We start from the raw sequence: 55,193 nt of genomic DNA, 5'->3' as shown, positions 1-55,193 counted from the left end.
GGCCCGGCAGGCGCAGTCGCGCCGGCAGTTCGGCCAGCCCATCGGCGAGTTCCAGCTGGTGCAGCAGATGATCGCCGAGAGCAACACCGAGGTGCATGCGGCGCGCGCGCTCGTGCTCGAAACGGCGCGCCAGCGCGACGACGGCATCGACGTGACCATGGAGGCGTCGATGTGCAAGTTGTTCGCCTCCGAGATGTGCGGCCGCGTCGCCGACCGGGCCGTGCAGGTCTTCGGCGGCAGCGGCTTCATCGCCGGCAACGTGGCCGAGCGCTTCTACCGCGACGTGCGGCTGTTCCGGCTCTACGAGGGCACCAGCCAGATCCACCTGGTCAACATCGCGAAGCGCACGCTGGCGCTGGCCGCGAAGGACGCCGCGGCATCCTGAGAATGCAAGGGCGCGCTCAGGCCGTTGCGAGCGGCATCGGCAGCTTGCGGTCGAGCAGCGCTTGCACGCCGCGCAACGCCTCGGCCACCACCTCGGCGCCCAATACCGTGCGCTGCAGCGGGAAGAAGTGCAGGTCGCGGATGCCGATGGTGCGGAACACCGCCTCGAGGTAGGGCGTGAGGAAGTCGGGCTGCAGCGTGCCTTCGCCCGTGTAGCCGCCGCCCGACGCCACCGCGATGTAGACCGGGCGGTCCGCGAGCAGTCCGACCTTGCCCTCGGCCGAGAAGCCGAAGCTGCGGTGCGCGCGCAGCACATGGTCGATCCACGCCTTCAGCACCGACGGCACCGTGTAGTTGTGCATCGGCGTGCCGATGACGAGCGCGTCGGCCGACTCGAGCTCGCAGATGAGCCGCTCGGACTGCGCCAGCGAGCCGGGCCGCTCGCAGGCGTCGGGCCGCAGCGGCCACGAGCCCGCCAGCGTGTGGCCGTAGGTTTCGTCCACGTGCGGCAAGCCGATGGCGCCGAAGTCGCGCCGCACCACGGCCGCATTCGGGTCGCGCGCCAGCAGCCGCTCGACGATGCGCTGCGAGAAGTTCACGCTGAACGACGCGTTGCCGCGCGGGCTGGCCGTGATGTGCAGGATGCTGCCGATCGCTTTCATCGCGCGGGTCCCTGCAGCACCTTGCTGAAGCGCATGGCGCCGGTCAGCATGCCCTGGCGGAAATAGAAGCGCTGGGCCAGCGCGTTCGACAGGCCGGTGTCGAGCACCAGCTTCACGCAGCCGGCCTCCTCCGCGATGCGCGTGGTGGCGTCGATGAGGCGCGCGCCCCATTCGCCGCCGCGCTCGCTCTCGAGCGTGACGAGGTCGTCGACGTACAGGAAGCGCCCGTAGACCAGGTTTTCCTGCAGGCGGTAGCCAGCCAGCGCGATGACCTCTTCGCCGCGCCATGCGGCAAGGACGCGGTAGCCGTCCTCGCGCATGCGGTGCACGCGCTGCGCCATGTCCTGTGCGTTCTGCAGGTGCGGGCGCAGCTGGTGCATGGCGCTCCAGCAGGCCTGCAGTTCGGCCTCGCTCTCGGCGTGGCGGATGGCGAAGCCGGCTGGCATCGTCGGTGTGGCGTTCATTCCTTGTCCTTGGTCGGATGGCATCAAGGAATTCTGGCGATGAAGAGGCCCAGGCGACAGGCCCAAGAAATGCATTTTGGACTGGGCCATGCAGGCCGCTGCATGGCGTTGTCGAGCGCGCCCCGGCATGTCGGCCTGGCCGTTCGATGCGATGAGGCCGCGCACCGGTTCCCGCAACGGCAGGTGAAATTGTCCGACACCGAGCGTGCGCAGCGCCGCCCAGATTGAAGGTTCGCGATCTTCCAACCCATGAACCGTTCAAGGAGCTTTCGATGATCCGCAAACTCGCTTCAGGCGAATACCGCCTCTACGCCCGCAAGGTCGATCCCAAGACCCACAAGCGCCGCAACCTCGGCACCTTCGACTCGCTCGCGCAAGCGCAGCAGCACGAACGGGAAGTCCAGTATTTCAAGCGCCACTGACGGCGGCCCCGTACCAATCCAGGAGAACACACATGAGCACCACCGCCCCCAACCCCGGCGTGTTTGCGTTTCCCACATCGGCCCATCATCCGGCCGCGTCGCCCGAACGCACGAAGCCCGTCACCGAGACGCCGACCGAGCCGGCCATCGACCACGGCCTGGAGGAGTCGTTTCCGGCCAGCGACCCGGTGTCGGTCAGCGTGAGCAAGGCCGTGCATCCCGCGTCGCATGACTCACACGGGGCGCGCGATACCGCGCCGGGCAAGCAGTCGTGGCGCTCCGCGGTGCCCAAGGCGGTCGGCGCCGGCGTGCTGGCTGGCGGCGCGGCGCTGGCCGTGGGCTATGCGCTCACGAAGCTTCGGCGCGTGCACTGACCGGGCGGTCCGCGGCGAGGCGAGACATTGACTTCGCCCCGGAGCATGCCCTTGACCTCAACCACCACCCTGCCCACCGCAGCGCCCGAACCTGACCCGCGACCCGCATCGACGCTGGCGAAGCTCCTGCGCCTGTGCAAGGACGCGGTGATGGCGTGGATCGACGACTTCGCGCCCAGCATGGGGGCGGCGATCGCGTACTACACGATGTTCTCGCTCGCGCCGCTGCTGGTCATCGTCATCGCCGTGGCGGGTGCGCTCTTCGGCGCCGAGGCGGTACAGGGGCAGATCGCCGCGCAGCTGTCCGGCCTGATCGGGCAGGAGGGCGCGCTGGCCGTGCAAGGCCTGATTCGCAGCGCCAGCGAGCCATCGCGCGGGCTCATCGCCGGCGCCATCAGCATCTGCGTGCTGGTCGTCGGCGCGACCACGGTCTTTGCCGAACTGCAGAGCGCGCTCGACCGCATCTGGCACGTGCCCGAGCGCGTGAAGCCCAAGGGCGTGTGGGGCGTGCTGCGCGCGCGGGTGCTGTCGTTCGGGCTGATCCTGGGGCTCGCGTTCCTGCTGATGGTGTCGCTGATCGTCAGCGCCGCGCTGGCCGCGTTCGGCAGCTGGAGCACCGGCCTCTTTCCGGGCTGGGAGCTGCTGCTGCAGTCGGTCAACGTGCTGGTGTCGCTGGCCATCCTCACGCTGCTGTTCGCGATGATCTTCAAGTTCATGCCGAGCGCGCCCATCGCGTGGCACGACGTGTGGATCGGCGCCGTCGTCACCGCGGTGCTGTTCGAGGTCGGCAAGGTGCTGATCGGGCTCTACCTGGGCAAGAGCGGCGTGACCGAGTCGTTCGCGGCGGCCGGTTCGCTCGTGGTGCTGCTGGCCTGGGTGTACTACGCGGCGCAGATATTCCTGCTGGGCGCGGAGTTCACCAAGGTCTACGCGAGCACGCACGGCTCGGTGGCCGCGGCCAAGGCCCAGGCCGCCACCGACAAGACCGCGCGGCAGGCCGAGGCGGGCACCGATGCCGTGGGCCGGCCGGCGCCGGGCAGTGACGCGAAGCTGCTGAAGACGCAGCGCCTCGTGGAACGTCGCGCGCGCACGGCGGTGTCGGCGCTGGCGCGCCAGCTGATGGTGCTGGCGGTGGTGAGCGTGGCCAGCAGGATGCTCTCGCGCCGCAAGCGGCGCGTCCGCCCTCGGCAGGCGGTATGAGAGAGCTGGTAGGCGCCGCTTATTTCAGCGGCGCGTGGTCGGCCATCACGGCGAGCGTCTCGATGAGGCGCGCCTCGAAACCCCTGGACGGGTCGGTGAAGGCCTCGCAGGCCAGCAGTGCGAGTGCGAGCACGATCGGCACCGCCGACCAGCCCATGGCGCGCCGCTCTGTGCTCACTTCTTCGCGTGGATCTTCCGCATGGATGGTGTTCATCGCCGAAGCCTTTCAACCCTGTGGTCCAAGGCTGCGCCTGCGGCCGCGGTGCGTCTGTAGGACGGCTTCCGCAACGCGATGATCGAAAGAGGTAGGCCGCCCCGCGAATGATCTGCGGCTATTGCTTTTGTCTACGCCGCTTGATGGAAGTGGGCATCAGGTGGGAATTTCTTGCGGCGTTGAACAGCAAAGCCGTGCGGCTCGTTCGCCGCTGTCGTGCACGTTGTGCGTGCAGTCATGCGTCCATGAAGGCAAATGCCGCGTCGCAGGATTGCGCTTACACACGCTGCGATGCTTGTCTCACCGCTGCGCTCCCGAGCGGGCCTAGGCTGAAATCCGGTTCTGCAAACATCCAATTCACCCAGCAGACAGAGACAGTCAAAGCCAAGGAGGCCGACATGACCACGAAGAGACGCAGCGTCGATTCCCCCGGCAGCCCTTCCAAGACCGCCGAGCCCAAGACCGGCATGAACCCCGACGGGCGCACGCCCGCCGAGTTGCCCAGCGACCCGAAGGCCGCACCGGCGCCAGCCGAGCCGAAAAAGGCCGGGCACTGAGGCCGGCACGAAGCCGGCATGCGCGCCCGCCCGGAAGCGGGCGTTACGCATGCCCGGAAACGGGCGTGCCGCATGCCCGAGCGCGTCAGAACCCGTAGTACTTGTTGACGCTGCTGGTGTAGCTGTCGTCATAGGCCGGCACGCTGGCGTCGGCATACTTCGGCGCGCCTTCGAGCGTGGCCTTGTCCAGCGGCACGACGTAGCCGTCCTGAGCGGTGTCGTACTTCAGCACGTTCCAGGGAATGGGGTAGCGGTCGGTGCCGATGCCCAGGAAGCCGCCGAACTCGAGCACGGCATAGCGCACCTGCCCGGTGAGCTTGTCGATCATCAGGTCGTCGATGGTTCCGAGCTTGTCGCCGGCCGCGTTGTACACGCTGGTGCCCTCCACCCGGTCCGAAGAAATCACATTTGCCGAGATCGCCATGGCTGTCTCCTTGCCGGCACGTCTGGGAGGCGCCGGCCTTGCATCAAAGCCCAGGACCGGAGGTTTCGCGCGCATGGCGGCGGGGCCTGATCGGCGATGCGCGACTTGCGCTGTAGGGATTCTTCCCGGCGTGATTCGAGAGGCGCGAGGGGATGGGAAGAAGAGGCGAAGAAGAGGCGAAGGAATGGCGGGAAGAGAGGCGTGACTGCGTCAGCCGGCCGGGCGTTCCCGTTCCTCCGTCCACCATCTCGACAGGGCGGTGAGCCCGCCGATGTTGCCGATCATCTCTTCCATGATCGCGCGGGTGGCCGGCGTGTCGGCCATCCAGCCGGTGGACACCGCGTGCTGTGCGGTGTCCACGGCGAGCCGATATTCCCAACAGAGCCGGACCTCTTTCGTCGTGCGCATGGCACGAGCTTAAAGCCGATCCATGACGCCGCCGGCCGGCGCCTCTGTCGTCGTGCGGGCCTGCTTACTTGTCGTGGTGCAGGTAGGAGGCCTGCTTCGGCAGCAGCAGGCTCACCAGGAACGCGAGGGCCATCATGCCGGTCACGTACCAGTAGAAGTACGACTCGTGGCCGATCGACTTCAGGCCCAGTGCCACGTACTCGGCGCTGCCGCCGAAGATGGCGTTGCCCACCGCGTACGACAGGCCCACGCCCAGCGCGCGGATTTCGGGCGGGAACATCTCGGCCTTCACGATGCCGCTGATCGAGGTGTAGAAGCTCACCACCGCCAGCGCCAGGGTGATCAGCACGCCGGCCATCAGCGGGCTGCCCACGTTCTGCAGGTTGCTGAGCACGGGCACCGTCATCAGCGCGCCCAGCGCGCCGAACAGCAGCATGTTCGTGCGGCGGCCGATGCGGTCGGACAGCGCGCCGAACACCGGCTGCATGCACATGTAGATGAACAGGCAGGCCGTCATCACGTTGCTGGCGGTCTTGATCGACATGCCGGCCGAGTTCACCAGGTACTTCTGCATGTACGTGGTGAAGGTGTAGAAGATCAGCGAGCCGCCGGCCGTGTAGCCCAGCACCACGAGGAACGCGCGCTTGTGGTGGGTGAACAGCTCGCGCATGGTGCCGGCGCCCTTGGCGGCGCGGGTCTTGTTGCTGGCGGTCTCGGTCAGCGTGCGGCGCAGCATCAGCGCGACCACCGCGGCCAGGGCGCCCAGCACGAAGGGAATGCGCCAGCCCCAGCTCTTGAGCTCGGTGTCGTCCAGCAACTGCTGCAGCACCACCACGACCACCACGGCCAGCAACTGGCCGCCGATCAGCGTGACGTACTGGAACGACGAGAAGAAGCCGCGCTGCCCGCGCATGGCCACTTCGCTCATGTAGGTGGCGGTGGTGCCGTACTCGCCGCCGACCGACAGGCCCTGCAGCAGCCGCGCGGCCAGCAGCAGCGCGGGCGCGGCGGCGCCGATCTGCGCGTAGGTGGGCAGGCAGGCAATGATCAGCGAGCCCACGCACATCATGGTGACCGAGACCACCATCGAGGTCTTGCGGCCCTTGCGGTCGGCCAGCCGGCCGAACAGCCAGCCGCCCACCGGGCGCATCAGGAAGCCGGCGGCGAACACGCCGGCGGTGTTGAGCAGCTGCACGGTCGGGTCCGACTTGGGGAAGAACGCCGGTGCGAAATAGATCGCGCAGAAGGCGTAGACGTAGAAGTCGAACCATTCCACGAGGTTGCCGGACGAAGCGGCAAAGATGGCGAAGATGCGCTTGCGCTTCTCTTCGAAGGTGTAGGGCGTGTGGTTGTCGGCGTCGGAGGCTGCCGTGGTGGCGCCGCCGGCATTGGCGAGGGTGGTCATTTTGGGGGAGTCCTTGTCGTCTTGCCTTCGAGTCTGTCCGGCAGGCGCCGCGCTGTCGTCCGTAGCCGCCCGCCGCGCGGCTACGTATCGGTACGCAAGGGTAAATACCTAGAAAGACTTACAGGACGTCTCCTGGCGCCGGTCCGGGCGCCAGTTTGTCATTCGGTTGAATTGCACTGACGCCCTGCCACCGACTGGAGGTTTGCCATGGCTGCGAGCGCATTGATACACGCCCGCATCGACGCCGAGGTGAAGGAACGCGCCACCGAGGTGCTTGGCAACATCGGCCTCACCATCCCGGATGTGGTGAGGATCGTGCTGACCCGTGTGGCCAGGGAGGGCGCGCTGCCGCCGGGCTCGACCGTCAACGAGGAGGCCCATGACGCCTGGTTCCGGGCCAAGGTCCACGAAGCCTTGGACGATCCGCGCCCGGCGCTTTCGCATGAGGAGGTCGAAGCGCATTTCGCCAGGCGCCGTGCGGCTGCACGGCGCAAGGTGTGAGCCAAGGGCAGCGCGTGAAGCTCGAATGGTCGCCGTTGGCGATGGACGATCGGGAGCGGATTTTCGATTTCCGGAGGGTGGGCGCCCCGGCCGACGGTCGCCACGCCACCTCATCGAAACAGGCAAGCCCTAAAGGTCGTGTTCCCGCAGGAACCGGTCCAGCTGGTGGCTGTTCGCCAGCCCCAGCTTGGCGAACGCATGGGCGCGGTGGGTTTCCACCGTGCGCTGCTCCAGCGGCGCGAGTTCCTGGGCGATCTGCTTGTTGGGCTTGCCCTCGGCCACCAGCCGGGCCACCTGCATCTCGCGCGGGGTGAGCTTGTCCCACAGCGCCTGCGCGGCCTGGCGGGCCTGGCGGCGCACGGCAATCTCGCCGGCCCGCTCCAGCGCCCGGGCGATGCTGTCGAGCAGGCGCTCGTCGTTGCAGGGCTTTTCCAGCCAGCCGAAGGCACCGTTCTGCACCGCTTCCACCGCCATCGGAATGTCGCCGTGGCCGGACAGGAAGAGCACGACCAGCGGGCTGTCCTGCGCGCGCAGCGCGTCGAACACCTGCAGCCCGCTCACGCCGTCCATGCGCAGGTCGAGGATGACGCAGCCCGCGCGCTGCAGGTCGGCGCCGCCCAGGAAGGCCTCGCCCGACGCGAAGGTCTGCACCGCGTAGCCGCGCGACAGCAGCAGCAGGCCGAGCGAGCGGCGCACGGCCTCGTCGTCGTCCACCACGCACAGGTTGTTGGCAAGAGCGTTCATGGCGATGGAATTTCCAGCTCGAGGGTGAAGACGGTGCCGCCGCCGGGCCGGTCGGCGAAGGAAAGCCGGCCCCGGTGCGCTTCGACGATGGTGCGGCAGATGTTCAGGCCCAGCCCGAGCCCGCCCGGCTTGGTGGTGAAGAAAGGCGCGAACACCTGCTCGGCCAGCGCGTCGTCGATGCCCGCGCCGCGGTCGGCCACGCGAATGTGCACGCGCGCGCCCAGCCGCTCGGCCTCGACCTCCACCACGCGCTGCTCGGGCGGCGTGGCCTGCATGGCCTGCAGGCTGTTCGACAGCAGGTTCAGCAGCACCTGCTCGAGCAGCACGCGGTCGCCGCGCACCGGCGGCAGCCCGGGCTGCACGCGCACCTCGGCGCGTGCCTGGCGCTGGCGCATCTCGCCCTTGAGCAGCGCCAGCGCGTTGGTCACCAGCGCGGACACCGCGCAGTCTTCGGTGCCGACGGTGCGCTGGCGCACGAAGCCGCGGATGCGCCGCACGATCTCGGCGCTGCGCTGGGCCTGCGCCATGGTTTCGTCGAGGCTGTCGACCAGCAGCTGCTGGTTGCCCTGTTCCGCGAAGGCCTTGGCCGCGCTCGCGAAATTGCTCAGCGCCATCAGCGGCTGGTTGAGTTCGTGGGCCAGCGTGGAGGCCATTTCGCCGAGGCTGGCCAGACGCTGCGCGTGCTGCAGCTGCTCGTCGTTCTGGCGCTGGCGCAGCTCGGCGCGCTTCTGCTCGGTGATGTCGACCACCGAGCTCATCCAGCCGCTGTGCAGGCCGTCGGCGTCGATCAGCGGCGCGGTGTAGACCATGGTGATCACCTCGTGCCCGTCGCGGTGCCGCAGGCGCGACTCGAAGCCCGAGCGCGCGGGCTGCCCGCTCATCATGGCGTCGTAGTGGTGCCAGTGCTGGCTCACGTCGTCGGGGTGCCAGTAGGGGTAGGGCGGCAGCTTGCCGAGCAGTTCGCCGGCGCCGTAGCCGGTCATGTCGCAGAAGGCCGGGTTGACGTAGGTGATGCGGCCCTGGCGGTCGCGCGCGCGCATGCCCACCAGCAGCGAGTCTTCCATCGCCTTGCGAAAGGCGTGGGCCTCGTCGAGTGCGTGGGTGCGTTCGCGCACGCGCAGCTCCAGGTCGCGCCGCGCGTCGCGCTGCTCGGCGAAGCGGCGCTCGCGCAGGCGCCAGTACAGGCCGCCCAGCAGCAGCACGCCCGCGCCCAGCAGGCCGAGCATCCAGGTGCGCTCGCGCGCGCGGGTCACCTCGGCGTGGTCGGCCATCACGGTGAGCGTCCAGCCCAGGTCGGGCAGGGGCTCGTCCACCGCCAGGAAGCGGCGCGGCTTGCCGCCGATGTCGGTGGCGACCAGGTAGCCCGGCTGCTCGTCGCTTCGCTGCACCTTCCACGGCAGCGCCGGGAAGCTGGTGCGCGCGCCGTACTGCTGGTCGTGCCGCACGCGCTCGAGCTCGCCGGGGGCCAGCGCGCGCCGCGTCTGGTAGAGCCACGACGGCACCGAGCTGAGGAACACCACGCCGCGCGCGTCGCTCAGCAGGATCGGGTCGCGCACGAAGGTCCACGCCTCCTGCAGCTGGCGCAGGCTGACCTTGACGGTGACCACGCCCAGCACCGCGCCGCCGTCGGCGCGCACCGGCGCCGAGATGAACAGGCCCGGCTCGCCGGTGGTCTGGCCCACGCCGTAGAACATGCCGCCGCGGCCCGCGCGCGCGTCGATGAAGTAGGGCCGGTTGGCATACGACTCGCCCACGAAGCTCTGCGGCGTGTGCCAGTTGCTGGCCGCCAGCGTGAGGCCCTGCAGGTCGCTGAGGTACAGCGCATCGGAGCCGGCCTGACGGTTCACCTCCTCGATGTACAGGTTGGCGCGCTGCTTCACGGCGGCGTCTTCCGGGTGTGCCAGCGCGGCCAGCACGGCCGGGTGCACGCCCGCGGTGTACGGCAGGTAGCTGTACTTGCCGGCCGAGTCGCGCAGGCCGAGCACGTGGACTTCCATGGCGCGGCGAATGGAGTCGGCCTGGAAGTTCGCCTCGCGGGTGGCGGCCCACTGGGCCGCAAGGCCGATCAGGAGCAGGGCGAGCGCCAGGGCGGCCAGCCAGGCGGCGGCCCTGCGCGTGCGGCGTCGCGGCGGGGGCGTCGCGGTGGACGGCACGGGCGGTTGGGGTGAAAGAGGGGGCATGGGGCGGGATCGGCGAAAGGCGCCGACCGGTGCGGCGGGGCGAATTTTGCCCTTCGCGCGAAAACACGCGCCGTGGTGGTGCTGAGCCAGAGGGGAGGAACTGGCCAGGGCGCAATGCCGTCGATGCGGAGATCCGACGCTCCGGGCGTATCGCGCGCGCACCGTCGAGCATCGGGCCGAATGAACCGGCGGGGCCTGTCCGAAGCCTCATACACCGCAACATCCGGTTGCGTGGATTTCATTCGGCAAGCAGATGTTTCGCCTGGCTGGCGCGATGCCGGCATTTCGCCGTACGCCCCTGAGGGCGTACGGCGCTGCTCGCGTTTTGGATTCAACTTCCGCTGGTTAGCTAACGTGTGCTTACCAGCAGACTCACTTTCTTGATCATCTCCTACAGCCGGTTCCATGGGTCGGGCGATATGGTTCGCAGACATAAGTAAACGAACCAGAAGAACGTTCCAAAAACGTTTCGCCGGACCTTGAGAAAAAACAACGCTGTCACACACCCCGCCCGCCCCGACCTCAAAGCCCCACACGCACGCACCCTCACCGCTTCAGCCACGACGTTCGTGGTGGCCGTTGTGTGGCTGACTGCGTCCGCGCCGGTCTTGGCGCAAACCGCTTCGACACTTTCGGATGCGCCCGTGGCGACCCGCCCGGAGCTGCCCACCGCGCCCGTTGCACTCGTTGCGCCCACGCGCTACAGCGCGCAGGCGCATGACGCGCTCGTCGAACAGGTGCGCGCAGGCACCGTCACGCCGCCCGATGCGTTCGCCGCCCTGACGGGCTGGTTCGCGCAAGCCACCACGAACGCGCAGCGCGATCGCATCGCGTCCGACGCCGTGGTGTGGGCGCTGGCGGCCGACCAGCCGCAGGAGGCCGTGCGCTGGGCGCATGCCGTGCCGCTGCAGCGGCTCGCGGCCTACGCCGTCGAACCCGCTTTCGTCGCGGCACGCCGTGTGGACGACCGCATCCTGCAGCTGCGCCTCACGGCGCTCGCGCCCACGCAGCGCGTGGTGCGCCGCGAGAACGCATTCGCGCTCGAGGACATGGGCGCCATCACCGAAGCGCTCGCGCAGGCCGAGGCGGCACAGCGCGCCACGCCGGGCAGCTTCAGCGACTTCGAACTCGCCAGCCTGCGCCAGCAGGCCCTCGGCCAGCGCCTGCGCTGGGCCATCGGCGAGCGCAACCAGCGCGTGGGCGGGGGCGCGGGGCGCTTCGAGCGCATCGACGAATTGCTGCCGCTGTATGCGTCCGAACTGGTCAACGCGGCGGACCATGTGCAACACAGCGCACCCGCGGGCGACGAAGAAGCGCCGCGCTGGAAGGCGCTCTACCTGCGCCTGTACGCGGACCATCTGACGACTCTTTCCGCGCGCGGCCGCTTCACCGAAGTGACCGCGGGCTACGCGCAATGGCAAGCGCAGCACGCCGATGAGCCGCTGCCGTACTACGCGCTGTCCGATGTGGCCGGCGCCTACCAGCAGCAGCGCCGCTCCGACCTGGCCGTGCCGATCTACGAAGCCGCGCTGCGCGCCGGCGGCGAAGCGATACCCGTGCCCAGCGACACCCACACCGGCCTGGTGTACGCGTACCTCGACACCGCGCGTTTCGAAGACGCCGAGTCGCTGCTGCGCCAGCTCGAGGCGGCCACGCCGCCGCTCTTGCGCCTCACGCCCGAGCAGGGCCGGCCCAACCCCGAGTACGCCGAGGTGCGCAACCTGCGCGCGCTCTACCAGCTCTACACCGAGCGCCCCTGGCAGGCCGAGACCAGCTTTCGCGGTCTCACGTCGCTCGCGCCGCTCAACAGCGGCTTTCGCTCGGGTCTCGCGGAGACCATGAAGCTGCGCGAGAAGCCCGACGAAGCCCTCGGCCGCTACCGCGAGACGCTCGTCGACCATCCGGACGACGTGGCGGCGCGCGCCGGCTATGCGGGCGCGTTGTTCGATGCCGGCGAGATCCGCGCCGGTCGCGAGCTCACCGACCGCCTGCAGGCCGAGGCGCCCGAATCCATCGCGGTGCGCAACGCCATCACCCAGCGCGACACGCTGCGCGCGCCGCGCCTGGACATCGACGCCGACGGCGGCCAGGGCCATGGCAGCAGCGTGCTGGCCGACCGCGACTGGCGCGTCGACGCGAAGCTGTCCTCGCCGCTGTGGGACGACAGCTGGCGCCTGTTCCTGCGCCAGGTGTTCGCGCGCGGCGACACCTCGCTGGGCAACGCCGACCTGTCGCGCACCGGTGTCGGCGTGGAGTACCTGCAGGGCCGCTGGCAGGCCAGCGCCGAACTGCACCAGGCCGACAAGGGCCGCTACCGCACCGGTGTTGCGCTGGGCCTGGACTACCGCGCCAGCGATGCATGGCGCCTGTCTGCGCGCTTCGATTCCAACAGCTTGGAGACGCCGTGGAAGGCACGCCTTGCCAATGTCGGCGCGCGCTCGCTCGAGTTCGGCGGCACCTATGTGGTGAACGAGTCGCGCGCCTTCGAAGGCCGCCTGCAGCGCATGGACTTCAGCGACGGCAACAGCCGCGACGCGCTCGGCCTGAGCTGGCGCGAGCGCCTGGTGAGCGGGCCGCGCTTCCAGCTCGAAGGCACCCTGAGCGGCGAGACCGCGCGCTACGCCCGACAGGACGTCGCCTACTTCGCGCCGCGCGGCGAAAGCGCATTGCAGCTCGGGCTCACCGGCAAGTACCTCGGCTGGAAGCGCGACGACCGCCGCTTCTCGCAGGTGGTCGGCATCGAGGCCGGCAGCTACCGGCAGCAGGGCTTCGGCAGCGGCGGCCTGTGGTCGCTGCGCTATGGCCATGAATGGGTCTTCGGCCGTTCCGCGACGCTGAGCTACGGCCTCGGCATTGCGAGCCACCCCTACGATGGCGTGCGCGAACGCCGCCGCTTCGTCTACCTCAACCTGTCGGTGCCGTTCCAATGAAGAATAAAAATGTGGAGGCCCTTGCGGGCCGAACGTGGGGCCGCGCGCTGCGCGCTGCCACGGCTGCTGTGCTGCTGCCGCTGCTGTCGGTTCTTGCGGCCGCGGCGCATGCCCAGGCCCTGCCGCCCCCCGATGCCGACGACGGCAAGACCTTCCGCGCAATCGCGATGCACGACGTGCGCCACAACGTGCGCGAGAGCTTCGCCGGCGAGCCCGAACCCACCGCGCTCGACGAGCGCACCGTCGCCGATTTCTTCGCGTGGCTGCGCAGCGCCGGCTACCAGCCGGTGAGCCTGCAGCAGATCGTCGATGCGCGCGCGGGCCGCACGCCGCTGCCGCCGCGCGCCGTGCTGCTGAGCTTCGACGACGGCTACGTAAGCTTCTACGCCAAGGTCTACCCGCTGCTGAAGCAGTTCAACTACCCCGCCGTCATGGCGCTGGTCACCGGGTGGCTCGAAGTGCCGCCGGGCCAGGTCGTGAGCGGCTACGGCGCGACGAACGCCGTGCGGCGCGAAGCCTTCATCACCTGGGACCAGGCGCGCGAGATGGGCGCCTCGGGCCTGGTGGAGTTCGCGAGCCACGGCGACGCGATCCACACCGGCGTGCCCGGCAATCCGCAGGGCAACCTGCAGCCGGCCGCCGTCACGCACCGCTACGACAGCGCCACCGGGCGCTACGAGGACGATGCCGCGTGGATCGCCCGCGTCGAGGCCGACCTGCGCCGCAGCCGCGGCCTCATCGAGCAACGCACCGGCACCCGCGTGCGCGCCATGGTTTGGCCGTACGGCGCCTACAACAAGGCCGCGTTGCGCGCGGCCGACCGCGCCGGCATGCCCATCACGCTCACGCTCGACGAAGGCCCCAACACGGCCGACGTGCCGCTGCAGACCATCCGCCGCGGCCTGGCGACCTACGACATCGCGGTGCCCGACTTCAGCCTGCTGCGCGCGCCTGCGCGGCCCGACCCGCGCGCGCTGCAGCGCGCGATGCACATCGACCTCGACAACGTGTACGACCCCGACCCCGCGCAGCAGGAGGCCAACCTCTCGCGCCTGCTCGACCGGGTGCAGGCCGTGGGTCCGTCGGCGGTGTTCCTGCAGGCCTTTGCGGACCCCGACGGCGACGGCGCGGCCGACGCGCTGTACTTTCCCAACCGCCACATGCCGATGCGCGCCGACCTGTTCAACCGCGTCGCCTGGCAGCTGCGCACCCGCACCGGCGTGGAGGTGTATGCATGGATGCCGGTGCTCGCCTTCCAGCTGCCCGCCAGCAGCCCGCTGGCCGATGTGCGCGTGACGCACCTGGAGCCCGCTTCGCCCGCGGCGCGCGACCAGGTGCGCTACCACCGCCTCTCGCCGGCCGACCCGCGCGTGCGTGCGCTCATCGGCGACATCTACGAAGACCTTGCGAAGAACGCGCCCGTTGCGGGCCTGCTGTTCCACGACGACGCCACCTACAGCGACGACGAGGACGCCAGCCCCGCCGCCTTGCGCGAGCTCTCCGCGCAGGGCCTGCCCGCGAACATCGCGACGCTGCGCGCCGACCCCGCGCTGCGCGCGAAGTGGACCGCGTTCAAGACGCGCCAGCTCACCGACTTCACGCTCGCGCTCGCGCAGCGTGCGCGCGAATGGCAGCCGGACATCCTGACCGCGCGCAACCTCTATGCGCGGCCCGTGCTGGAGCCCGCGTCGCAGGAGTGGTTCGCGCAAAGCCTGGCGCAGTCGCTCGAGGCCTACGACTACACGGCCGTGATGGCGATGCCCTTCATGGAGCAGGCCGCCGACCCGAAGGCCTGGCTCGAGGCGCTGTTTCGCCAGGTCGCCGCGCAGCCGCGGGGGCTCGAGCGCACCGTGTTCGAGCTGCAGGCGCGCGACTGGCGCAGCGGCCGCATGGTCGACAGCGCCACCCTGGCCGGCCAGTGGACGCTGCTGCACCGGCTGGGCGCGCGCCATGTCGCCATCTATCCCGACGACTTTCTCGAGGGCCAGCCGCCGCTGGTGACGGTGCGCGACATTCTGTCGGTGCGCGCCAACCTGCGCGGCGGCAAGGTCGACAGCCTCGAAACCCCGCCGGCGCTGGCGCCCGCCAAGCCGGGAGCATCGCGATGAACCCCGACTTCTGGGGCGCCGGCGCGGTCCGCGTGCTGCTCGACTACGTCTTCTACTACCCCTTCATTGCGGCCTACGTGTGGATGGCCGGCGGCATCGCGCACGCGCTGGTGTTCGAGCGGCGGCGCCACCTGCGCACCGACCCGCTGCCGCTCTTGCCCGAGCAGCCGCTGGTGAGCGTGATCGTGCCCTGCTTCAACGAGGGCGCGCAGGTGCAGGAGGTCATCGAGCAGCTCATGCGCAGCCGCTACACCAACTACGAGGTGATTGCCGTCAACGACGGCAGCAGCGACGACACCGGCCCGGTCCTCGACGCGCTGGCCGGGCGCTACGCCGCGCTGCGCGTGGTGCACCACGCGCGCAACCAGGGCAAGGCGGTGGCGCTGAACACCGCGGCCGTGCTGGCCAACGGCGAGTACATCCTGGGCGTGGACGGCGACGCGCTGATCGACCCCGACGCCATCGCCTGGATGCTCACCCACATGCTGCATTCGGAACGCGTGGGCGCGGTCACCGGCAACCCGCGCATCCGCACGCGTACCACGCTGCTCGGGCGCATGCAGGTGGGCGAGTTCTCGTCGAACATCGGGCTCATCAAGCGCACGCAGCAGCTCGCGGGGCGGCTGTTCACGGTGTCGGGCGTGCTGTCGATGTTCCGCCGCAAGGCGCTGCTCGACGTCGAGTTCTGGAGCCCCGACGTAATGACCGAGGACATCGACATCAGCTGGAAGCTGCAGCTGCAGGGCTGGCGCGTGCGCTACGAACCCCGTGCGCTGTGCTGGATCCTCATGCCCGAGACCGTGCGCGGCCTGTACCGCCAGCGCCAGCGCTGGGCCACCGGCGGCATCCAGACCCTGCTGCGCTACGCGGGCCAGGTGATCAGGCCGCGCAACTTCATGATGTGGCCGGTCTTTGCCGAATACCTGGCGAGCGTGGTGTGGGCCTACGCCATGTTCTGCGTGCTGGTGCTCGCGCTGGTGCGCCGCTTCCTGCCGCCCGAGTGGCAGTACGTCGGGTTCTGGCCCGAGTGGCACGGCATGCTGCTGGGCATCACCTGCATGCTGCAGATGTTCGTGAGCCTGTGGATCGACCGCCACTACGACCGCAACATCCTGCGCTATCTCGTCTGGACCATCTGGTACCCGCTTGCCTTCTGGATGATCAACATGTTCACCACGGTCGTGGCCTTGCCGGTCACGCTCCTGCGGCGCAAGGGCAAGCGCGCCCGGTGGACCAGCCCCGACCGAGGAGTCAACAATGAAAGACCTGCAATTGTCCGTTCCATCGACCGCGAATGAGCCGCGCATGCGCGCGCACACCGCCGAGCAACCCGCCCCCCCGCGCTTGCGCGGATGGGCCGAGCCGCAGGCGGAAACGCCGGTGCTCGACGCCGCGCGCGTGCCGCTGAGCGAGTTCATCCGCAACAAGCCCATGCTCAGTGCCGTGGCCACCTTCGCGTGGCTGCGGGTGGGGCGGCCCGTGCTGCTGGTGCTCTTCTGGGTGGCCGTGTTCCTCTACGCGTGGCGCCATTTCTTCCATGTGTCGCAGGTGCGGCAGGACAACGGCCTGCTCGCCATCTACGCGCTGTGCGCGCTGGGCATCTTCGCGGCGATGCTGCTGCTGGCGCCCGTGCGCCGCCGCGCCATCCGCGGCGAGGAAACCGAAGGCCGCAGCGCCGACAGCACCGTGGCCCAGCTCGCCGAATATTCGTCGCTCGAGGCGCGCAACCTGTCGCTGTGGCAACGCGCGCGGCGCCTGCTGGTGCAGCACGACCGCGACGGCCGCGTGACCGACGCGTCGGACCTGGACACGGAGCCGGCGATGCTGACGCCTTCGGGCACGATCGCGCGGCCGCAGCGCGAAGCCTGAGCGGGCCAGGGCCGCACCGCGCGCCGGGTCAGCCCTTTCGGGCCAGCACGTTGCGCTCGTCCTGCCGCAGCACCAGGTCCCACACCTGCTGGCCGGTCGGCGAGCTGCGCTCTTCGTAAACGTGCGCCACCAGCCCGGCGGCGCGCCCGATGAGCGCGAGGCCGCGGCCCAGCAAGGGGTCGAGGCCCATGTCGGCCAGCACGGCGCCGTTGGCACCGGCCGCGTTCAGCGGCAGCCGGCGGCCGTGGTCTTCGCGCAGCACCTCGGTGATGGCCAGCGCCAGTCGCCAGTGGCGGCCGAAGTAGCCGTTCTCCTTCGATACCGCCATGAGCGTCGGTACGCGCGGATCGCCGTCGACATGGATCGGATGGCCGATGCCGGGAATCGACCGGCGCTGCGCGCGGAACTCGCTCACCACCTGCGCCGCGCGCGCACGCACGGCGGCGTCGTCCGCGTCGTCGGCCAGCGAGGCGGCTTCACGGATCAGGATCTCGCTCACGTTCTGCACCGTGCCCAGGAAGTTGTTGCCCGCGCCCAGCAGCCCGGCCGCCACGGCGCCCTGCAGCGATTCCGGCGCGCCCAGCCAGGTCAGCCGCGCGGTGATGGCGCTGGGCGTGAGGCCGTGGTCGGCGGCGGTCACCAGCAGCAGGTTGACCATGTTCTTCTCGCGCGGCTCGGGCGTGCGGCCGAAGATCAGGAGCCAGATCATCTCGACGAAGTCGAGCTTGCCGATGACCTCGGTGGACAGGTTGCGCCCGCGCACCCAGATGGTGTCGGGCGTGGTGTAGCCGATGTCGGTCTTGATGGGCATGTGCGCGCTCTGCTTTTGCTCTGTATGGCTTTGCTCTGCTCGCGGCGTTCAGCCCGCGAGCCCGACCGTGATGCCGCCGCACACGTACAGCACCTGTCCCGTCATGAACGAGGCCATCGGATGCATGAAGCAGCCCACCGCATGCGCCACCTCGGCGGGTTCGCCGAAGCGCTGCACCGGAATGCCCTGCGCGATGCGTTGCGTGCGCGGGCTGTCCGCCGGGTTCGCGGCCTTGAAGGCGGCGGTGGCGATGGGGCCGGGCGCCACCGCGTTCACGGTGATGCCCCGTGGCGCCAGTTCCAGCGCCCAGGTGCGCGTGAGCGCATTGAGCGCACCCTTGGCCGCCGCGTAGCCGCTGCGCAGTTCCTTGCCGAGCGCCGCGCGGCTCGTGATGTTGACGATGCGCCCGTGCCCGGCCGCGCGCATCGCGGGCAGCACGGCCTGCGTGCATTGCAGCGCGGCGCGCGCGGTGACGCCGATCTGCAGGTCGAAGTCGTCGAGCGAGGTGTCCTCGATGGGCGCCGGGCGGATCGCCGCGACGTTGTTCACGAGGCCGGTGAGCGCCTTGCGCGCCGTCACTTGCGCCAGTGCCTCGGCGAGCGCCGCGCGGTCGCCCATGTCGACGCGCACGAACTCGCCGGAGCTGGCATCGGGCGGCGGCTGGATGTCGAAGTTCACGACCTCCCAGCCTGCCGCGATCAGCGTGTGGCAGATGGCCAGGCCGATGCCCGACGAGCCGCCGGTGACCAGCGCGTGGCGCGGTGCGGCGTCTTTTGTCTGTGGTTGCGATGTCATGTGGGAATGTCAATGTGAGGTGGTTGGGTTGACTGCATGGGCTCCATGCGCCGGACGATGTCCGCGCGCGCATCCTTCTTCGACACCTTGCCGTTCGCGGTGCGCGGCAACTGCTCGAAGAAATGCACGGCCTTGGGGGTCTTCACGGGGTCGAGCCGCGCGCGCACCCATGCGATGAGTTCGTCGCCGGTGGCCTGCGCGCCCGCGCGCAGCTGCACGGCGGCATGCACCGCCTCGCCCCACTTGGCGTCGTCGACGCCGATCACCGCGCAGTCGTACACGGCAGGATGCTTGCCTAGCGCGTTCTCCACGTCGGTCGGGTAGACGTTGAAGCCGCCCGTGATGATCATGTCGCGCACGCGGTCCTTCAGGAACAGGAAGCCGCGCTCGTCGAGGTAGCCGCCGTCGCCGGTGCGCAGCCAGCCGTCGTGGAAGGTCTCGGCCGTCTTCTCGGGCTGCTTCCAGTAGCCCGACATCACCAGGTCGCCGCGCACGACCACCTCGCCGGTTTCGCCCGTGGGCAGCAGCCGGCCGGCGGTGTCCATGATGGCGATCTCGGTCATCAGCGCCGCGCGGCCGACCGAGTCGAGGTTGCGCGCATCGAGCAGGTCGTCCACCGGCATGTACGAGATGATGGCCGGCGCCTCGGTCTGGCCGTAGCCCGTTTCCACATGGCCGAACACCTGTTGCGCCTCGAGGATCTTGTCGCGCCGCATCGGCGCGGCGGCATACACGAAGTGGCGCAGCGCCGACCAGTCGCGCCCGCGCGCGGTCTCGTCCTCGAGCAGGCTGTAGATCAGCGTGGGCGGCATGAACACGGCGGTGACGCGGTCGTGCTCGAGCTGGTCGAGCACGTCGCGCGGGCGCGTGGAGGTCGGCAGCAGCACGGTGCCGCCGCAGCCCAGCACCGGCAGCAGGAAGGTCGAGGTGCCGTGCGTGATGGAGGCCACCGCCAGGTAGCGCTCGTGCGCGTCGAGCCGCATGGCCTGCATGATCGACACGATGGTGGTGTTCCACGCGCGGTAGCTCTGCATCACGCCCTTGGGCGCGCCGGTGGTGCCGCCCGTGAACTTGATGGCCTGGGTTTCGCCGAGGTCGTGGCGCACGGCGGCGGGCTGGCGGCCGCGGTATTCGGCGATGAGGGCGCCGAGTTCGTCGAGTTCGCCAGGTTTGCCATTTCCGCGCTGCGCGGCGTGCGCCGCGTCCTGCGGCACATAGCCGATGCGCCGTGCCTGCGTGCCCGCCACCTTGTCTTCGAGGCCGGCCTCGGTCACCACCAGCGCGGCTTCTGTGAACTCGACGATGCGGCTGAGCTCGGCCTGCCCGGCGCGCGGGTTCAGCGGCACCCAGATGCGGCCCGCGAGCAGCGTCGCGAACAGCGCGACGACGTGCGCGATGTGGTTGCCCGCGCAGATCGCGATGCGCCCGCGCGCATCGGGCACGAGCGCCTGGAAGGCGGCGGCCAGCGCCTCGGTGCGCGCGAGCAGTTCGGCGTAGCTGATCTCGCCCTCGGGGCCCGAGATGGCGGTCTTGCCGGGATGGCGCCGCGCGCTGCGCAGCAGAAAGTCGATGGGACGCATCGTGCTGTTCCCCGCTCTATTCGGCCTTGGCGCCGGAGGCCCGCACCACCTCGGCCCACTTGTCGTACTCCTTGCGCACGAAGGCGTCGAAGGCCGGCTGCGTCATCTCGGGCGCGTCGGCGCCCAGGTCGCGGTAGCGCGCCTTCACCTTGTCGGTGCGCAGCGCCTTCTCGACCTCGTCGTGCAGCCGTTGCGTGACCGCGGCGGGCACGCCGGTGGGCACGAACAGGCCCGACCATGCGGTGGATTCGTAGCCGCGCACGCCGGCCTCGGCCATCGTGGGCACATCGGGCAGCGAAGGCGAGCGGCGCGTGCCCGTCACGGCCAATGCGCGCAGCGAGCCCTTGGCAATGTGCGGCAGCGAGGTCGGCAGGTTGTCGAACATCAGGTCGATCTGCCCGCCGATCAGGTCGGTGAGCGCGGCGGCGCCGCCGCGGTAAGGCACGTGCAGGATGCTCACTTGCGCCAGGTGCTTGTAGAGCTCGCCCGACAGGTGGATGCTGCTGCCGTTGCCCGACGAACCCATGCTCAGCTTGCCGGGCTTGCTCTTGGCGATCGCCGTGAGTTCGGCCACCGACTTCGCGGGCAGCGACGGGTTCACCACCAGCACGTTGGGCACCGAGCCCACCATGGCCACCGGCGTGAATGCCTTGCGCGTGTCGTAGGGCAGGTTGCCGTACAGCGTCGGGTTGATGGCGTGCGTGCCCACGGTGCCGAGCAGCATCGTGTAGCCGTCGGGCGCCGCCGCCGACACCTCTCGCGCGCCGATGTTGCCACCCGCGCCGGGCCGGTTGTCGACGATCACGGGCTGGCCCAGCGACTGCGCCAGCTCCGCGCCGATGAGCCGGGCGAACAGGTCGGCGGCGCCGCCGGGCGGGAAGGGCACGACGAGGCGGATGGGTTTGGCCGGCCAGGCCGCGGGCGCCGGTTGCGACCAGGCGGCGGGTGCGCACAGCGCGGCCAGTGCGGCAGCGGTGGCAAGGGCGAGGGCTCTTCTGTTCAAGGGGTGTCTCCAGGAATGCGGGGAAGGAATGTGCGGGAGGGGGTGTCAAGCCGGGTGCGAGGGCGCGCGCGCAATGCCGTGGCGCAGGCCGCCGTCCACCGCCAGCTCGGCGGCGTTGACGTAGGCGGCTTCGTCCGAGAGCAGGAAGCACACGGCGTTGGCGATGTCCCATGCGGTGCCCTGGCGGCCGAAGGGCAACGGCCCAGCCGCCCGGCCCGGGCGCGCCGCGCTGGCCGCGCGGCCCATGGGCGTGTCGATCAGGCCGGCGCGCACGAGGTTGGCGCGAATGTCCTTGTCGTGCGCCTCGAGCGCCGTCGCGCGGCACAGGGCCGAGAGGCCCGCCTTCGAACTCTCGTAGGCGGGGTTGCGGCCCGCGGGCATTTCCGCCGCGAGCGACGACACGAAGACGATCGCGCCGCCCGTGTTCATGGCCGGCAGCGCGGCCTGGGCGCACAGCGCATGCCCGCGCAGGTTGACGCCGAAGATCGTGTCCCAGCTCTCGGGCGTGATGTCGCGCAGCGGCCGGCGGTCGCTGATGCCCGCGTTCAGCACCAGGCCGTCGATGCCGATGCCGCGCTGCGCCAGCCCGTCGAACAGGGTGCGGATGTCCTGGGGCCGCGCGATGTCGGCCGTGAGCGCGAAGGCGATGCCGCCATGCGCGGTGATGTCGGTCACGGTGCGCGACGCCGCCTCGGCCGAGCGGTCGGCGCAGAGCACGCGGGCGCCGCCGGCCGCCAGGCGCAGGCAGATCGCACGGCCGTTGCCCACGGGTTCCTCGGGGTCGGCCATGGCTTGCCCGCCGCCGATCACCAGCATCGTGCGGCCCGCGAAGCGCGCGCCGGAAGGCTGTGGGTCGTTAAGATATGGAAACGTTTTCATATGGTGCCCGAGGATAGAAAATGCATTCGCCAGCCGCAAGCCATGGAACGTTTTCATAAGGGAAAACAATGAGCAGCGAGACAGGAAGGTCGGTATCCCTGCGCGACGTCGCGGCCGCTTCGGGCGCGTCGATCGCAAGCGTGTCGCGCGTGCTGAACAACAGCGGCTATGTCAGCGCGGACGCGCGGCGCAGGGTGGAGCGCGCGGTCGAGGCCACGGGCTACGTGCCCAATTTCAATGCCAGGCACCTGAAGACCGGGCGCAGCAAGGCGGTCGGGTTCATGGTGTCGAACATGGCCAACCCGTTCCTGTCGGCCTTCTTCGCGGCGGTCGAGATCCGCATGCAGGCCGCGGGCTTCTCGCTGCTGGTTGCCAGCACCTACGACCAGCCCGCGCGCGAGAAGGAGCTGCTCACGCTGTTCGAGAACCGCCGGCTCGAAGGCATCATCGCCTCGCCGAGCGTGGAGGGGTTGCCGCGTGGCGCCGATCCCTTCGCGCGCTGCAAGCTGCCGCTGGTCATCGTCGACCGCGAGGTCGACTGCGACGGCGACGTGGTCTACCAGGACCACCGCAAGGGCGTGGCGCAGGCGGTCGACTACCTGGTGTCGCTCGGCCACCGGCGCATTGCGCTGTTCGGCCCGAGCGTGGCGATCCGGCCGGGCCGCGAAAAGCTGCTCGGCTACCAGGACAGCCTGGCGCGCAACGGCGTCCCTTTCGACGAGGCGCTGCTGTGCATGCTGAGCTCCGCCGTGCAGTCGTCCGAAGCGCAGATGGCGCGCATGCTCGACCTGGCCTCGCCGCCCACCGCGCTGATTGCGCTCGGCACGCGCCTGCTGTCCGGCGCGCTGCGCAGCGTGCGCGCCGCGGGCCGGCGCATTCCGCAAGACCTGTCGGTGGTGGGCATCGGCACCGACGACGCCTTTGCGCTGATGCATCCCGCGCTGACCACCTTGCGCTTCAACATCGACGAGGCCGCGCAGGCCGCGGCGCACCTGATGCTCGACCGCCTGGGCGGCAAGGCGGCCACCGCGCCGCGCAAGGTGACCATCGGGCTCGACCTGGTGCTGGGCGCGTCGTGCATGCCACCGCCGGTGGTGGCGGCGGAGGCGGCGGCGATCGACGCCGCGGGTGCGGCTACACCATCGCGAAGCCGCCCGACGCGCCGATCGTCTGGCCGGTGATGAACAGCGAACGGTCGGAGGCCAGGAAGGCGACCAGGCCCGAGATGTCCTCGGGGCGCGAGAGGCGGCCCACGCCCTTGGAGATCGGGTAGACGTTCAGCATCTTGCCCAGCCGCTCGTCGTTCTCCACCGTCGCGTGGATGTTGAGCGGCCCGTCCTTGATGCCCGCATGCGATACCGCGCCGAGCGCCACCGAGTTCACGGTGATGGCGTGGCGCCCGTGCTCGCGCGCCAGCGCCTTGCCGAAGCCGGCAATCGCGGCCTTGGCGCCCGAGTACACCGCCATGTTGGCCTCGCCGATGCGCCCGGCCTCCGAGATGATGTTGACGATGCGCCCGCCCTTGCGCTCGACCATGCCCGGCAGCACGCTGCGGCAGCAGTGCATGGTGCCGTAGACGTTGAGGTTGACGATCTTGGCCCAGTCCGCGGTCGGCATGTCGAGAAAGGGCGGCGTGCGGCCGCCCTTTTCGCGGCGCTCGGGAATGATGCCGGCGTTGTTCACCAGCACCGCGACCGGTGCGTCGAAGTGCGCCATGCCCTTGGCGACCATGGCCTCGACTTCTTCGGCGCGCGTGATGTCCGCGGGCGCCGCGAGCGCCTGGCCGCCGGCCGCGGCAATCTCGGCGGCCACCGCGTCGGCGCGCTCCGCGAACAGGTCGTTGACGATCACGCGCGCGCCTTCGGCCGCGAGTTCGATGCAGATCTGGCGGCCCACGCCCTGGCCGCCGCCGGTGACCAGCGCAACCTTGCCTTCCAATCCGAGTTTCATGTGTGTTCCTTGAGGTAGTCGTGCAAAAAAACGAAGGCGCTCAGCGCCCGGTGAACACCGGCTTGCGCTTCTCGACGAACGCCCGCATGCCTTCCTTGCGGTCCTCGCTGTCGATGATCATGGCGGCCGCATAGCGCTCGTACTCGAGGCCCGAGTCGAGGTCGGTCTGCATGCCGCGGTTGATGGCGCGCTTGGCGAAGCGCACCGCCAGCGGCGGGTGCTCCGCGATGCGCTGCGCGAGCGCGAAGGCCTGCGTCATCAGCTCGGCCTGCGGCACCACGCGGCTCACGATGCCGTAGCGCAGCGCGGTGTCGGCGTCGACCAGGTCGGCGGTGAGGATCAGCTCCTTGGCGCGCGCCTCGCCGATGAGGCGCGGCAGCCGCTGCGTGCCGCCGGCGGCGGGAATCACGCCGAGCTTGATCTCGGGCAGGCCGAAGCGTGCGCTGTCGGCCGCCAGGCGGATGTCGCAGCAAAGCGCGATCTCCAGGCCGCCGCCCAGCGCCACGCCGTTGATGGCGGCGATCACGGGCTTCTCGAACTCCTCGATGTTGCGGAACAGGTCGTGCGTGGCCTTCTGCGCCACGAAGTAGTCGGTGCCCGCGGCCTGGTTGCCGGCGCGCTCCTTGATGTCGGCGCCCGCGCAGAAGGCGCGCTCGCCGCTGCCGGTGACGAGCACCGCGCGCACGCGCTCGTCGGCGCGGGCGTAGTCGAAGAAGGCGCGCGCGAGGTCGGGCTTCATGGAACCGCCGAGCGTGTTCATGCGCTCGGGGCGGTTGAGCGTGACGATGGCGACGTTGTCGCGCACCTCGTACAGCAGCGTGTCGAGCGCGGGGTGGGATGCGGTCATGGGTGGGGTTCCTTCCTGTCTTGCGTTCGTTCAGGCCTGTGCCGCCGACAGCACGTGCGCGACGGCCACCGAACCGAGGCCGATCATGTGGGCCATGCCCCAGCGCGCGTTCGCGTGCTGGCGGCCTTCGGCTTCGCCGCGGATCTGCCGCGTGATCTCCGCGATCTGCCCGATGCCCGTCGGTCCGAGCGGATGGCCCATGCCGATCAGGCCGCCCGAGGCATTGATCGCGCAGCGCCCGCCGATCTGCGAGTCGCCGCGCGCCAGGTACGCCGCGCCTTCGCCGGGCGCGCACACGCCGATCGCTTCGCTGTAGAGCAGCTCTTCCACCGAGAAGGCGTCGTGCAGTTCGAGCAGGTCGAGCTGCGTGGCCGCGATGCCGGCCTGTTCGAGCGCGCCCTGCGCGCTGCCGCGCACCAGCTCGATGGGGCCGTCGCCGTAGACCGTTTCGTCGCGCTCGCTGTTGGCGAACGAGGCGCGCACGCGCACGCAGCGCTTCGCATCCAGCCCCAGGCGCTTCAGCGCGCGGCCCGACACGAGCAGCACCGCCGCCGCGCCCTCGCCGCGCGGGCAGCACTGCTGCACGGTGAGGTCGCCCGCCACCTTCGGCGAGGCGAGCACCTGTTCGAGCGTGCGCGGCTTGCGGAACTGCGCGTACGGGTTGCGCGAGGCGTTGCCGTGGTTCTTTACCGCGACCCCGGCCATCGCCTCGATGCCGGCGCCGCGCTCGCGCAAGTAGCTGCGCGCCATCAGCGCGAACTTCACCGCCGGGATGGTGGCGGTGTCGCTCAGGCGTTCGAGCCCGTCCTTGTTGGCGGCGCGGCGGCCGTCGCCGTGCTTGTCCACGCCCATGGCGAGCACCACGTCGCTGATGCCGCTCGACACCTCCATGCAGGCCTGGCGGAATGCGAAGGAGCCCGAGGCCGAGGCGTTCTCCACCTGCGTGACCGCCACTCCCGTGGCGCCCAGGTGGCGGAACATCACGCGCCCGGCGGCCATGCCGATGGAGGTGGTGCCCATGTACGCGGCCTGCACCTGTTTCCAGTCGAGCCCCGCGTCGGCCAGCGCACCGCGCACGGCCGCAAGGCCGAGGTGGGTGTAGGGCGTTTCGCTCGGGAACTGATAAGGGTGCAGGCCGATGCCCACGACGTAGACGCCGTCGTTGCCGTCGATCCAGTTGCCGCTCATTGCGCGGCCTCCTGCGCCGGCACGAAGGCGCAGCCGTAGCTGTCGCCGCAGGCCAGCGGCACGGCCACGGCCCGCAGCGCCATGCCGGGGCGCAGCGCGCGCTCGTCGCCGACCGCGATCACGCCTTCCTCGACCACCTGCGGCGCGATGCGGATGTCGCCCGCGATGCTGGGTGCCGGCATGCCCGGCACCAGGGGCACGTGCAGCGTCACGTATTCGAGCAGCGTGCCGCCGCCGGGCCTCGCGACTTGCGCGGCTTCGTCGGTGGGATGGCCGCAGTGCATGCAGCCCGGTGCGTTGGCCGGGAAGCTCAGCGCATGGCACGCGGGGCATTGGGCGAAGAGAAAGTCGAGCGAGCGGCCGTCCGCCGCCAGCCGGTAGAGCGACGGCCGCTGGGGCTTCATCGTGGTCAGGTCTTGGGTCATGGGCATGGAAAGGACATGGAAAGGGACATGGGGAAGCGAAAGGGAAAACTCACTCCAGCCTGGCGCCGGACTCCTGGACGACCTCGCGCCAGCGGACCATCTCGGTCTTGACGAACTCGCCCAGCCTGGCGTCGCGCAGGTCCTTCAGCGGCACGCTGCCGAACTTCTCGGTGACCTGCTGCATCTCGGGGTCGGCAATGGCCAGCGCGATGGCGTCGCCCAGCCGCTTGACGATCTCGGGCGGGGTCCTGGCGGGCACGAACACCGCGCTCCATGCGGTGGACTCGGCCTTGGGGAAGCCGAGTTCGCTCACGCTCGGGATCTCGGGCGCGATGGCCAGGCGTGTCTTGCCGGTGACGGCCAGCGGCTTGAGCTTGCCGGCCTTCACGAAGGGCATCACGACCACCGGGTAGTCGAACATCAGGTCGAGGTTGCCGCCCATCAGGTCGGTGAGCGCCGGGCTGCTGCCCTTGTAGGGCACGTGGGTCATCTTGATGCCGGTCGCCACCTGGAACAGCTCCGCCGTCAGGTGCGTGCCGGTGCCCGGACCGGCCGAGCCGAAGTTGAGCTTGCCGGGGTTGGCCTTGGCGTAGGCGATGAGCTCGGGCACGGTCTTGAACGGCCGCGAGGGGTTGACGACCAGGATCAGCGGCGTCTCCGACATGGCGTGCACCGGCACGAAGTCTTTCACCGGGTCGTAGCGGATGTTCTTGTACAGCGCCAGGTTGGCGGCCTGCGTGCCCTGGGTGCCGTAGATCATGGTGTAGCCGTCGGGCGGCTGGCGCGAGGCCGCCTCCACGCCGATCGAGCCGCCGGCGCCCGGCCGGTTGTCGACCACCACCGGCTGGCCGAGCTTGTCGCCCACGATCTTCGCGAGCACGCGCGAGGTGTTGTCGGTGATGCCGCCGGGCGTGAACGGCACCACGAAGGTGATCGGCCGGGTCGGCCATGTCTCGCCCGCCGCATGCGCGGCACCCAGCGTCGCGAGGGTCGCCGCAGCCGCGCACAGCCCGGCGAGCGCCTTCTTCCAGAACTTGTCCATGCATGTCTCCAGTTGGTTTTTTGGCCTCGTTTGTCTACGAGTAATCGCAATATACGTCGACTGGTCGTAGAAAAACAAGAGGAAATGTGCCGATGAATCTTGGCCGTTCAGATCGGAAAATACGGTTCCAAGAATGAACAAGACCGCAGGTTGCTCCGCTAATATTCGTGCTTGTCTACGAAATATCGGAGGAAATATGCCCACACTCGTCCCCGCCGCCGCCCGCACCATGTCCTTGCTGGAGCTGTTCGCCCGCGAAAAGCGCGAGCTCTCCAACTCCGACCTCGCGCGGCTCATGGACCTGCCCGAGAGCAGTTGCTCCGACCTGCTGCACACGCTGCACGAGCTCGGCTACCTGCTGCGCACCGCGCGCAGCCGGCGCTTCTATCCCACGGCCCGGCTGCTGTCGGTGGCCAGGGAGATCTCGTCGAGCGACCCGCTCTATGCCGTGGCCTCCGAAGCCGCCGAGCTGCTGCGCGACAAGACCGGCGAAACCGGCCTGTGCGGCCGCGTCGAGGGCGGCGTGGTGAAGGTGCTGGCGTTCACCGAGGGGCGGCATCCGTTGCGCTACATGCAGAACGTGGGCGACAAGCTCAGCCTGCACGTGTCGGCGCTCGGCAAGGCCGTGCTCGCGCTGGGCACGCCCGAGGAGGCGGCGCGGCAACTTCGGCTCAAGCCGCTGCGCAAGATCGCCGAAGGCACCATCGTCGACCTTGCCGCGCTCGAGGCGCAGGTCGAGCAGGCGCGCACGCAGGGCTGGATCTGGGTCGAGAACGAAGGCGGCGACGGCCTCTCCGCGCTCGCCGTGGCGGGCTACGTGGGCGGCGAGCCCATGGCCCTGTCCGTGGCCGGCCCCACCGACCGCCTGCGCCAGCAGCGCGAACCCTTTCTCGCGGCCCTGCAGGAAGTGCAGGCCCTCGTCTTTCGTCCACGCAACGCCCGGGAGCCCGGCGCCTCGTAGCGCACGGGCGCGGCGCGCGCCTTTTTATCCAACCTCAGGAGACAGCCAGATGAGTTTCACCCTTGACGCCGACCAGGCCCTGCTGCGCGACAGCATTCGCCGCTTCATGAAGAGCGAGGTCGCGCCGCTGATCGCGAAGCACGACGTGGAGCGGAGCTTTCCCTTCGAGCTGCTGGGCGAACTGGCGCAGTTCGGCTACATCGGCGGACGGCTGCCGGAGGCCGAGGGCGGCATGGGCATGGACCAGCTGACCTGGGCGATGCTGATGGAAGAGGCGGGCTACGCATGGCTGTCGCTGCGCACCATGCTCAACATCACCAACGGGCCGATCCACAAGATCGCGGTCGAGGGAACGCCCGAGCAGAAGGAGCGCTTCCTGAAGCCGCTGCTGGCTTCGCAGCGCCGTTGCTTCACCGCCATCAGCGAGCCCGGCACGGGCTCGAACATCGCGCAGATCCAGACCCGCGCCGACCTGAAGGACGACCACTACGTGCTCAACGGGCGCAAGCTCTGGATCACCAACGGCGCCTTCGCCGACTTCGGCATCGTGGTGGCGCGCACCTACAGCGCCGACTGCCAGGGCCAGCTGTCGACCTTCCTGGTCGAGCGCGAGGTGTCGCCCTACGAGGTGCGCCGCGTCGACACCATGGTGCTGCGCAGCACCGGCACGGCCGAACTGAACTTCGACAACGTGAAGGTGCCGCGCGCCAACCTCATCGGCGAGGAGGGCAGCGCGCTCAAGCGCATGCTGGTGGGGCTGGACAGCGCGCGCGTGAACATCGCCATGGGCGCGGTGGGCGCGGCGCAGTCGGCGCTGGACCTGTCGATCGACTACGCGCGCACGCGCACCCAGTTCGGCAAGCCGATCGGCAGCTTCCAGCTGGTGCAGAAGCTCATCGTCGACATGACGGTGCGCGTGGAGGCCGCGCGGGCATTGGGCCTGCGCGCGGCCGCCGCGCTCGACTCGCAGCACGACGCGCGCATGGCCTGCTCGATCGCCAAGCTGTACGCCACCGAGGCCGCGCACGAGGTGGCCAGCATGGCGCTGCAGGTGCACGGCGGCCTGGGCTATTCCACCGACTACCCGATCGAGCGCATCTTCCGCGACACCCGCGGCGGCACCATTCCCGAAGGCACGACCGAAGTGCAGACGCTGATCGTCGGGCGCGAGATCCTCGGCATGTCGGCCATCGTCTGAAGCAACAGGAAGCACGCACCATGGAGACAACGAAGAACACCCCGGCCGACCTGTCGCGCCTGATCAACCCGCGTTCCATCGCACTCGTCGGCGCGTCCGACCGCGAGGGCAGCATCGGCGAACGCACGCTCACCAACCTGCTCACGCATTCGGAGTTCGAAGGCGACGTCTACCTCGTGAACCCCGGCAAGGCCGAGATTCGCGGCCACCGCTGCTGGCCCAGCGTGGCGGCGCTGCCCGACACGCCCGACGTGGCGGTGGTCGCGGTGCCCGCGAGCGGCGTGCTCGAGGTGATCGAGCAATGCACTGCGCGCGGCGTGAGATTCGCGGTCATCCTGAGCTCGGGCTTCGGCGAGGCCGGCGCCGAGGGCGAGCGCGAGCAGCAGCGCATGAAGGAGATCGCCGAGCGCGGCGGCCTGCGCCTGTACGGCCCCAACTGCCCCGGCCTCACCAACGTGAACAAGCGGCTGGGCCTGACCTTCTCGCCCTCGTTCCCGCACGACCTGATCAAGGGCCCGATCGGCCTGGCCACGCAGGGCGGCGGCCTGGGGCGCAACGTGATGCAGGCGATGGAGCGCGGCATCGGCATCGGCCTGTGGGCCTCCACCGGCAACGAGGTCGACCTGCAGGTGGCCGACTTCATCCACTACATGGCGGACGCACCCGACATCAAGGTCATCGTCACGCTGCTCGAGGGCATCAAGGACGGCCCGAAATTCGTGGCCGCGGTGCAGCGCGCCGCGGCCAACGGCAAGCCGGTGATCGGGCTGAAGGTGGGCAAGTCGGAGTACGGCCGGCGCGCGGCGCAGTCGCACACCGCGTCGCTCACGGGCTCGGCCGAGGTCAACAGCGCGGTGTTCCGCCAGTTCGGCGTGATCGAGGTGGACGACATCGACGAGCTGGTCGACACGGCGTGGCTGTTCGCGCGCGCCATGCCGGGCGCGCAGGACGCGCTGGGCATCTACTGCTCGTCGGGCGGCACCGCGGCGCTTGCGGCCGACGCGGTGGGCTCGGCCGGCCTCACGCTCGCGGCCTTCACGCCCGAGACCACGGCGGTGCTGCGCGCCAAGCTGCCCGACTACGCGGCCATCGGCAACCCGGTCGACACCACGGCCATGGTGCTCAGCGACAAGACCGTGGTGGAGACCACGCTGGGCTGCGTGGCCAACGACGCCAACCTGGGCCTCACGATCGTGCCCATTGCACTGGACTACGGCGAGACGACCACGCGCATGGCCGACAACATCATCAATGCGCAGAAGGGCTGCGCCGCGCCGATCGTGCCGATCTGGATGAGCGACCGCCTGGGCGAGGGCTACCAGCGCCTCGTGGCCGCGGGCTTTGCGCCGCCGCGCTCGGTGGGCAAGGCGATCTCCGCCATCGCGCGCTGGGTGGCGTATGGCCGCTGGAGGCGCGCGAACCCGGTGATTCATCCGCTCGCGCTGCCACCGCTGACCGCGCCGATCGGCGAAGGCGCAACGCGCAGCCTGTCCGAAGCGCAGGCCAAGCAGCGGCTGCGCGAAGCCGGCGTGACGCTGCTGCCGAACGTGCTCGCCACCTCGGCCGACGAGGCGCGCGCGCTGGCCGACCGCATGGGCTACCCGGTGGTCGCCAAGATCGCGAGCGGGCAGATCGTGCACAAGTCGGACATCGGCGGCGTGCGGGTTGGCCTGCAGGACGGCGCGCAGGTGGCCGCGGCCTGGCGCGACATCATGGCTTCGGTCGCACAGCACCAGCCGCAGGCGAAGATCGATGGCCTGCTCATCGAGAAGATGGCGCCGCGCGGCGGCGTGGAGCTGATGATCGGCGTCACGCGCGACCCGGTGTTCGGCCACGTGATGACCTTCGGGCTGGGCGGCATCTACGTGGAGATCTTCCGCGACGTCACGCGCCGCCTGCTGCCGATCGGTCCGCGCGACGCGGCGGCGATGGTGCGCGAGATGCGCTGCTTCGCGCTGCTCGACGGCGCGCGCGGCCGGCCCGCGGCCGACGTGGCCGCGCTCGAGGAGTTGCTGGTGCGCATCTCCGACTTCGTGGTGCGCCACGGCGAGCGCATCGAGGAGATGGACCTGAACCCGGTGTGGGTCGGCGCGAAGGGCGAGGGCGCCATGCCGCTCGACGCGGTGATCATCGAGCGCAGCGGAGGCGCCGCATGACGGGCACCGCTGCCAGGTCTCAAGCCCAGCACCCGGCCCAGCACCCGGCCCAGCACCCGGCCCAGCACCAGGCCCAGCCCCAACCGCCTTTGGCGGGCATCACCGTCATCGACTTCAGCGAGTTGTTGCCCGGCCCGTTCTTCACGCAAAGCCTGGCCGAGCTTGGCGCGCGCGTCGTCAAGATCGAGCGTCCGCCCAATGGCGACAACGTGCGCCGCATGGGCCCCGGTGTGTTCGAGGCGGTGAACCGCGGCAAGCAGAGCCTGCTGGCCGACCTGAAGGACGAGGCGCAGCGCGCGGAGGTGCGCGCGCTCATCGCCAAGGCCGACGTGGTGGTCGAGTCGTACCGGCCCGGGGTGATGGCGCGGCTGGGGCTCGATGCGGCCAGCCTGCTCGCCGAGTTTCCGCGGCTCATTTATGTGTCCTTGAGCGGCTACGGACAGGAAGGGCCGTGGGCCGGCCTGCCGGGCCACGACATCAACTACCTTGCCGCCGCCGGCGTGCTCGCGGTGTCGGGCGTGCCCGGCCAGGGGCCGGCACAGAGCTTCGGCTTGCCCGTGGCCGACCTGTGCGGCGCGATGTATGCGCTGTCGTCGACGCTCGCAGCCCTGTACCAGCGGGAGCACACGGGGCGGGGCCAGCATCTCGACGTGGCGCTGGCCGATTGCGCGCTGCACTGGATGAACCCGCGCGTGGGCGCCTACCGCGAGGCCGGAGCCGTCACGCTGGAGGCACAGCGCGAGGCCACGCTGGTCAAGCCTGCGTACGGTGCCTTCGCCTGCCGCGACGGGCGGCACGTGTCCATTGCCGCGCTCGAAGACCACTTCTGGGTGCGTCTTTGCGAAGCGCTCGACCTCGCGCCCTACGGCGGCGAGGCGTTCCGCGCGATGAAGGCGCGCAAGGCCGTGGCCGGCGCCATCAACGCGCGCATCGCCGAGCTGCTGGCGGCCAGCGACGCGGACGAGGTCTTCGCGCTGCTGCAGCGGCACGACGTGCCGGCCGCGCCGGTGGTCGAACCTTCGCGCGTGGCCGCGGTGCCCCAGTTCGCGCAGCGCGGCAAGTTCGAGGGCGGTGGTGTGCTGCCCGTGGCGCGCTACCCGGTACCGATGACCGGTGTGGTGCCGGGCCGGCTCGGCGGCGCGCCGGCGCTCGACAGTGCGCGGGGCTGACGCCGTGCCGCCGGTCTTTCGCACGCGCATCACCGAGCTGTTCGGCATTGCGCACCCGATCCTCGGCGGCGGGCTGATGTGGCTCTCCGGCGCGGACTACGTTGCCGCGCTGGTCAACGCAGGCTGCATGGGCTTCATCACGCCGCGCTCGTTCGACAGCGACGAAGACTTCGCGCAAGCGCTGGTGAGGTGCAGCGCGCTGACCGGCGGCAAGCCCTTCGGCGTGAACCTCACGCTGTCGAGCCGGCCCGAGGCCAACGCGGCCGTGCGGCGCTGGCTCGACATCGCGCTGGCGCACGGCGTGCGCTTCTTCGAGACCGCGGGCTACGCGCCGACCGAGCTGATCGGCACGTTGCACGAAGCCGGCGCCGTCGTGCTGCACAAGGCGCCGAGCATCCGCCATGCGCTGTCGGCCGAACGCGCAGGGGCCGACGCCATTGCGCTGATCGGCATGGAGGAGGGCGGCCACCCCGGCACCAACGAGCTTCCCACCATGCTGATGGGCGCGCTGGCCGCGGAGCAGTTCCGCGTGCCCGTGGTGCTCGGCGGCGGCATCGGCCACGGCCGCCAGCTGGCGGCGGTGCTGGCGCAGGGCCACGAGGGCGTGATGATGGGCAGCCGCTTTCTGGTGTGCGAGGAAATCGGCGCGCACCGCGGCTACAAGGAGCACCTGCTCGGCTGCGACGAGCATTCCACCGTGCGCCTGCTTCATACGCTGGGCAACACCTGGCGCGTGCTGCGCAACGACACCGCGCGCCGCATCGACGAGATCGAGCGCGCCGGCGCGGCCGACCATGCGGCCTTCGGCGATCTGATCAGCGGGCGGGTTGCGCGCGACCATTGCTATGCACAAGGCGACTGGCAGCGCGGCATGCTGTCGCTCGGGCCTTCCATCGCGTTCGCCAAACGCATCGAGCCGCTGGCCGGCATCGTGGCCCAGTTGCTGGACGAGGCGCGCGCGTCGCTCGGCCGGCTCTCTTCACTTGCACAGGTCCCTGCATGACGAAACGACGACTGCCTTTTCTCGATCGGCTCGCGCTGCCCGTCATTGCGGCGCCGATGCTGCGCGTGTCGGGCATCGAACTGGTGTCGGCCGCCTGCCGTGCAGGTGTGGTGGGCGCGTTTCCGACGGCCAACTGTGCGTCGCTGGACGAGTTCGATGCGTGGCTTCGGCGCCTGGGCGACGAGGCAAGGGCGGCCGTGGCGGAGGGGGGCAGTGGCCGGCCGCATGCGCCCTGGTGCCCCAACCTCATCATGCGGCGCGACCCCGCGAAGGTGAAAGCCGAGGTCGACATCATCGTGCGCCACCGCGCGGAAGTAGTGATCACCAGCGTGGGATCGCCTGCCTCGGTGATCCCCGCGCTGCATGACGGCGGCTGCCTGGTGCTGGCGGACGTGGCCTCGGTGCACCATGCCGAGCGCGCCATCGAAGCCGGTGCCGACGGCCTCGTGCTGCTGACGGCCGGCGCGGGAGGACACACCGGCTGGGCCAACCCGTTCGCTTTCGTGCGGGCCGTGCGGGCCATGTTCGACGGGCCGGTCGTGCTGGCCGGAGGCCTGTCGGACGGCGTTGCGCTCAAGGCCGCCACGGTGCTGGGCTGCGACCTGGGCTCGATGGGCACGCGCTTCATCGCCACGCGCGAGAGCCTCGGCTCCGCGCCCTACAAGCAGATGCTCGCGCAGAGTTCGCTGGACGATGTGATGACCACGCGCGCCTTCACCGGCCTGCCCGCGAACTTCCTGCGGCCCTCCGTGGTGCAGGCGGGGCTTGATCCCGCGGCGCTCGACGAGGCGGTGTCGGTGCAGGAGGCGCGCAGCCGCTTCGGTGGCGGCTCGGAGGGCGCGGTGGTCCAGCGCTGGGCCGACCTGTGGAGCGCGGGGCACTCCGTCTCCGGCGTGGCGGGGCTGCCGACGGTGGCCGAACTGGTAGGCACGCTTCGCGCGGAGTTCGGCGGCGGCACCTGACGCGGGCATGCGGCAGGGCGCCGCTGCGGCATTCGGGGGCCGCCGTGCAGACATCCCGCATCGGCGGGACAATGGCCGCCCCTTGGCCCGCCTGGTGGGCCAGGGCTGCCAACCCGAACCCCTCCGCGCATGTCTTCCCCGCCCGCCGCTTCGTCTGCCTCATCGGCCCCTCCCGCCCCTCCTGCGCCTTCCGCACCTTCCGCGTCTCCTTCACCCTCCTTTTCCCTCTGGCGCATCGCCGTGCCCGCCTTCGGCCCGTCGCTGCTGTTCGGGCTGGGCGAGGGCGCGATCCTGCCGATCGTGCCGCTGACGGCGCGCGAGCTGGGCGCTTCGGTTCCCATCGCCGCGCTGATGGTCGCGCTGATCGGCATCGGCTCGCTGTTCAACAACATCCCGGCCTCGATGATCACCATCCGCTGGGGCGAGCGCTGGGCGATCGTCGCGGCGGGCGTGTGGAGCGGCCTGGGCATGGCGCTGTGCGTGGGCACCTCGCACCTGGGCCTGTTCGCGCTCGGTTGCTTCATGGTGGGCATGTCGCAGTCGGTCTACAACCTCGCGCGGCAAAGCTACATGACCGAGGCCGTGCCCATCGAGTACCGCGCGCGGGCGCTGTCGACGCTGGGCGGCGTCATGCGCATCGGCATGTTCGCCGGGCCTTTTCTCGCGGCGGGCGCGGTGCACGTGTTCGGGCTGTCGGCGGCCTATGTGCTCGGCATCGTCGCGGTGCTGGGCGCGGCGGCGCTGGGCGCGCGCATTCCCGACCTGGAGATGCCGCCGGTGCCGCACGGGCAGGCGGCGCCCGCGTCGACCACCATCGCGTCGACGCTGCGCGACCACCGGCGCGTGTTCCTCACGCTGGGCATCGGCGTGGTGCTGGTGAGCGCGGTGCGCGCATCGCGCCAGGCGGTGATTCCGCTGTGGGCCGACCACCTCATGCTGGCGCCATCGGTGGCCTCGCTGGTCTACGGGCTGGCCGGCGCGGTCGACATGCTGGTGTTCTACCCGGCCGGCAAGGTCATGGACAAGAAGGGCCGGCGCTGGGTCGCGGTGCCGTCGATGCTCATCATGGGGCTGGCGATGCTGCTGATGCCCTTGACGACCGGCACCTTCACGCTGCTGCTGGCGGCGCTGGCCATCGGCTTCGGCAACGGCATCGGCTCGGGAATGATCATGACCCTGGGCGCCGACCACTCGCCGCGCCACGGGCGCGCGCACTTCCTCGGCGTGTGGCGACTGATGTCGGACATCGGCTCCTCGTGCGGGCCGGCGCTGCTGTCGTTCCTGGCGGGCAGCCTGTCGCTGGCCGCGGGCATCGCGGTGACGGGGCTGATCGCGTTCGCCGCGGCGGGGACGCTGGCGTACTGGATTCCGCGGCGGCCGCGCGGCTGAGGAACGGCTGCGCGGGCTGGATGCGGCGGTGCGTACGCCGGGTGCGGCGGTGAGCGATGTAGTACCTCAGTCTAAAATAATGATAACTATTCGTATCGCCCGCGGCCGAAGCGAGCGTGGCCAGGAGAAAACATGTCTGCAGGAGGGCCCACATCGCAACAGCACGTGCATGCGCTTTACTGCGAGCACCATGGCTGGTTGTTCGGCTGGCTGCGCCGCAAGCTGGGGTCAGCCGACAATGCCGCCGACCTGATGCAGGACACCTTCGTTCGCATCATTTCCTCCCGCGACACGCTTCTCGGCGTCCGGGAGCCCCGGGCGTTCCTGGTGACCACCGCCAAGCGCCTGATGGTGGACCAGGCCCGGCGCAAGCGCGTCGAAGACGCCTACCTGCACGAACTGACGATGGCCGCGGCGCACCTCGGCAGCCCGCCTTCGCCCGAGCAGCTGCTGGAAACGCTGCAGGCCCTGGCGCACATCGAGATGGCGCTCGACGGCCTGTCGGCGAAGGCGCGCCAGGCGTTCCTGCTGCACTACCTCGACGGTGAAACCCACGTCGGCATCGCGTCCCAGCTCGGCGTGTCGACCCGGATGATCCAGAAGTACCTGGTCCAGGCGCTCGTGCATTGCCACCGGCATGCGGAGTACTGAGTGCAGCTGCGCGAACCCGACCCCTTGAACCTGGCGCAGCAGGCCTCCGAGTGGCTCGTGCTGCTGACCTGCGACGACCCGGCCGAGCGCGCTCGCGGGCAGGCGGGTTTCAGCGCCTGGAAGGCGGCCGATGCGCGCCACGCGCGGGCGGCCGCGCGCATCGAGGCTTTCATCGGCCAGGTCGAAGGCGTGCGCCAGGCCACCGACGGCAATCCCCGTCCGGCGCATGCGGCCCTCGACGCGGTCTACGAAGGACAGCGTCAGGTGCGCCGCACCGGGCGCCGACGGGCCGGCGTCGCGCTGCTCGTGGCCATTGCCGTGGCGGTGCCGGTGTGGTTCACCGCGTCGGTCCCGGCACCCGCGCACCTGCTGGCGGACGTGCGCAGCTCCGAGCGCGAATGGGTCAGCCAGACCCTGCCGGACGGCACGCGCATCACGCTGAGCGGCGCGAGCGCCATCGACCTGCACTTCGACGAGAAGAGCCGCACGGTCGAGCTGCTGTCGGGCGACATTCGCGTGGACGTTGCCAAGGACGCGCAGCGGCCTTTCTATGTGCAGACGCCGCTGGCCCGCATTCGCGCGCTCGGCACCCGGTTCGCGGTCAGCCACGAGAAGGGCAAGTCGAGCCTGGAGATGTTCGAATCCCAGGTCGCCGTGCAGGCGCTTCCCCTGCCCGCCGCCGTCGACGACGCCAGCGGCAACAGCAACGGCAACGGCAACATCTACGAGAAGGCCACCGTGGTCCGCGCCGGGGAACGGGTCGAGCTGACCCGCCAGGGCATTGGGCAGATCGAGCGCATCGATGCCGAGCGTGTCGAGAACGGCTGGCGGCAGCACCAGCTGGTGCTGGTCGACCGCCCCCTGTCCGAGGTGCTGGCGCAGCTGGCGCGGCACCGCCCGGGAGGCATTCACTACGACAGCCGGCAGCTCGCGTCGCTGCGCGTGTCGGCCGTGTTGCCGCTGGACAGGCCGGACGAGGCGCTGCAGCTGCTGCAGACCAGCTTCCCCGAGCTGCGGCTGCGTTTCCTCGCCGATCGCTGGGTCTGGGTCGACCTTCGGGCCGCGCCGCAAAAAAACTAGCCCGCAGGGGTTCCGGTTCTTCGTTCTCGTTCGTCATTGCTGATGAACCTAACGAAAGAGGAAGTTCCTACCCGTGACCCAACCAAAGAATCCGGCGCCGCGCAGCCGCTCGCTGTCCCTCGCGCTGGCACTGCAGCTGGGCCTTGCAGCGGCGAGCGTCGCGGCGCCCGGCGCGGCCCTGGCCCAGCCACGGAACTACAGCATTCCCGCCGGCCCCCTGGGCCCGGCACTGACGCGCTTCGCCCAGGAGGCGGGCGTCTCCATGGCCCTGGACGCGCGTCGCGCGGCCAACCTGCGATCGCCGGGGCTGAGCGGCTCGCACGGCGTGGAAGAAGGCTTCGCGCTGCTGCTGCAAGGCACCGGCTACGCCGCCGAGAAAACGGGTGTGGGCTATCGCCTGGTGCCTGTCGCACCGCAGGCCGGGGCGAGCACGTCGGGCGTCCCTGCCGCCCTCGTTGCCGCCAGTGCGGCCACACCGCCGGCAGCCGCGGCGACCGGCGATGCGCCTGTCTTCAGCCCGCGCGCGTCGCTCGAGGAAGTGACCGTCTCCGCGTCCCGCTCGAACATGGAAGCGGCCAAGGCGCCCCAGACCGTGCAGATCCTCGACAAGGAAGAGATCGAGCAGCAGCTGGCCATCTCGTCGAACTCGTCGGATGCGTTGAGCAACCTGATCCCGTCGTACTCGCCCAGCCGCGGCAAGATGAACGGCAGCGGCGAGACCCTGCGCGGGCGCACGCCGCTGATCCTGATCGACGGCGTGCCGCAGTCCAACCCGATCCGCCCCACCGGGCGCGAGGCCCACACCATCGACTTCTCGATGCTCGAGCGCATCGAGGTGATCCAGGGCGCCAACGCGATCAACGGCCTGGGCGCCACCGGTGGCACCATCAACCTGATCACGCGCCGCCCGGAGAAGGGCAGCTTCAACCAGCACCTGGACGTGCAGACCACCATGCCCACGTCGCGCATCGGCGGCGACACGATGGGCTACAAGACCACCTACCGCGCCGACGGCCGCTTCGACAAGCTCGACTACCTGTTCGGCTTCAGTTTCGAGGACCAGGGCCTGTACCGCGACGCCAAGGGCCGCGCCATCGGCGCGGACAACACGCAGGGCGACCTGATGGACTCGCGCAGCCACGACTTCCTCGGCAAGATCGGCTACTGGCTCGACGCCAACCAGCGCCTGCAGTTCTCGATGAACCGCTACCGCATCAAGTCGAAGGCCAGCTACACCGGCGTGGCCGGCGACCGGGAACGGGGCATTCCCACCACCTCCGTTGAGGCGACGCCGCCGGGCACGCCGCCGTGGAACGACGTGTGGACCACCAGCGCCAGCTACAACCACTACGACCTGGGCGGCATGGAGCTGTCGGCCATGGTGTTCCACCAGAAGTTCGAGGCGCTCTTCGGTGCCGACAACTCGTCGACCTTCCAGGACACGCGCATCGCGCGCAACGGCACGCTGTACGACCAGTCGCGCGCCTCGTCGTCGAAGACCGGCAGCAAGGTCAGCCTGACCAAGTCGGACCTGTTCGACAGCCGCCTGAAGATCACCGGCGGCTTCGACACGCTGTTCGACAGCGGTGAGCAAGACCTCTACACCACCGGCCGCACCTATGTGCCGCCTTCCAAGTACCGCAACCTGTCGCTGTTCACGCAGGCCGAGTTCAAGCTGCTGGACACCCTCACGCTGCACGGCGGCGTGCGCAAGGAAATCGCCGACCTGGAGGTGGACTCCTACCGCACGCTGGCGCGCTACAACCGCGTGGCCGTGCAGGGCGGCAAGCTCAAGTTCAACAAGACGCTCTTCAACACCGGCCTGGTGTTCGAGCCCGTCAAGGACCTGAACCTGTACACCAGCTACTCCGAAGGCTTCGGCATGCCCGACGTGGGCCGCGTGCTGCGCGCCATCAACATCCCCGGCCAGAGCATCGACAACCTGAGCACCCTCGCGCCCATCGTCACGCAGAGCGTGGAGGTGGGCGGACGCTACAAGCGCGGCGACTGGGACTTCGACGCCAGCTACTTCCGCTCGGCGTCGGACTACGGCGCGCGCGTGGTGCGCGTGGGCGATGCGTTCATGACGGCACGCGAGAAGAACCGCATCGAGGGCATCGACGTCGGCGCGGGCTACCGGCTGAACCGCGCCCACAGGTTCAAGGTGTCCTATTCGCGCACCAAGGGCCGCTACGACAGCGACGACAACGGCAGCCTCGACACCACGCTCGACGGCCTGAACGTGTCGCCCGACCGGCTGATCGCCACCTGGTCGGCCGACTGGAACGACCGGCTGTCTTCCTTCCTGCAGGTGCAGCACGCCTTCAGCCGGCGCTTCGACGACCCGCAGAAGAACTTCAAGGGCTACGCGCTGGTGGACGTGAGCCTGCGCTACAAGCTGCCCAAGGGCAGCGTGCGCCTGGCGGTGAGCAACCTGTTCAACCGCAACTACATCACCTACTACTCGCAGAGCGCGCTGGTGGAGCCGCTGCGCTACTTTGCCGGCCGGGGCCGCACGCTGACGCTGGGCTACTCGGTCGACTTCTGAGGATGGTTCACGCGCGTGTGTTCCTGCGCCTCGTTGCGGCGCTGGGCGGCGGCTACGGCGTGGCCAGCCTGGCCGTGTCGGTGGCCGTGGCCTTGCTGGTGCGTTGCGGCCTGGCGGGCGCCGAGGCGGTGGTGACGGCGGCCATGTCGGGCTTCGTGCTGTACCTCGCCATCCTGCTGTGGGGCCTGGGCTGCGAGAGCGTGGCGCGCCTGTACTGCGGGCTCGGCGTGGCGGCCGCGGCCCTGTGCGGCGTGTGGTGGGCCGCGCGCTGATGGCCGGCTTCAGGAGGCGCCTGAGCGGCGTGCACAGCTGGGCCGGCGTGGTCTTCGGCGGCCTGCTGTTCGCCGTGTTCTGGATGGGCACGCTGAGCGTGTTCGACCGGGAAATCGATCGCTGGATGATGCCGTCCACGCGGCTGGCCGCCGCGCCCCGGCTCCCGTCGCTGGACCCGTTGGCGGCCGCGGTGGCGCCGTTGATTCCCGCCGGCGCGCGCCAGTGGCGCATCGACCTGCCGACCCCCCGCACGCCCGTGCTGCGCTTCACGGCCCAGCGCCCCGGCGGCCCCGCGGTCAGCCAGCTGCTGAACCCGCGGGACTTCGCGCCGCTGGGCGACCCCGCCACGCTGGGCGCGAGCGGGTTCTTCTTTCCGTTTCACTACGGCCTGCTCATCTCCTGGAAGGAGCTCGGCAAGTGGATGGTGGGCACGGCCGCCATGGCCATGCTGGTGTTGCTGGTGGCGGGCGTGGTGATCCACCGCAAGCTGCTGGCCGACTTCTTCACCTTCCGCCCGCGCAAGCGCCTGCCGCGCAGCACGCTCGACCTGCACAACGTGACCGGCGTCATCGGCCTGCCGTTTCACTTCCTCATCACGCTGTCGGGCCTGGTGATCTTCTTCAACATGTACTTTCCGCTCGCGTACCAGGGCGCGTTCGACACCGGCGCCAAGGGGCAGTCGCAGTTCCAGTCGCAGTCCTACGGCCGCTACAGCCGCGCACGCGCCGGAACGCCGGGAACGCTGTCGTCGCTCGACGCCATGGCGGCGCAGGCCGGGCGCGAGTGGGGCGGGGGTGTGCCGTACTTCGTGCGCGTGTGGCACCCGGGCGATGCCAACAGCTACGTGGAGCTGCGCCGCTCCTATGCCGGCGAGGTGACGATGAACCTCGACCAGCTCTATTTCGACGCCGCCACCGGCCGGTTGCTGCAACGCTTCCAGGCCGGCCCGGCCATGGGCATGCAGCGCTTCCTGTCGGGCCTGCATTTCGTCCAGTTCAATCATTGGCCGCTGCGCTGGCTCTACTTCGTGCTGGGCCTTTCGGGTTGCCTGATGATCGCGACCGGCCTGGTCTTCTGGGTCGAGGCGCGTCCTGCCGACGCCAGACGCACCCCCAAGCCGGGGCGGCGCGTGGTGCTGGGCCTGTGCATCGGCAGCGTCACAGGGCTCTTCATCGCCACGCTGGCCTACCTGGCGGCCAATCGCCTGTTGCCTGCCGAGGCCGGCCTGGCGGGCAGCAGCCGCTCCGGCCTGGAGGTCTCGACCTTCTTCCTGGCGTGGCTGGCCTGCTTCGGCCATGCCGCATGGCGTGGGGCGCGTGCGTGGCGCGAACAGGTCGCGTGCATCGGCGTGCTGGCCTGTCTGTGCGTGGCAGCGAACGCATGGACCACCGGCGCGTACGGCGCCGCGGCACCGCCGTTGCCGGCGGCGGTGTGGGGCGTGGACCTCGCATTGCTCGTCAGCGCGCTGGCCGCTGCCTGGGTCTGGCGCAGGCTGGCGCGTGGCCGCGTCGGAACTGCGAAGGCCTGACGATGTCGTTGCTGCTGTTGTGCCTTGCCGCCGTCGCCGGCTATGCCGCATGGGCGTGCGCGGCGCTGTCCATGCCCGTGCACTGGCATGCGATTCGCGCGCTGTCTCGGCGTGGACCCCCTTCGCGCTGGTTGATGCGGGCGTTGGCGCTGGCCTTCGCCGGAGCAGCAGGTGGCCTGTGCATCCTGCGCGACGGCTGGGGCCTGGGCACGCTCCTGGGCGTGTGCATCGCGTGCACGAGCGCCTACGCGGTGGTGCTGACCCTGTCCTGTTTCGACGGGAAGGGCGCACCCGGTGCAGGTGCGCGCGGCGGCCCGGGTGTCTAGTCAGTGCGCCTGGCGCATGCCCCTGCGCGCACCCTGCGGCGTCATGCCGAACTGCCGCTTGAATGCGGTGCTGAAGTTCGCAGCGTGGCCGTAGCCGACCTCCAGCGCAATCTGCGCAATGCTGAGCCGGCCGTCTTCGATGAGCCCGCGTGCGCGCGTCAGCCGCGCATTGCCGACGTATTCGAAAAGAGGAACGCCGAACACTTCGCGAAAGCGGCGGGCGAGGTGGCTTTCGCTGAAGCCGAAACGCTTGGCCAGATTGCGCATCTCGAGCGCCTCGTGCAGGTTCGCGTCGATGTAGCGCTTGACCGGCATCAGACGTTCGCGGGTTCGCGCACCGGCGGTGTCGGGCGCGGCATCGTCGAAGCGCCGGGTGAGAAAGGTGTGCAGCAGCGCGAAGGCCTTCGATTCGGCGTAGATGCCGCGAAAGGCGTCTCCTTGCGGCTCGCCGAGCAGCGCCAGCGCAATGTCGTACTGGGCGGCATCGATCGGAAAGCGCGCCAGTTCGAACTGCTGCGGAGCGCCGCGAACGAAGGTGCCGAACGGCCCGCGAAGCGTCTCGCCGGACAGCCCCAGCTCGTCCATGAGAAAGCTGCGCGAGCAGCACAGCGTGACCGAGCGTTCCTTGACCTCGCCGGCAAAGCACTCTTCCTTGGCCAGCCCCGGCGGCTGCAGCAGCGTGCTCACGCTCATGGCGCTCACGGTCTGCGCGGCGACCGCGCCGGGCTGCCCGACGAAGCTCTCGCCTTCGAGGCGAAAGTGCAGCTTGATGAAGTCGCCGCTGCGGTACACCTCGCGGCTGGGTTCGACATGGTTGACGTGTCCCAGCGCAACGTAGAAGCCCGGGCGAAAGCACAGGAACTCCCGCCGCCCCTGCGCGCGCCCGATCGGCGTCAGCGTCAGGCCCTGCGTGCGACCCCAGCTGCGCGCCGACTCCAGGGCATGGGCGGAAGGTAGGCTGAATGGCATGTCCATGCGCAGGGTCCCCGATCCTTGTTGACGAGGATCGCAAGCATACGCCCGCACTTCAGGGCCCGTGAGAGAGAAAACGCAGGCCCTTGCCGATGACCTGGCGCGACTGGTCGACGAGGCTGCGCTGCCAGGCGGCGTCGTCGGGATAGAAGAAATCGAGCAGCTCGCGCCGCACGCCCGGCAGCTGCGTGCGGCCCAGGCCGCGGGCCCATTCGCGCTGGTCGCGCACCAGCAGGTCGAGCATGTGGCGCGGGCGCCCCGTGCCGAACTCCAGCACGCCGGCCGTCACACGCGCGTGCGGCAGCGCGCGCTCGTAGCCCGGCGTGGTGTGCCCCGCGACGGGCGAGAAGTCGTCGGGCGCGCTGCCCTCGTGCACGGCAACCACCCATCGGCCGAAGGCCTCGCGCATGCGCTGCAGGTCGTCCCCTTGCTGGAGCGCGACGATCGATCCATAGCTGTACGGGCCCAGGCCCGTGTGGTAGTCGACGATGCACACGTCCGTCGCCGCTGCGCAATGGCGCCGCAGCACCGCCTCGATGGTCATGCGCGACCACGTGGGCGCCTGTCCACCGAAGCCCATGCCGTTCGGCACGGTGTACTGGCCGGCCATCAATGCGTTGTAGAGCGCGTCGTTGCCCCTGGCCTTGGCGAAGTCCGCAAGCATCGCGTCGCCGCGCGCTGCGGCATCGGTGTCCTGCGGGTCGAGGTCGATCGCGGCGTGCAGCGGGTCGTAGGCGCAGGATGCCGGCGATGCAGGCAGCGCCGAATGGTCGATGAAGTTGCGGCAGAGATCGACGTTGTCTTCGGTGTAGCGCCGCAGCCAGGATGCGCCCCAGGGGTTGATGGCATGCACCAGCACGACGGCGGTGTCGGGCGGCAGCTCGGCGCTGTGCTGGGTCAGCAGCCAGTCGACCTGGCAGCCCGAGCCGGCGAACAGCTCCACCCCGTGCACGCCCGAGGTCAGCACCAGCACGCGCCTGGCATTGGCCGGGCCGACGCGCACCACGTCGGTCGAGAGCATCTCGCGTTGCGCGCCGGCCAGCGGGTGGGCATAGGTCTGCGGCGTGAGACCGCGCAGCGTGCAGGCCGCGAGAAACTTGTCGCGTGCCGTCGCGTAGTCGGCGCTGAACAGGGTGTCGGGGTGCATCGTCAGTCGATCTGGAAGCCCGACTCGCGAATGATCGGCTGCCACAGCGCGAGCTCGCTGCGCACCGCATCGTGCAGCTGCTGCGGGTTGCTGGCCGCCGTGTCGAAGCCCGCGGTCGCCAGGTTGGCGGTGGTGGCCGGCAGCGCCGCGACCTCGAGCACGCCGGCGTTGATGCGGTCGATGTAGGCCTGCGCCGTGCCGGGCGGCGCGAACAGGCCGACCCAGCTCGAGCTTCCCAATGACTTGAAGCCCAGCTCGCCGAAGGTCGGCACTTCGGGCACGGCCTTGCTGCGCCGCGGGCCGGTCACCGCGAGCACGCGGATCTTGCCGGTCTTGTGCGAGGGCAGCAGCCCGCCCAGCGCATCGACGCCGGCCGGAATCTGGTTGCCGATCAGGTCGGCCAGCAGCGGCGCGCCGCCCTTGTAGGGCACCGGCATAAGCTCGACGCCTTCCTGCTTGCCCACCACGTAGCCGACGAAGTGCGGCGAGCTGCCGGCCGCGGGCACGCCGAAGTTGCGGGCCTGCGGCGTGGCGCGCGCCAGCGCGATGTATTCCTTCAGCGTCCTGGCCGGCTGCTCGGCGCTCACCGCCCATGCGACTTCGAAGGTGGCGAGCCGGGCCACCGGCGCGAAGTCTTTCACCGGGTCGTAGCGCACCGTGCGCGAGGTCAGCGGCAAGGTCGAGAACATGTGGCTGTTGCCCAGCAGCAGCGTGGTGCCGTCCGGGCGCAGCGCGCGGAACTGTTCGGCCGCGAGCTGGCCGCCCGCGCCGGGCTTGTTGTCCACGATCACGTTCACGCCCAGGCGCCGCTGCAGGCCCTCCGCGTAGATGCGCGCCACCGCGTCGGCCGTGCCGCCCGCCGGGTAGCCGACCACCAGCCGGATCGTGCGCGGCAGTTCCGGCGCAGCGGGCTGCGCGGCGGCCAGGCGCGGCCACAGCGCGCTGCCCGCGACACCGGCCGGCAGCAAAGACAAAAGGTCGCGTCGCTTCATCGGGGCTGCTCCAGGAAAGTTGAAAAGGATGGGCGCCGTCGCCGCGCCCGGGGACCCTGGCGTGCTGTTGCGGTGCCGTGCCAAAGCTCAGGCGGTGAGCAGCCGTTCGCCGCGCGCCAGTTGCTGCACGTAGGTCTCGGCATCGAGGTTGGCGCCGCAGACGACGAGCCCGGTGCGCGCGCCGCGCAACTCGTCGCGCAGCGGACCCAGCAGCGCGGCAAGCGCCGTGGCGCCCGCCGGCTCGACGGCCAGCTTGGCGTCGCGGAACATGACGGCCATCGCGCGGCAGATCTCGTCGTCGCTCACGGTGACGATGCGCTCCATGTAGCGGCGGCACAGGCCGTAGGCCATCGGCAGCGTCATGGGCGGCGCCAGGCTGTCGGCAATGGTCGAGAGCTTTTCCATGCGCTGCGGCGAACCGGCTTCGAAGCTGCGCCGCATGACGTCGGCGCCTTCGGGCTCGATGCCGATCACGCGGCACGACGGCAGCATCTTGCGAATGGCCGCGGCCACGCCGCTGCCCAGCCCGCCGCCGCCCACGGCGACCAGCACCACGTCGAGGTCGGGCGCCTGCTCGGCGAACTCGAGGCCCAGCGTGGCGGTGCCCAGCGACACGGCCTCGCCCTCGAACGGATGGATGAAGCTGCGCTGCTCGTCGCGCACCAGCGCCTCGGCCATGGCGAAGCCGGTCGCGCCGTCTGGCGCGACCAGCAGTTCGGCGCCGTACGAGCGGGCCAGGGCCGCGCGCGCCGGGTTGGCGCTGGCCTGGATCACGATCTTTGCGCTCACGCCGGCTTCGCGTGCCGCGAACGCCGCGGCCACCGCGTGGTTGCCCGCGCTCACGGCCGTGATGCCGAGCGCCTTCTGCGCGGGCGACAGGCGCCGCACCGAGTTCAACGCGCCCCGCGCCTTGAAGGTGCCGGTGCGCTGGAACAGCTCCAGCTTCATGACGACGTCGGCGCGGCCCAGCAGCCGCTCGACGGTGGCGCCGTGCAGCGGGGCGACGGGTGTGCGCAGCAGCGCATCGGCGTTGGCGCGGGCGGTCTCGCGGATCGCTGCGAGCTCGAGGTCGAAGGCCGGGTTCGTGTTCGTGTTCGGGTCTGGAAGTTGTGTGTTCATGCCATCAGTCTCCGGCCGGGGGGCGGTTGCGCGCAATGGCTTCGATCTCGACCAGCGCGCCCGGCATCATGAGGTCGGCGCGCACGGTGGAGCGTGCCGGCGCCGGCGCTTGCGTCGCGGCGAAGACCGCGGCGTAGCTGCAGTTGAATTCAGCGAAGTCGCCCACGCGGCCCAGCCACACCGTCGTCTTCACGACGTCGGCGAGGCCGAGGCCTTCGGAGCGCAGGATGTCGTCGATGCGTCCCAGGCAACGCCTGGTCTGCTCGCCGACCGTGTCGCCCGCAATGAGCGAGTGTTCGTCGAACGCCATCTGGCCGCTGACGAACACCCAGTCGCCGTCGCGGCGGGCCGAGGAGAAGTAGGGCGCGGCAGAGGCGTGGGGGCCTGCTGCGGGAACCGGCAAGGATGCGTGGGGCATGCATGGCAGTCTATGAATCGGCCGCCTGCCTGTCTTTTGCATGGCGACCTGAATCCTTTGCGCGCTCTTCTTTTTCTTCTCGTGCTATTCCTTGTGCTCCGTCCTTGTTCAGGCCGCCATCAGCGCGCGCGCCTTGGGCAGTGCCGGCTTCAGGCGCAGGCTGGCGATGCCCGCGCCCGCGGCCGCCTTGAAGGCGCGTGCCGTCACCCGCGACTCGCTGCCCAGCTTGAAGACGCCCACGGCCTGCACCAGGCTGCCCGCCTGCTCCTGCAGCGAGGCGGCCGACGCGGTGGCCTCTTCGACCAGCGCGGCGTTCTGCTGCGTGACCTGGTCCATCTGCGTGATCGCCTGGTTGATCTGCTCGATGCCCGCGGTCTGTTCCTGCGTGGCGGCGGTGATCTCGCTCATGATGTTCGTCACGCGCTGCACGCTCGTCACGATCTCTTCCATGGTGCGCCCGGCGGTGCCGACCATCGCGGTGCCCGCGTTCACGTTGCCCACCGAGTCGGCGATCAGTTCCTTGATCTCCTTGGCCGCGGCGGCCGAGCGTTGCGCCAGATTGCGCACCTCGGAGGCGACCACCGCGAACCCGCGGCCCTGCTCGCCGGCGCGCGCGGCTTCCACCGCGGCGTTCAGCGCCAGGATGTTGGTCTGGAACGCGATGCCGTCGATCACGCCGATGATGTCGACGATCTTCTTCGACGAACTTTCGATGTGGCCCATGGTGGCAATCACTTCGCTGACCACCTTGCCGCCGCGCACGGCGACTTCGGTGGCCGACATGGCCAGCCGGTTCGCCTGCAGCGCGTTGTCGGAGTTCTGCTTGACCGTGCTGGTGAGCTCCTCCATCGACGCCGCGGTCTGCTCGAGCGAGCTGGCCTGCTCCTCGGTCCGCGACGAGAGGTCGTGGTTGCCGGCGGAGATCTGCTGGGAGGCCGACGCGATGGTTTCCGCGCCGTTGCGCACGCCGCTGACCACCTCGACCAGGCTGTCGCGCATGCGCTTCATGGCCATCATCAGGCTGCCGGTGTCGCCGGGCCGTGTCTCGATGGGAACGGCAAGGTCGCCTTGCGCAATGCGCCGCGCCGCGTCCGCCGCGTCGCCGGGTTCACCGCCGAGCTGGCGTGTCAGCACGCGCGAGGTGACCAGGCCGATCGCGATGCCGACCAGCACGCCGCCGGCCGTGAGAACGGCCAGCATCGTGCGGATGCGGTTGTAGACCGCGTCCGTTTCCTTGTGCAGCGCTTCCGCGTTCGACTGCTTCAGTTCGATCATTTCGGTCATCAGGTCGTCGGCCTTGTCGCCCAGTGCGCGGACGTCGCCGAAGAGCTTGCTCGCCGATTCGCGCGCCTCGCCGAGCGGCTCGGTGTTCAAGGTGGCGATGACGCCGCCAAGGCCTTCACCGTAGGCCAGCGCCGCGGCGCGCGTGCGCTGGACCAGGTCGCGCCCGTGCTGGGTGACGAACTTCGGGTCCGACTTGTCGAGCTCGCTGTGCAGCTGCTTCAGACGGTCCTGCACGATGGCCAGCTGCTGCTTGCGGTCTTCCTCGGTGCGCGAGAGAACGGCCGTGCGAACGCCGCGGCCGGCAGCCAGCAGGTGCATGTTGGCTTCCGCGACATGCCTCAGCCCGACGGTGTCCCGCTGGAACATGAGGCTGGCCATGCTGTTCATCTGGGCCGCCTTCAGGATGCCCTGAATTCCGATGATGGCGCCGATGGCGGCGACGATCAGAAACCCGCCGACCAGCTTGGTCTTGACTTTCAATCCAATGAACCACTGCATGCGATCTCCTTTGAGTGTCTAGGTCTTCTTCAGGCGGCCCGGATGCGGGCCGCCGCGCGAGAGGAAATTTCTCCCTCAGATCGGCTATCGACTCGAAGGATTGAAAAATTCAGATCTGCGCGGAAAAATAGAAGACGCCTGAAACCATGGAAGATGCGCCGGCCGCCATCGCCGCGCTCCGCGCCGTCCGTCCCCTCGTGCGGATGTCACGCGGATGCACGGCGACGGCTGCAGTGATTACTGACTTAAGGGATGGCCGACCGGCGAAGCGGCGCCGCCGCCGATCCCGGCGGCGAACCCTTTCGACTCAAGCCGCCGTGTGCGCCGCCGGGCCTTCGACGAACACGTCGGAGTGGAAGTCGCCCGCATCGAGCCCGCGATGCTGCACCGCCGCTTCGCGCACCGCGTGCACCATCGCCGGTGAACCGCAGCAGTAGAGTTCGTGGCCGCGCAGGTCGGGGAATGCGGCCAGCAACGCCTGGTCGGGGCGGCCGGCGAAGTCTTCACCCGAGGCTTCACCGCCGTCGCTCAGCGCCGCGATGAAGCGCATCTGCGGCCATTGCTTCTGCCAGCGCGCCACGGCCGCGCGCAGGTAGATGCCCTCGGCCTGCCGCGCGCCCCAGATCAGCGTGACGGGCCGGTCGATGCGGCGCTTGAGCATGTCGTCGAGGATGGACTTCACCGGCGCGAACCCGGTGCCGCCAGCCACGAACACGACGGGCCGTGCCTGCTCTTCCTGCAGCGAGAACGCGCCGAAGGGCAATTCGATCTCCAGCAGGTCGCCGGGCACAAGCTGCGCCACGCGCGCGCTGAAAGCGCCGCCCTGCACGTGCCGCACATGCAGCGTGACCGCGTCGCTCTCGTGCGGCGCATTGGCCATCGAGTAGCTGCGCGTGCTGCCGTCGGGCAGCGCAACCTGCAGGTACTGGCCGGCGCTGAACTTCGCGCGCTGGCCCGCGGGCAGGCGCAGCTGCAGCACCGACACGTCGCTCGCAGCCAGCTGGTTGCGATACACCTTGGCCGTGAAGCGCTTGCGCGCGGCCGGGTCGATGCGGCGCCATGACACGGGCGCGATCTGGAGGTCGCCGCGCGGCGCGCACATGCAGAACAGCACCTGGCCCGGCAGGCAGGTCTCGTTGACGATCGCGCCGTTGCCGGCGGCGCCCACTTCGCCCTGCGTCACCGCGCCCGCGCAGTTGCCGCAGACGCCCTTGCGGCACGAATAGGGCAGCTCGATGCCGGCGCGCGCGGCGGCGTCGAGCACGCTCTCGTTGCCGGCGCAGTCGAAGGCGACGTCGCTGTTCGCGATCGCGATGCGGTGGCTCATGCGCGCGCCTCCGCGCCGATGCCCGACAGCAATGCGATCGTGCGCAACACCGCTTGCGGATCGGCGATGCCGCGGCCCGCGATGTCCATCGCGCTGCCGTGGCCCACGCTCGACAGCAGCGCATCGCCGCCGATGCTGAGCGCGCTCGCCGCCTGCGGCGCGAGCAGCTTCACGGGAATGTGGCCCTGGTCGTGCAGCATCGCCACGTACAGGTCGTGCCCGCGCTTTGCCAGCAGCGTGTCGGCGCCGGCCGGTCCGTCGGCGCGCAGCCCTTCGGCGCGTACCGCTTCGACGCCGGGAACGACGATGGCCGCGTCCTCCGGCCCGAACAGCCCGCCCTCCGACGCATGCGGGTTGATGCCGAACACGCCGATGGACGGGTTCGCCACGCCCAGCAGCGCGCAGGCCCGCGCACCCGCGCGGATCGCTTCGGCGACGAGCGCAGGCGTGAGCCGGTCGAGTGCGGTGCGCACGCTCTCGTGCAGCGTCGCATGCACGATGCGCAGCCCGCCGCCGACCAGCATCAGGAACACGCGCTCCTCGGGCAGGCCGCACACGCGCGCAACCAGCGAGGGGTAGCCGCTGAAGGCGATGCCGGCCTGGTGGATGGCCGTCTCGTGGTGCGGGCAGGCCACCACCGCGTCGACCTCGCCGCGGCGGCAGGCCTCGAGGGCGGCCGTGGCGCTGGCGACGGCCGAGGCGCCGGCTGCTGCGTCGATGCGGCCCGGCACGGCGGAACTCGCAGGCAGTTCGCCGGCATCGACGAACGCCACCTCGCGCAGCAGCGCGGCAAGACCGAGCTGCGATGCCATCCGTTCGAGAACGCTGCCCGGTCCATAGAGCGTGATTCGCGCGCGTTCGTCGGCGGGCAACGCAGCCAGCGCCTTCAGCGCGATCTCCGGGCCGATGCCGTTCGGGTCGCCGGCCGCCAGCGCCAGCTTGCGCGGCGACGGATGCTTCGTCACAGCGGCAGCGCCAGCAGGGTGTCGGTCACGGTGCTGTCGCACACGGCCACGCGCGACCGCAGCCGCAGCTGCCCGTCGCCTTGCCGCACGAAGCGGTCGTGGTAGCTGCCGGTGGCGAACAGCTCGGTCTGGCCGGTGGCCATGATGCGCGCCACCATGAAGGGCGTGCGCGCCTCGGCGCCGTCGACCTCGGCCTTCAGCAGCAGCGGCATGCCCAGCAGGTGGCGGTAGCGCTGGCGTTCGTAGATGTTGGCTTCGCGCAGCGCGGCGATGCGGTCTTCGAGCATCGCGCGCGAGTCGGCATACACGATGCCGGCGGGCAGGCCCTCGCGCTCGTTCTCGACGTGGGTGATGCGGTAGTGGCAGTCTTCGGTGAAGAAGGCGGGCCATTGCTCCAGCGCATCGCTGTCGATGGCGTCGGCATAGGCCGCGTTGAAGGCGCACAGCGCCAGCAGGTCGATCATGGTGGGGGTTCTCGTCTTCTTTTTTCTCTTGCGCTCAGGCGCCCATGTGCCGGCGGTAGGCCTTCCAGAAGCCGCGCACCGAGGCCTCGGTGGCGCGCCCTTCGCCGGACACCGCGTCGTCGCCGCCCATCTCGACGACGGCCTCGTGGTCGGCCGCGCCCGCGATGCCGCGCTGAACGAAGCCGCCGACCGCGCCGTCTTCCATCGAGATGAAGCCGGCCGGCCCCACCAGGTTCGACTGCTTGAGGCGCACGCGGCGCTGCTCGGGCGTGTCGTCGGTGTAGCCGATGTAGGTCCAGTTGAGCTCGGTGCGCGCCGTGCCCTTGGGCAGCACCTGCCGCACGGCCAGGCAGTTCTGGATCTGCTGCAGCACGAAGCCCGGGAACACCGACAGGATCTGCAGCGTCACGCCGTCGTCGTACTCCTTGAAGCCCGCGAGCAGGCTCGGGTCCTTCAGGCGGTAGCGGTCGTTGTCGGAGCGCAGGGCCTGTTCCTTGTAAGAGGCGTCTTTCTCGGCGGCCGCGTCGATCATCGAATAGCTCACGTGGTGGCCGCCGCTCTCGTCGACGATCACGCCGCCTTTCTGCGACAGGCGGTTGAGCTCGAAGGTGGTGAAGAACAGGTGCAGCAGGCTTGCGTGGTAGCTGTCCTTCACGTTCTCGACGTACAGCTTCCAGTTGTTGGGCAGCGCCTGCGTGAAGCGGCCGATGACTTCCACCGGCTTGTGCAGCACGCGCTCGATGCGCTCGCAGATCTCGTCGCCGAGGTAGTCCTCGATCGAGGGCACGTCTTCATTGAAGCTGCCGAACACCAGCCCGCAGAAGGTGGCGATGCGCAGCTTGCGCGGGCCGTGCGCTTCCTTGCAGAAGCTCGCGGGCATGCCGCCCTGGCCCTTCACGCCTTTCTCGAAGGCCACGCCCGTCAGGTCGCCCTGGCGGTTGTAGCTCCAGGCGTGGTACACGCACTGGAAGTTGTCGGTGCGCCCGGACTTTTCCAGCGCGATGAGCGCGCCGCGGTGCGCGCAGCGGTTCTCGAAGGCGTAGATCTCGCCGTCGTCGTCGCGCACCGCGACCACGGGCGTTTCGCCGGCGAAGGTGGTGCGGTAGCTGCCGCTGTCGGGCAGCTCGGCCTCCAGGCAGAGGTAGTTCCAGACCTCGCCCCGGAAGATGCGCGACTGCTCGTCGGCGGCGAGCTGCGCGTCGCTGTAGACCGCGAACGGAATGCGCGTCAGGCCGGGGCCGGCCCAGTGGATGGCTTGGGTGGAGATGTCGTTGTTCGTCATGGCATGCGTGTGTGCTGGCGTGCTCACTCGAGCGTGACCTTGGCGCTCTGGATGACCTTGTTCCACTTCACGGTCTCGGCCTGGATGAACTGGCCGGTGCGCGCGCTGTCCCAGCCGCGCGGCTCGGCGCCCTGCTCGGCGAACTTCTGCTTCACGTCGGGCAGCGCCAGCGCGTTGGCCATGGCCTTCTGCGTGGCGTCGACCGTGGCCGCGGGCGTGCCGGGCGGCGCGACCACCGCGAACCAGGTGACCGCGTTCATGTCGGGCAGCTTCTGCTCGGCGAAGGTGGGAACGTTGGGCAGCGCCTTGGAGCGCTGCTCGTCGGCCACCGCGAGGATGCGGACCTTGCCGGTGCGCTCGAACTGCAGCGACGAGGAAATGTTGTCGAAGAACACGTCCACCTGCCCGCCGATCAGGTCGACCAGCGCGGGTGCGGTGCCCTTGTACGGCACGTGCGTCATGGTGGTGCCGGTGAGCTGCATGAACAGGCTGGCCGTCAGGTGCGAGGTGGTGCCGTTGCCCTGCGAGGCAAAGCTCACCTTGCCGGGGTTGGCCTTCAGGTAGGCGATGAACTCGGCCACGTTGCGCACCGGCAGCTTGGGGTTGACCACCAGCACGTTGGGCACGGTGGCCAGCACCGTCACCGGCACCCAGCGCGCGGGGTCGAAGGCGAGCTTCTTGTAGAGGTGCTGGTTGATGGCGATGGGCGCGGGCGGCGACGCCAGCAGCGTCTTGCCGTCGGGCTCCGAGCGGTACACCACGTCGGCGCCGATGTTGCCGCCGGCGCCCGTGCGGTTCTCGACCACCACGCCGCCGGGGTACAGGTCGCGCAGCTTGTCGGCCACCACGCGCGGCAGGATGTCGGCGGTGCCGCCGGCGGGGAAGGGCACGACCAGGCGTGCCACCTTGTTGTCGTTCTGGGCCTGGGCCTGAGTCATCAGGAAGGCGCAGGCAACCAGCGCCAGCGTGCGCCTGGCAGTGTCTTGGAACATTTTTTGTCTCCGGGTTCTTCGTGCTTCGAGGGGATTTCAGTGTCCCTTTGCAGGCAGCGCGCAACAAGCTAGATTTGCGCTATGCGCAAAAACCAAGCCACCGTCCCCGGAGAAGAGAACGCCGCGCCCGACAAGAATTTCGTGGCCTCGCTGCAGAAGGGCCTCGACGTGCTGACCTGCTTCGGGCGCCAGCACAGCCGCGTCACGGTGTCGGAAGTGGCGCGGCTCACGCAGAGTTCGCCCGCATCCGCGCGGCGTTCGCTGCTCACGCTGCAGGCGCTGGGCTACCTGGAAAGCGACGGCAAGCGCTTCTGGATGCTGCCCAAGGCGTTGCTGGTGGCGCACGCGTACCTGGCCTCGCGGCCCACACCGTCGATGGCGCAGCCGCTGCTCGATGCGCTGTCGGAGCGCACGCGCGAGTCGGCCTCGCTGGCCATGCTGCTGGAGGACGACGCGATCATCATCGCGCGCTCCACCGCGCGGCGCAGCCTGAGCACGGGCCTGGGCATCGGCTCGCGGCTGCCGGCCTACTGCGCGGCGCTGGGCCGCGTGCTGCTCGCGGGCATGCCGCCCGAGGAGGCCGCGCGGCGCGTGCGCGCCATGCCGCGGCCCAGCCTCACCGCGCGCACCGTCACCGATGCGGGCGAGGTGCTCGCGCTGATCGATCGCTGCCGCGAAGAGGGCTACGCGAGCAACGACGGCGAGCTGGAACTCGGTGTGCGGTCGATGGCCGTGCCCGTGTTCGACCGCTCGGGGAAGGTGTTCGCGGCGATGAGCATCGCGGTGCGCGCGGAGCGCATGACGCTGGCCGAGGTGCGCGACACCTTCCTGCCTTCGCTGCGCAAGGCGAGCGGCAACCTGGCGCGGTTGCAGGCTGGATGAGCCGACGCGCAGCACCTGCTGCTGTGCAACGCGATGGCCGGCCTGGTCGTGCCGCATGGCAAGCCGCTGTGCGACGGCGCCAATGAGCCAATGAAAAAGCCCGCACGAGGCGGGCTTTGGGAATGTGGTCGTGAACTCTTACGCGGTCCACGCTACGGCAAATTCTTTTGCATGAAGTCATTGTTGTTTTTCTCGTCGTAGTGACTTCGACGCGCTGGCATGAGATTCAGCTTGCCTGGCC

At 69.9% G+C, this 55,193-nt stretch carries 54 protein-coding genes (1 of these 54 cut by a window edge); 25 read left to right on the top strand and 29 right to left on the bottom strand.

The window, feature by feature from the left end; genetic code table 11:
- On the top strand, window positions 1-385 hold the 3' portion of the coding sequence (locus BM013_RS23710; RefSeq protein ID WP_093130102.1) for an acyl-CoA dehydrogenase family protein. 785 nt of this gene lie to the left of the window's left edge; the window shows 385 of its 1,170 coding nt (coding positions 786-1,170); the start codon falls outside the window, past its left edge; its stop codon occupies window positions 383-385.
- A gap of 16 nt (window positions 386-401) precedes the next feature.
- Here the strand turns inward: BM013_RS23710 and BM013_RS23705 are convergent, their stop codons facing one another.
- Together BM013_RS23705 and BM013_RS23700 are read right to left on the bottom strand one after the other, a co-directional pair.
- Window positions 402-1,046 (bottom strand): FMN-dependent NADH-azoreductase, encoded by a 645-nt coding sequence (locus BM013_RS23705; protein WP_093130101.1) that lies wholly within the window; start codon window positions 1,044-1,046, stop codon window positions 402-404.
- Window positions 1,043-1,510, bottom strand: a complete 468-nt coding sequence (locus tag BM013_RS23700) for a GNAT family N-acetyltransferase (RefSeq protein WP_256221628.1) — start codon at window positions 1,508-1,510, stop codon at window positions 1,043-1,045. The genes BM013_RS23705 and BM013_RS23700 overlap by 4 nt, the downstream gene beginning before the upstream one ends.
- 272 nt (window positions 1,511-1,782) lie before the next feature.
- Here BM013_RS23700 and BM013_RS23695 point away from each other — a divergent pair, with 272 nt between their 5' ends.
- The 3 genes from BM013_RS23695 to BM013_RS23685 are packed head-to-tail and all read left to right on the top strand — an operon-like array spanning window position 1,783 to window position 3,506.
- A complete protein-coding gene (locus BM013_RS23695; protein WP_093130100.1) occupies window positions 1,783-1,932 on the top strand; it encodes a hypothetical protein in 150 nt (49 codons plus the stop codon).
- Window positions 1,933-1,964: 32 nt separating this feature from the next.
- Window positions 1,965-2,306 (top strand): hypothetical protein, encoded by a 342-nt coding sequence (locus BM013_RS41285; RefSeq protein ID WP_177225546.1) that lies wholly within the window; start codon window positions 1,965-1,967, stop codon window positions 2,304-2,306.
- A gap of 51 nt (window positions 2,307-2,357) precedes the next feature.
- On the top strand, window positions 2,358-3,506 hold the full coding sequence (locus BM013_RS23685; RefSeq protein WP_256221627.1) for a YihY/virulence factor BrkB family protein: 1,149 nt from the start codon (window positions 2,358-2,360) through the stop codon (window positions 3,504-3,506).
- A 19-nt stretch (window positions 3,507-3,525) separates the two neighbouring features.
- Here BM013_RS23685 and BM013_RS23680 read toward each other — a convergent pair whose 3' ends face one another.
- Window positions 3,526-3,720 carry a hypothetical protein gene (locus BM013_RS23680; protein WP_093130098.1) on the bottom strand — a complete coding sequence of 65 codons (195 nt, stop codon included), beginning with the start codon at window positions 3,718-3,720 and terminating at the stop codon, window positions 3,526-3,528.
- A gap of 398 nt (window positions 3,721-4,118) precedes the next feature.
- Between BM013_RS23680 and BM013_RS41280 the strand changes: the two genes are divergently transcribed.
- Window positions 4,119-4,277, top strand: coding sequence for a hypothetical protein (locus tag BM013_RS41280; RefSeq protein WP_177206580.1), 159 nt, complete (start codon window positions 4,119-4,121; stop codon window positions 4,275-4,277).
- An 85-nt stretch (window positions 4,278-4,362) separates the two neighbouring features.
- Here BM013_RS41280 and BM013_RS23675 read toward each other — a convergent pair whose 3' ends face one another.
- The 3 genes from BM013_RS23675 to BM013_RS23665 form a co-directional block, all read right to left on the bottom strand.
- A complete protein-coding gene (locus BM013_RS23675; protein ID WP_093130097.1) occupies window positions 4,363-4,701 on the bottom strand; it encodes a PRC-barrel domain-containing protein in 339 nt (112 codons plus the stop codon).
- A gap of 210 nt (window positions 4,702-4,911) precedes the next feature.
- On the bottom strand, window positions 4,912-5,109 hold the full coding sequence (locus BM013_RS23670) for a hypothetical protein (RefSeq protein ID WP_093130096.1): 198 nt from the start codon (window positions 5,107-5,109) through the stop codon (window positions 4,912-4,914).
- 64 nt (window positions 5,110-5,173) lie between these two features.
- Window positions 5,174-6,514, bottom strand: coding sequence for an MFS family transporter (locus BM013_RS23665; protein WP_093130095.1), 1,341 nt, complete (start codon window positions 6,512-6,514; stop codon window positions 5,174-5,176).
- 207 nt (window positions 6,515-6,721) lie between these two features.
- On the opposite strand from BM013_RS23665, the gene BM013_RS23660 reads away from it, so the two are divergent.
- Window positions 6,722-7,015: a type II toxin-antitoxin system RelB/DinJ family antitoxin gene (locus BM013_RS23660; protein ID WP_093130094.1), complete on the top strand. Its 294-nt coding sequence runs from the start codon at window positions 6,722-6,724 to the stop codon at window positions 7,013-7,015.
- A 129-nt stretch (window positions 7,016-7,144) separates the two neighbouring features.
- Here BM013_RS23660 and BM013_RS23655 read toward each other — a convergent pair whose 3' ends face one another.
- Together BM013_RS23655 and BM013_RS23650 are read right to left on the bottom strand one after the other, a co-directional pair.
- Window positions 7,145-7,759, bottom strand: a complete 615-nt coding sequence (locus tag BM013_RS23655) for a response regulator transcription factor (RefSeq protein ID WP_093130093.1) — start codon at window positions 7,757-7,759, stop codon at window positions 7,145-7,147.
- Window positions 7,756-9,939 carry a sensor histidine kinase gene (locus BM013_RS23650; RefSeq protein WP_093130092.1) on the bottom strand — a complete coding sequence of 728 codons (2,184 nt, stop codon included), beginning with the start codon at window positions 9,937-9,939 and terminating at the stop codon, window positions 7,756-7,758. Before BM013_RS23650 ends, BM013_RS23655 begins: the two co-directional genes overlap by 4 nt.
- Before the next feature lie 644 nt (window positions 9,940-10,583).
- Between BM013_RS23650 and pgaA the strand changes: the two genes are divergently transcribed.
- From pgaA to pgaD, 4 genes are read left to right on the top strand one after another with little or no spacing between them, the layout of a single operon-like run.
- A complete protein-coding gene (pgaA, locus tag BM013_RS23645) occupies window positions 10,584-12,869 on the top strand; it encodes a poly-beta-1,6 N-acetyl-D-glucosamine export porin PgaA (protein WP_177225545.1) in 2,286 nt (761 codons plus the stop codon).
- Window positions 12,866-14,977 (top strand): poly-beta-1,6-N-acetyl-D-glucosamine N-deacetylase PgaB, encoded by a 2,112-nt coding sequence (gene pgaB / locus BM013_RS23640; protein ID WP_093130090.1) that lies wholly within the window; start codon window positions 12,866-12,868, stop codon window positions 14,975-14,977. The genes pgaA and pgaB overlap by 4 nt, the downstream gene beginning before the upstream one ends.
- Window positions 14,974-16,275 (top strand): poly-beta-1,6-N-acetyl-D-glucosamine synthase, encoded by a 1,302-nt coding sequence (gene pgaC / locus BM013_RS23635; protein ID WP_093130089.1) that lies wholly within the window; start codon window positions 14,974-14,976, stop codon window positions 16,273-16,275. The genes pgaB and pgaC overlap by 4 nt, the downstream gene beginning before the upstream one ends.
- A 7-nt stretch (window positions 16,276-16,282) precedes the next feature.
- A complete protein-coding gene (gene pgaD / locus BM013_RS23630) occupies window positions 16,283-16,846 on the top strand; it encodes a poly-beta-1,6-N-acetyl-D-glucosamine biosynthesis protein PgaD (RefSeq protein ID WP_177206582.1) in 564 nt (187 codons plus the stop codon).
- Window positions 16,847-16,874: 28 nt separating this feature from the next.
- Here pgaD and BM013_RS23625 read toward each other — a convergent pair whose 3' ends face one another.
- Genes BM013_RS23625 through BM013_RS23605 form a run of 5 tightly spaced genes read right to left on the bottom strand, consistent with a single transcriptional unit; the run spans window position 16,875 to window position 21,914 of the window.
- Window positions 16,875-17,657 carry a citryl-CoA lyase gene (locus BM013_RS23625; RefSeq protein ID WP_093130087.1) on the bottom strand — a complete coding sequence of 261 codons (783 nt, stop codon included), beginning with the start codon at window positions 17,655-17,657 and terminating at the stop codon, window positions 16,875-16,877.
- A 48-nt stretch (window positions 17,658-17,705) separates the two neighbouring features.
- Window positions 17,706-18,452: an SDR family oxidoreductase gene (locus tag BM013_RS23620; protein WP_093130086.1), complete on the bottom strand. Its 747-nt coding sequence runs from the start codon at window positions 18,450-18,452 to the stop codon at window positions 17,706-17,708.
- Window positions 18,449-20,032, bottom strand: a complete 1,584-nt coding sequence (locus BM013_RS23615; RefSeq protein WP_093130085.1) for a class I adenylate-forming enzyme family protein — start codon at window positions 20,030-20,032, stop codon at window positions 18,449-18,451. Before BM013_RS23615 ends, BM013_RS23620 begins: the two co-directional genes overlap by 4 nt.
- A gap of 16 nt (window positions 20,033-20,048) precedes the next feature.
- A complete protein-coding gene (locus BM013_RS23610) occupies window positions 20,049-21,035 on the bottom strand; it encodes a tripartite tricarboxylate transporter substrate binding protein (protein WP_093130084.1) in 987 nt (328 codons plus the stop codon).
- Between the two features lie 45 nt (window positions 21,036-21,080).
- Window positions 21,081-21,914 carry an SDR family NAD(P)-dependent oxidoreductase gene (locus BM013_RS23605; RefSeq protein ID WP_093130083.1) on the bottom strand — a complete coding sequence of 278 codons (834 nt, stop codon included), beginning with the start codon at window positions 21,912-21,914 and terminating at the stop codon, window positions 21,081-21,083.
- A 68-nt stretch (window positions 21,915-21,982) separates the two neighbouring features.
- Between BM013_RS23605 and BM013_RS23600 the strand changes: the two genes are divergently transcribed.
- A complete protein-coding gene (locus tag BM013_RS23600) occupies window positions 21,983-23,095 on the top strand; it encodes a substrate-binding domain-containing protein (RefSeq protein WP_093130082.1) in 1,113 nt (370 codons plus the stop codon).
- Here BM013_RS23600 and BM013_RS23595 read toward each other — a convergent pair.
- From BM013_RS23595 to BM013_RS23575, 5 genes are read right to left on the bottom strand one after another with little or no spacing between them, the layout of a single operon-like run.
- Complete coding sequence (locus BM013_RS23595; protein ID WP_093130081.1) at window positions 23,049-23,864, bottom strand: SDR family NAD(P)-dependent oxidoreductase; 816 nt, start codon at window positions 23,862-23,864, stop codon at window positions 23,049-23,051. The genes BM013_RS23600 and BM013_RS23595 overlap by 47 nt on opposite strands.
- A 40-nt stretch (window positions 23,865-23,904) precedes the next feature.
- Window positions 23,905-24,711 (bottom strand): enoyl-CoA hydratase/isomerase family protein, encoded by an 807-nt coding sequence (locus BM013_RS23590; protein WP_093130080.1) that lies wholly within the window; start codon window positions 24,709-24,711, stop codon window positions 23,905-23,907.
- 30 nt (window positions 24,712-24,741) lie between these two features.
- Window positions 24,742-25,899: a thiolase family protein gene (locus BM013_RS23585; RefSeq protein WP_093130079.1), complete on the bottom strand. Its 1,158-nt coding sequence runs from the start codon at window positions 25,897-25,899 to the stop codon at window positions 24,742-24,744.
- Entirely contained in the window at window positions 25,896-26,330 is a 435-nt protein-coding gene (locus BM013_RS23580; protein WP_256220005.1) for a Zn-ribbon domain-containing OB-fold protein, read from the bottom strand. Before BM013_RS23580 ends, BM013_RS23585 begins: the two co-directional genes overlap by 4 nt.
- Window positions 26,331-26,373: 43 nt before the next feature.
- Window positions 26,374-27,366 (bottom strand): Bug family tripartite tricarboxylate transporter substrate binding protein, encoded by a 993-nt coding sequence (locus BM013_RS23575; protein WP_093130078.1) that lies wholly within the window; start codon window positions 27,364-27,366, stop codon window positions 26,374-26,376.
- 196 nt (window positions 27,367-27,562) lie between these two features.
- On the opposite strand from BM013_RS23575, the gene BM013_RS23570 reads away from it, so the two are divergent.
- From BM013_RS23570 to BM013_RS23510, 13 genes are all read left to right on the top strand, one after another.
- Entirely contained in the window at window positions 27,563-28,327 is a 765-nt protein-coding gene (locus BM013_RS23570) for an IclR family transcriptional regulator (protein WP_093130077.1), read from the top strand.
- A 49-nt stretch (window positions 28,328-28,376) separates the two neighbouring features.
- Window positions 28,377-29,525: an acyl-CoA dehydrogenase family protein gene (locus BM013_RS23565; RefSeq protein WP_093130076.1), complete on the top strand. Its 1,149-nt coding sequence runs from the start codon at window positions 28,377-28,379 to the stop codon at window positions 29,523-29,525.
- 20 nt (window positions 29,526-29,545) lie between these two features.
- On the top strand, window positions 29,546-31,681 hold the full coding sequence (locus BM013_RS23560) for an acetate--CoA ligase family protein (protein WP_093130075.1): 2,136 nt from the start codon (window positions 29,546-29,548) through the stop codon (window positions 31,679-31,681).
- The gene (locus tag BM013_RS23555) at window positions 31,678-32,850 is read left to right on the top strand and encodes a CaiB/BaiF CoA transferase family protein (protein ID WP_093130074.1); all 1,173 of its coding nucleotides are present in this window, start codon (window positions 31,678-31,680) and stop codon (window positions 32,848-32,850) included. Before BM013_RS23560 ends, BM013_RS23555 begins: the two co-directional genes overlap by 4 nt.
- Window positions 32,851-32,854: 4 nt before the next feature.
- Window positions 32,855-33,853, top strand: coding sequence for an NAD(P)H-dependent flavin oxidoreductase (locus BM013_RS23550; RefSeq protein ID WP_093130331.1), 999 nt, complete (start codon window positions 32,855-32,857; stop codon window positions 33,851-33,853).
- Window positions 33,850-34,815, top strand: coding sequence for an NAD(P)H-dependent flavin oxidoreductase (locus tag BM013_RS23545; protein WP_093130073.1), 966 nt, complete (start codon window positions 33,850-33,852; stop codon window positions 34,813-34,815). The genes BM013_RS23550 and BM013_RS23545 overlap by 4 nt, the downstream gene beginning before the upstream one ends.
- A gap of 129 nt (window positions 34,816-34,944) precedes the next feature.
- Window positions 34,945-36,204 (top strand): MFS transporter, encoded by a 1,260-nt coding sequence (locus BM013_RS23540; RefSeq protein WP_093130072.1) that lies wholly within the window; start codon window positions 34,945-34,947, stop codon window positions 36,202-36,204.
- A gap of 132 nt (window positions 36,205-36,336) precedes the next feature.
- Entirely contained in the window at window positions 36,337-36,855 is a 519-nt protein-coding gene (locus BM013_RS23535) for a sigma-70 family RNA polymerase sigma factor (RefSeq protein WP_093130071.1), read from the top strand.
- On the top strand, window positions 36,856-37,935 hold the full coding sequence (locus BM013_RS23530; RefSeq protein WP_256221626.1) for a FecR family protein: 1,080 nt from the start codon (window positions 36,856-36,858) through the stop codon (window positions 37,933-37,935).
- Window positions 37,936-38,008: 73 nt separating this feature from the next.
- Window positions 38,009-40,483, top strand: coding sequence for a TonB-dependent receptor (locus BM013_RS23525; protein WP_218153681.1), 2,475 nt, complete (start codon window positions 38,009-38,011; stop codon window positions 40,481-40,483).
- A 2-nt stretch (window positions 40,484-40,485) separates the two neighbouring features.
- Window positions 40,486-40,755, top strand: a complete 270-nt coding sequence (locus tag BM013_RS23520; protein WP_093130070.1) for a hypothetical protein — start codon at window positions 40,486-40,488, stop codon at window positions 40,753-40,755.
- Window positions 40,755-42,284, top strand: a complete 1,530-nt coding sequence (locus tag BM013_RS23515) for a PepSY-associated TM helix domain-containing protein (protein WP_256221625.1) — start codon at window positions 40,755-40,757, stop codon at window positions 42,282-42,284. The genes BM013_RS23520 and BM013_RS23515 overlap by 1 nt, the downstream gene beginning before the upstream one ends.
- 2 nt (window positions 42,285-42,286) lie before the next feature.
- The gene (locus tag BM013_RS23510) at window positions 42,287-42,610 is read left to right on the top strand and encodes a DUF3325 family protein (protein ID WP_093130069.1); all 324 of its coding nucleotides are present in this window, start codon (window positions 42,287-42,289) and stop codon (window positions 42,608-42,610) included.
- Here the strand turns inward: BM013_RS23510 and BM013_RS23505 are convergent, their stop codons facing one another.
- The 11 genes from BM013_RS23505 to BM013_RS23455 all read right to left on the bottom strand — a co-directional run bounded on the left by BM013_RS23505 (window position 42,611) and on the right by BM013_RS23455 (window position 54,070).
- Complete coding sequence (locus BM013_RS23505) at window positions 42,611-43,585, bottom strand: helix-turn-helix domain-containing protein (protein WP_093130068.1); 975 nt, start codon at window positions 43,583-43,585, stop codon at window positions 42,611-42,613.
- 52 nt (window positions 43,586-43,637) lie between these two features.
- The gene (locus BM013_RS23500) at window positions 43,638-44,729 is read right to left on the bottom strand and encodes a DUF2817 domain-containing protein (RefSeq protein WP_093130067.1); all 1,092 of its coding nucleotides are present in this window, start codon (window positions 44,727-44,729) and stop codon (window positions 43,638-43,640) included.
- A gap of 2 nt (window positions 44,730-44,731) precedes the next feature.
- Window positions 44,732-45,721, bottom strand: coding sequence for a tripartite tricarboxylate transporter substrate-binding protein (locus BM013_RS23495; RefSeq protein WP_093130066.1), 990 nt, complete (start codon window positions 45,719-45,721; stop codon window positions 44,732-44,734).
- A gap of 87 nt (window positions 45,722-45,808) precedes the next feature.
- Window positions 45,809-46,840 (bottom strand): pyridoxal-phosphate dependent enzyme, encoded by a 1,032-nt coding sequence (locus tag BM013_RS23490; protein ID WP_093130065.1) that lies wholly within the window; start codon window positions 46,838-46,840, stop codon window positions 45,809-45,811.
- Window positions 46,841-46,844: 4 nt separating this feature from the next.
- Entirely contained in the window at window positions 46,845-47,258 is a 414-nt protein-coding gene (locus BM013_RS23485) for a RidA family protein (RefSeq protein WP_093130064.1), read from the bottom strand.
- A gap of 108 nt (window positions 47,259-47,366) precedes the next feature.
- Window positions 47,367-49,040 (bottom strand): methyl-accepting chemotaxis protein, encoded by a 1,674-nt coding sequence (locus BM013_RS42150; RefSeq protein ID WP_093130063.1) that lies wholly within the window; start codon window positions 49,038-49,040, stop codon window positions 47,367-47,369.
- Window positions 49,041-49,347: 307 nt separating this feature from the next.
- A complete protein-coding gene (locus BM013_RS23475) occupies window positions 49,348-50,367 on the bottom strand; it encodes an FAD-binding oxidoreductase (protein WP_093130062.1) in 1,020 nt (339 codons plus the stop codon).
- Window positions 50,364-51,332: a PdxA family dehydrogenase gene (locus tag BM013_RS23470; protein ID WP_256221624.1), complete on the bottom strand. Its 969-nt coding sequence runs from the start codon at window positions 51,330-51,332 to the stop codon at window positions 50,364-50,366. Before BM013_RS23470 ends, BM013_RS23475 begins: the two co-directional genes overlap by 4 nt.
- Window positions 51,329-51,796: an aromatic-ring-hydroxylating dioxygenase subunit beta gene (locus BM013_RS23465; RefSeq protein ID WP_093130061.1), complete on the bottom strand. Its 468-nt coding sequence runs from the start codon at window positions 51,794-51,796 to the stop codon at window positions 51,329-51,331. Before BM013_RS23465 ends, BM013_RS23470 begins: the two co-directional genes overlap by 4 nt.
- Window positions 51,797-51,830: 34 nt before the next feature.
- The gene (locus BM013_RS23460; RefSeq protein ID WP_093130060.1) at window positions 51,831-53,078 is read right to left on the bottom strand and encodes an aromatic ring-hydroxylating dioxygenase subunit alpha; all 1,248 of its coding nucleotides are present in this window, start codon (window positions 53,076-53,078) and stop codon (window positions 51,831-51,833) included.
- 23 nt (window positions 53,079-53,101) lie between these two features.
- Entirely contained in the window at window positions 53,102-54,070 is a 969-nt protein-coding gene (locus BM013_RS23455) for a Bug family tripartite tricarboxylate transporter substrate binding protein (protein ID WP_093130059.1), read from the bottom strand.
- Window positions 54,071-54,151: 81 nt separating this feature from the next.
- Here BM013_RS23455 and BM013_RS23450 point away from each other — a divergent pair, with 81 nt between their 5' ends.
- The gene (locus BM013_RS23450; protein WP_093130058.1) at window positions 54,152-54,952 is read left to right on the top strand and encodes an IclR family transcriptional regulator domain-containing protein; all 801 of its coding nucleotides are present in this window, start codon (window positions 54,152-54,154) and stop codon (window positions 54,950-54,952) included.
- The last annotated feature ends 241 nt before the right edge of the window (window positions 54,953-55,193 follow it).

Source organism: Variovorax sp. OK605 (genome assembly GCF_900115445.1).
GTDB lineage: Bacteria > Pseudomonadota > Gammaproteobacteria > Burkholderiales > Burkholderiaceae_C > Variovorax.
The sequence above is the reverse complement of the archived record's forward strand: the minus strand, read 5'-3'. Positions and strand labels throughout refer to the sequence as shown.

Bases quoted from the DNA above. Each gene is read 5' to 3' on its own strand.
- BM013_RS23705 (WP_093130101.1), bottom strand. From the start codon at position 1,046: ATGAAAGCGATCGGCAGCATCCTGCACATCACGGCCAGCCCGCGCGGC.
- BM013_RS23700 (WP_256221628.1), bottom strand. From the start codon at position 1,510: ATGAACGCCACACCGACGATGCCAGCCGGCTTCGCCATCCGCCACGCC.
- BM013_RS23695 (WP_093130100.1), top strand. From the start codon at position 1,783: ATGATCCGCAAACTCGCTTCAGGCGAATACCGCCTCTACGCCCGCAAG.
- BM013_RS41285 (WP_177225546.1), top strand. From the start codon at position 1,965: ATGAGCACCACCGCCCCCAACCCCGGCGTGTTTGCGTTTCCCACATCG.
- BM013_RS23680 (WP_093130098.1), bottom strand. From the start codon at position 3,720: ATGAACACCATCCATGCGGAAGATCCACGCGAAGAAGTGAGCACAGAG.
- BM013_RS41280 (WP_177206580.1), top strand. From the start codon at position 4,119: ATGACCACGAAGAGACGCAGCGTCGATTCCCCCGGCAGCCCTTCCAAG.
- BM013_RS23675 (WP_093130097.1), bottom strand. From the start codon at position 4,701: ATGGCGATCTCGGCAAATGTGATTTCTTCGGACCGGGTGGAGGGCACC.
- BM013_RS23670 (WP_093130096.1), bottom strand. From the start codon at position 5,109: ATGCGCACGACGAAAGAGGTCCGGCTCTGTTGGGAATATCGGCTCGCC.
- BM013_RS23665 (WP_093130095.1), bottom strand. From the start codon at position 6,514: ATGACCACCCTCGCCAATGCCGGCGGCGCCACCACGGCAGCCTCCGAC.
- BM013_RS23660 (WP_093130094.1), top strand. From the start codon at position 6,722: ATGGCTGCGAGCGCATTGATACACGCCCGCATCGACGCCGAGGTGAAG.
- BM013_RS23655 (WP_093130093.1), bottom strand. From the start codon at position 7,759: ATGAACGCTCTTGCCAACAACCTGTGCGTGGTGGACGACGACGAGGCC.
- BM013_RS23650 (WP_093130092.1), bottom strand. From the start codon at position 9,939: ATGCCCCCTCTTTCACCCCAACCGCCCGTGCCGTCCACCGCGACGCCC.
- pgaB (WP_093130090.1), top strand. From the start codon at position 12,866: ATGAAGAATAAAAATGTGGAGGCCCTTGCGGGCCGAACGTGGGGCCGC.
- pgaC (WP_093130089.1), top strand. From the start codon at position 14,974: ATGAACCCCGACTTCTGGGGCGCCGGCGCGGTCCGCGTGCTGCTCGAC.
- pgaD (WP_177206582.1), top strand. From the start codon at position 16,283: ATGCGCGCGCACACCGCCGAGCAACCCGCCCCCCCGCGCTTGCGCGGA.
- BM013_RS23625 (WP_093130087.1), bottom strand. From the start codon at position 17,657: ATGCCCATCAAGACCGACATCGGCTACACCACGCCCGACACCATCTGG.
- BM013_RS23620 (WP_093130086.1), bottom strand. From the start codon at position 18,452: ATGACATCGCAACCACAGACAAAAGACGCCGCACCGCGCCACGCGCTG.
- BM013_RS23615 (WP_093130085.1), bottom strand. From the start codon at position 20,032: ATGCGTCCCATCGACTTTCTGCTGCGCAGCGCGCGGCGCCATCCCGGC.
- BM013_RS23605 (WP_093130083.1), bottom strand. From the start codon at position 21,914: ATGAAAACGTTTCCATATCTTAACGACCCACAGCCTTCCGGCGCGCGC.
- BM013_RS23600 (WP_093130082.1), top strand. From the start codon at position 21,983: ATGAGCAGCGAGACAGGAAGGTCGGTATCCCTGCGCGACGTCGCGGCC.
- BM013_RS23595 (WP_093130081.1), bottom strand. From the start codon at position 23,864: ATGAAACTCGGATTGGAAGGCAAGGTTGCGCTGGTCACCGGCGGCGGC.
- BM013_RS23590 (WP_093130080.1), bottom strand. From the start codon at position 24,711: ATGACCGCATCCCACCCCGCGCTCGACACGCTGCTGTACGAGGTGCGC.
- BM013_RS23585 (WP_093130079.1), bottom strand. From the start codon at position 25,899: ATGAGCGGCAACTGGATCGACGGCAACGACGGCGTCTACGTCGTGGGC.
- BM013_RS23580 (WP_256220005.1), bottom strand. From the start codon at position 26,330: ATGCCCATGACCCAAGACCTGACCACGATGAAGCCCCAGCGGCCGTCG.
- BM013_RS23575 (WP_093130078.1), bottom strand. From the start codon at position 27,366: ATGGACAAGTTCTGGAAGAAGGCGCTCGCCGGGCTGTGCGCGGCTGCG.
- BM013_RS23570 (WP_093130077.1), top strand. From the start codon at position 27,563: ATGCCCACACTCGTCCCCGCCGCCGCCCGCACCATGTCCTTGCTGGAG.
- BM013_RS23565 (WP_093130076.1), top strand. From the start codon at position 28,377: ATGAGTTTCACCCTTGACGCCGACCAGGCCCTGCTGCGCGACAGCATT.
- BM013_RS23560 (WP_093130075.1), top strand. From the start codon at position 29,546: ATGGAGACAACGAAGAACACCCCGGCCGACCTGTCGCGCCTGATCAAC.
- BM013_RS23555 (WP_093130074.1), top strand. From the start codon at position 31,678: ATGACGGGCACCGCTGCCAGGTCTCAAGCCCAGCACCCGGCCCAGCAC.
- BM013_RS23545 (WP_093130073.1), top strand. From the start codon at position 33,850: ATGACGAAACGACGACTGCCTTTTCTCGATCGGCTCGCGCTGCCCGTC.
- BM013_RS23540 (WP_093130072.1), top strand. From the start codon at position 34,945: ATGTCTTCCCCGCCCGCCGCTTCGTCTGCCTCATCGGCCCCTCCCGCC.
- BM013_RS23535 (WP_093130071.1), top strand. From the start codon at position 36,337: ATGTCTGCAGGAGGGCCCACATCGCAACAGCACGTGCATGCGCTTTAC.
- BM013_RS23520 (WP_093130070.1), top strand. From the start codon at position 40,486: ATGGTTCACGCGCGTGTGTTCCTGCGCCTCGTTGCGGCGCTGGGCGGC.
- BM013_RS23515 (WP_256221625.1), top strand. From the start codon at position 40,755: ATGGCCGGCTTCAGGAGGCGCCTGAGCGGCGTGCACAGCTGGGCCGGC.
- BM013_RS23510 (WP_093130069.1), top strand. From the start codon at position 42,287: ATGTCGTTGCTGCTGTTGTGCCTTGCCGCCGTCGCCGGCTATGCCGCA.
- BM013_RS23505 (WP_093130068.1), bottom strand. From the start codon at position 43,585: ATGGACATGCCATTCAGCCTACCTTCCGCCCATGCCCTGGAGTCGGCG.
- BM013_RS23500 (WP_093130067.1), bottom strand. From the start codon at position 44,729: ATGCACCCCGACACCCTGTTCAGCGCCGACTACGCGACGGCACGCGAC.
- BM013_RS23495 (WP_093130066.1), bottom strand. From the start codon at position 45,721: ATGAAGCGACGCGACCTTTTGTCTTTGCTGCCGGCCGGTGTCGCGGGC.
- BM013_RS23490 (WP_093130065.1), bottom strand. From the start codon at position 46,840: ATGAACACACAACTTCCAGACCCGAACACGAACACGAACCCGGCCTTC.
- BM013_RS23485 (WP_093130064.1), bottom strand. From the start codon at position 47,258: ATGCCCCACGCATCCTTGCCGGTTCCCGCAGCAGGCCCCCACGCCTCT.
- BM013_RS42150 (WP_093130063.1), bottom strand. From the start codon at position 49,040: ATGCAGTGGTTCATTGGATTGAAAGTCAAGACCAAGCTGGTCGGCGGG.
- BM013_RS23475 (WP_093130062.1), bottom strand. From the start codon at position 50,367: ATGAGCCACCGCATCGCGATCGCGAACAGCGACGTCGCCTTCGACTGC.
- BM013_RS23465 (WP_093130061.1), bottom strand. From the start codon at position 51,796: ATGATCGACCTGCTGGCGCTGTGCGCCTTCAACGCGGCCTATGCCGAC.
- BM013_RS23460 (WP_093130060.1), bottom strand. From the start codon at position 53,078: ATGACGAACAACGACATCTCCACCCAAGCCATCCACTGGGCCGGCCCC.
- BM013_RS23455 (WP_093130059.1), bottom strand. From the start codon at position 54,070: ATGTTCCAAGACACTGCCAGGCGCACGCTGGCGCTGGTTGCCTGCGCC.
- BM013_RS23450 (WP_093130058.1), top strand. From the start codon at position 54,152: ATGCGCAAAAACCAAGCCACCGTCCCCGGAGAAGAGAACGCCGCGCCC.